We start from the raw sequence: 57,671 nt of genomic DNA on the forward strand, positions 1-57,671 counted from the left end.
CTTGGCCATCGATATTGCTGACGATATTTTTATCGGGTAATACGCCACGATAAAGGTATCGCGACAGGTACTTTAGTGCAGACAGCCCTTTACCAACGTGTTGACAGTTTACCACCCACTTTTTGGTGATTGAGGTTGGTAGTATGAGACTCAGTTTTGTCAGATACATCAGCAGTCTTGCTCGCCACACTTTGGCCAGGTTAACACCCGATAACTGAGACCCGATAACTGAGACACCCCAAATTGTGAATGCGCGTCTCCTCTACTAGGCTTTAGTTCTGGCTGAAAAGAGGAGTTTGTTATGCCAACACCAAGAAAGGCCCTTGTCAGTTTAGAGGACACGCCGTTTTATCACTGCATATCTCGCTGTGTTAGAAAAGCATTTTTATGTGGTGTCGATAAGCATACAGGTCAATCCTATGAGCATAGGCGTGACTGGGTTGAACAACGACTGTTACAACTTGCAGAGGTTTTCGCCATTGATATCTGTGCGTTCGCGGTAATGAGCAACCATCTACACTTAGTATTGCGGGTAGATGCTGAATTAGCGAAGAGTTGGTCAGATATCGAGGTTATTGCGCAATGGCAAAAACTGTTTAAAGGCGACAGCTTGAATCAGGCTTTTATCAAAGGTCAGCCACTTGAGTCCTATCAGCAAACCATCATTAATAAACGGGTAAAAGAGTATCGAATAAGGTTGATGGATATCTCCTGGTTCATGCGAGCATTGAACGAACCCATAGCCCGAAAAGCAAATGCGGAGGATAAGTGTAAAGGTCGCTTTTGGGAAGGTCGGTTTAAGTCTCAAGCACTGCTTGATGAGGCCGCCGTTTTAGCTTGTATGGCCTATGTCGACTTGAACCATATTCGAGCAAAGGTGGCTAATTCACCCGAAACCTCTGATTTTACGAGTATTCAATTACGTATAAAAGCAGCGGTTAAGGGGAAGCAACCCGAAGCGTTACTGCCTTTTGTGGGAAATGAACATCAAGACATGCCTAAAGGGCTGATGTTTAATGCTAAAGATTACCTTCAACTGATTGATGATACGGGTCGTATTCAACGCCATGATAAAAGAGGGGCTATCAGTCACTTCTCAAAGCAATTGCTGCATCGTTTGAATATTCCGGCTGAAAACTGGCTTAAAATGACTGCAGAATTCACTAAAATCTTCAAAGGTCCAGTGGGCAACACACAAGAGCTGACGACTTATTGTGAACACCTGGAACGTAAACGACGACAGGGTGCTGCCAATTGTCACCGATGGCTTGATTGTAGTTAGTCTAACTTAACACTTTTCCACTCTTTTCCATTACCAAACAGGTGTTTGGTGTTTCTGCTGCTTGAATTTTATTCTAGTTGTCCATCGTCTACTCGTTAATCTTGTTCTGCTAGTAGCAAGTGTGTTTAAGCTACTGTATTGGTTATTTTAGAGGAGATGGAAAGTACTAGTCTTAATGTTTCTCTCAATCACGCTTAGAAGTAAATAATATTGGATGTCTTATTTATTAAGTAAATAATTTTGGATGTCTGATTTATTTAGATGTCTTATTTATTAATTTATTTATTAGGGTTTATTTATCGTTGGGGAGGATGTCAGTTGGCTAAAAGATTTAACGTTTAAGGGGTGTTATTTACAGCGACTTCTGGTAGATTTAAAACAACTGTTTAAATCCATCGTTTAAGAGAGTTTTATGAACCCATATAACGCCCCATTAGCAGAGATGCGCTTCTTACTTGAAAAAGTGTTCAACGCACCTAAAACTTGGTCTGAAATGCCCGCAATGGCTGAGTCAGTGGATATGGATACAGCAGCAGCTATTTTAGATGAAGCAGATAAAATCAGCCGCGAATTGATTCATCCTATAAACCGAAGCGGCGATGAGCAAGGTGTACGTCACGAAGCTGATAAGGTGATCACACCTGATGGCTATAAAGCGGTATACGACCAATATGCTGAAGGTGGTTGGGTGGGTCTTTGTGGCGACCCAGAGCTTGGTGGCATGGGCATGCCTAAGATGCTTGGCGTACTAGTAGATGAAATGGCTTACAGTGCTTGTAATGCCTTTACGCTTTACGGGTCATTAACCGCTGGTGCTGCACTGGCTATTCACGCTCATGGCACTGAAGAAATTAAACAGCAATATTTACCCATGCTATACAGCGGCGAGTGGTCTGGGGCGATGGATATGACAGAGCCGCAAGCAGGTTCTGACTTACGTAATATTCGCACTAAAGCAGTGCCTAACGACGATGGCAGCTATAACATTACTGGCAGTAAAATCTTTATTACTGGCGGCGACCATGACCTAACCGAAAACGTGATCCACCTGGTGCTGGCTAAATTGCCTAATACCAGTGGCATTTCATTATTCTTAGTCCCTAAGATTAAGGTTAATGACGATAACAGCCTAGGCGAAGCAAATGGTGTCACTGTAGGCTCAATAGAACACAAAATGGGTCTTAAGGGCTCTGCCACCTGTGTAATGAATTTTGACGATGCTGAAGGTTATTTGATTGGCAGACCAAATAGGGGCCTAGTTTGCATGTTCACTATGATGAACTACGAGCGCTTGGCTATTGGCATACAGGGGTTAGGTACATCACAAGCGGCTTATCAGATGGCTGCGGATTACGCTAAAGAGCGCACCCAGGGCGTTGCTGCCGGTGGTTCTCCAACAGGGGCCGCTGCAGATCCGATTATTGTCCATGGCGACGTGCGTCGTATGCTATTAACCATCCGCACCTTAACTGAAGCGGGTCGAGCATTATCGGTTTATACCGGACAACAACTCGATTTGGCCAAGTATGCAGATGACAGTGACATTAAAGCCAAAGCCAGTCGCTATGTTGGTCTACTAACGCCAGTATCAAAAGCATTTTTGAGTGATCGTGGCTTAGATGCTGCAATCATGGCGCAACAAGTATTTGGTGGCCATGGTTATATTCGCGAAACAGGTATTGAGCAGCTGGTACGTGATACCCGTATTGCCCAGATCTATGAGGGCACTAACGGTATTCAGGCAATTGATTTCCTAGGTCGTAAAGTGACAGGTGATAATGTAGCGGCGCTGAATGAGTTTGTTGCTGAGCAAGTCGATAATATTAATGGTTACAGCCATGTCACAGACAGTGACAAAGCAAAAGTGTTAGCTTTACTGGAAAACTTAATTCAGGTCGCTAACCATGTGAACGATAACAAGCTGAAACAACCGGGTTTAATTAACTCTTGTGCAGTCGACTTCTTAGATGCGTTTGGTTACACCCTTTATGGTTGTTTCTGGTTAGCCATGGTAGATGCGGCGAATGATCATGAAGACGCCAGCTTCACCTTGCAAAAAACACAGTTGAGCCGTTTCTATTTTGATAAGTTACTGGCTAAAGCTGACTTCCACTTATCTCAAGTGAAGTTAGGTGATGAGTCAATCATGCAGATGGATGCTAACTTGTTCTAAATTTCGGATACTGATCCTTTGATAATAAAACGCCACTTTAAAAAGTGGCGTTTTTATTGAGGCGAAAGTGAGTCTTTAGCCTTGTTCCAGCATTGATTGCAATAGCAGTACGTTAAAGGGTTTTATTTCCGCTTTTTTAACGGCTGGGCTATAACCGTTTTCAAGTATCACAAACGCTTGAGTTAACTTACCGTCTTGTTTGATAAATCCCGCTAAATTCGACACCCCTTGCATGGAGCCTGTTTTAGCTAACACCCTGTTTTTTAACGGTTCTTGTCTGTAACCACTGCGATATTGCAACGTTCCGGTTTTCCCCGCGATTGGCAGACTGTCAATTAGGTAATGTAATTCAGGCTTTTTATCTATCAATAACAATACGTCCATTAATTGCTTAGCACTGATCAAGTTGTAGCGTGATAAACCAGATCCATCGATAATATTTGCCGTGCTAAGATCAACGCCTAATTTACTGAGTATCGTTTGCATCGCTAGGCTACCATTGGTAAACGATCCCTCTACACCGTATTCATATTGGCCTAGACGCTTCAATAAGCTATCTGCAATCAAATTATCGGACTTGAGCAACATGGTATCTAAAAGCACAGAAAGGGGCTTAGATTGATGTTCAGCAATCAGCAGGGTGTTTGAGGGTCTTTTACTGGTTAGTAATACTTCGCCCTTTAGCGAAATGCCATTGTTGTTAAGCAGCCTTTGCATCGTTTGCTGGGCGTAATTTGCCGGGTCCGATACAGCAATAGCAAGTTTAAGTGGTTTGTTGCCTGCAAAGCAGCCAGATAATAGGTAGTGGTTATTAGGCTGACGTTTTAGCTCAAGTTCGCAAAAAGCTTTATCACCGACTTTGTCGAAAATGGCGCTGTTATTAACGACAATAGGCTCAAATTGACTGATGCTAAATTCACTGCGCTCGTCTGCTAGTGTAGGCGAGAGCGTTGCCTTTACGCAGTTTTGGTTAACAATATAGCGTGATACTGGCGCGGCGTAACAAATCCCGAGGTCATCCCAGACCCAACCTGGCGCTTGTAGGGTTTCTTGCTGATCGCCAACTAAATACAAATTACCATCGATATGCTTTAAGCCTCTTTGTTTAAGCTGCTTTAGCAGTGAGTTTAGATGCTGACTGGTTAATGTTGGATCGCCATCAAAACGGATAAATACATCGCCTTCAATACGTTGGTTATTGACGCCGACATAAGCATCTATTTGTGTATTAAAGGTAAAATCTTTGCCAAGCGCTGTGCTAGCTGCGACAGCGGTTAATAGCTTCATGGTACTTGCTGGCACAAACAACTGCTCTGCATTGTGGGCGAGCGTGAGCTTTGAGTCGTCAAGAGGCGAAACAATTGCTGCAGTTTGCGATGTTTTGGGCTCTATAAGCTTAACCAGGTTATCTAAGTAATCATTTGCCAGCACAGGGGCGGGCGTTAACAAGAATGAGAGGGTTGTGGTGATTGCGGCAATATTGAAACGAATGCTCAAAAGCGTGTCCTTGTTTTATTGCTGATTTAAGTGGCTACTTTTAACCTATGGTCAAAAATGGAAACAATGGCTGATATTTAGTTGGACTACTTTGCTGCACTGTCAGATTAACCGTAAGTTGACGTAACTTAGTAGCGTCAAAGCCTAAATATAGCTTTGTTATAGGCTTGTTCTGCCCACTAAGTTAACCATTTACCTATTCAATTTGAACTTAAAATAACTAGAACCTCATAACTAAGAGCGCGGTTTACAATCTTTTATCGCACTCTGAAAGGGCCTAACGTTCTATGAGCTTAATCTCTAGGATCGTTAGAATCGTCTTTTTCCATTAAACGATAAAGACGCAAAGTCACAAATAAAACCAATCCAAAAAATAACGGTACAACAAAAATGCCTAACTGGGCTTTAAAATGAAAGATAGCCCAAGCGCCAAATAATACAGCAGCAAGTGTTAACAGAATTTTTAAATTCATTAAAGAGTCTCATGGACGCTAAGATAATCGCTTATATTAGCAAACTCCCGTAGCAAGTTCTGTGTTTGGCGCAGTAAACTCTTAGGGCTAGATCACAAAAATTGCAGCAGTTTTAGGGCGGCGGATATGACTAAATAAATGGCTAACAGCGCAAGAAGCCAGCTAAATCGAGCGCTAGAGAGCGTTATTGATAGAAAAGCCTTGCCCAAAGGCGGTTAAATCGGTAATTTCTATGCCCTTATCTAGGAGGATCTTTAATGCCACATATAAGAGTTAGCGGATTACCAGAAATGGCAGTCGCAACACTGAGTAACAATTTACTCGAGGCATTAGCCGACATCTGTCAGGCAAAAGCGGACTCTTTCATACTCGACTCAATTCAAAGTAGCAATTATCGTCACGGCATAAAAGCTAACGACATTGCCCAAGTCGAAGTACTGTGGTTTCCCAAAGATCCCGAAACACACCATCGTGCAGAAAAGGCTATTCGTGAAGCCATATTAGCGGCTTATCCGATCGCTAAACATGTGATTGTCATGTTTAGGCAGCTAGAGCCAAGCACATATTATAAAGATGGTCAGCACTATTAAGGAGAGAGCCTTGCTGAGTAAGCTAGGTGGCATACCGCTACAACCAGATTCGCTTTCATGGCTGTTAACGCCAAAAGCGCTAAAAGCTGAATTGTTATCTCGAATTGCAAATGCAACGCATTCTGTTTATATCGCAGCACTTTATTTAGAAGATGATGAAGCCGGTAGAGAAGTACTGGCGGCGTTAATTGCTGCAAAACAGCTAAACCCGCAACTAGACGTAAAAGTACTGGTTGATTTTCATCGTGCACGTCGCGGCCTAATCGGTCACAAAGGCGATAGCGGTAATTACTTTATGTATCGTAAAGTTAATCAAGCTGCTGAGCACAAAATAGACATCTTAGGTGTGCCAGTTAAGTCCCGTGAATTTATGGGCGTGTTGCACCTTAAAGGTTTCGTTATTGATGACACCGTTATTTTCAGTGGCGCCAGTATTAATAATATTTACCTACACCAAGACGAAAAGTATCGATTTGACCGTTATCACATGCTCGAGTCGGCAGAATTGGCTCGCAGTATGCGAGAGATGATCCAGACCTATATTGCCAGTGATATTGCGGTGAGTTCGTTAACTCAGCCAAAAGAAACTGAGCAGTTACCGTCTAAAGCAGAGGTCAGTAGCCTTAAGCACCGATTATCTAAAGCTGAGTATCAATACAGCCAAACCAAAATCGGTAATCGTGTTACGCCACTTGTCGGCTTGGGTCGTAAGAAGAACAAGTTAAACAAGGTGATTGTTGCACTGGTTGAAGAGTCTGAAGACGCGCTGTTCATCTGCACGCCTTACTTTAATCCACCTTACATTTTAGTAAGAGCATTAGCGAAACACCTCCGTAAAGGCAAAAGAATCGATATTGTTGTAGGTGATAAAACCTCTAATGATTTCTATATTCCGCCTGAAGAAGAGTTTTCAACCATTGGTGCCTTGCCATATATGTATGAGCAATCACTGCGAAAATTTGCCAAGCGTCAGCAGTGGGCTATTGAAAACGGTCAGTTAAATATTCACCTTTGGAAAGATGGTCGCAACAGTTTCCATCTAAAAGGGATCAGCGCAGACAGCAAGCGTCATCTTATTACCGGCAGTAACCTAAACCCAAGAGCCTGGGCATTGGATTTAGAAAATGGTTTATTGCTGCAAGACGAAAGCGAGTGTTGGAAAGAAAAGTTTGAACAAGAGCAAGCACATATTCTTGAGCATACAGAGCGTCTGTTCCATTACAGCCAAATAGAGACCTTGCAGAATTACCCCGCACCAGTGCGCAAAATTATGAAGCGTATTAAACGCCTAAAAGCAGACTTTTTGCTAAGGCGTATACTGTAAGCGTGTATTACTGACCCAATAAAGCCTGCCTTAGTGTAGGCTTTTTGTTTGTTAGGCAACTATTCAGCTGACTTTAGACTGTGGCTTACTATGAGTAATGCTAATCAGTAAAAGCTCGGCTTAGTTATTTTAAAATTGCATGCCGTCAATTGGTTGGGTGCAATCGTTATCAAGTTCAATTAGGTTTCGCGCAGATGAATTCGCCAAAGCACGCTGTACATCATTTATACGACTATAGAAAAGCTATCTCGTCTCGTCCTTTTACGGCCCGAGGCAAAAATGTTGTGCGTTGCCAACTCTGTTTACTCGCTGAGCACTTATGTACCTGTCATCAACGTCAAGCTGTTAATAGTCAGTTGGCTTTTATGTTGATCATGTATGACGATGAAGTGCTAAAGCCGAGTAACAGCGGTCGTTTGATTGCCGATGTTATCCCTGACACCCATGCGTTTATTTGGTCGCGTAATGATCCTAATCGAAAAATGCTGTCGATTATCAATGATCCAAGGTATCAACCTTTTGTGATTTTCCCCGGCGAATATGCCGTAGAGGGGCAAAGGGTAGTTAGCCAAGTGACAGCTAGCGAGTGTGGAACTGGGCGCACGCCGCTGTTTATTTTACTTGATGGTAGTTGGCGTGAAGCCATTAAGATGTTTAGAAAGAGCGAATATTTACACCATCTGCCGCTATTTTCATTTTCGCCAGAAACGACCGCCAGTTACGCATTAAGAAAAGGCGCCCGTGACTTTCAGCTTGGTACGGCTGAAGTCGCAAGCTTAGCGATAGCTGCGGCAGGTGAAGCTAGCAATGGTGCGGTACTTGAAGCTTGGTTTGCGCTATTTGTCGAGTCATCTCTACATGGTCGAAGTCGTAATAATCGCGACCCTGAGAATATAACAAGATTAGCGGCGCAATTTGAGCAAACACTGCTGCAAGCGACTAAAGCTAAATAAAACTAAATAAGTTAAATAAAGCTAAATAACCCCTAGTTTGCATTAGCCAAACCAGTATTTCACAGTTGAACCAACTCCTATCTCGCAAGTTGTTGAGTTTGTAATTATACCAATTGCATTAATAATCTGTTCATTCAGTGGGAGTTCAAAGCACTGAAGGCAAGCTGGGAACTAGAAGCTAATAGTTATTCTATATCGAGAGTTTCTGGCGCAGCATGCAGTGCTTTGAAACCCACCCAGAGGGAAGCGCTCAAGCATTCCACTTCTGCTTTGCATGGCCTCACAAGGGAATAACCATTCTGTCGTCCATGCGCCTTGAATTGAAAAGCTTGAGCGCTTCTGAATTGATTAAATTACTAATGCAATTGGTATTATTTACGCTAAGATGGTTACAGGCTTACAATTAGATTTAAATGTTAAGGAGTGCAATGCTGCAACGGAATGTAGGCGTCTCTTGGGGCGAATTAAATCTACTCAATCACTCTTCAGGGGCTAAAAATAGTCGTCATGACTCGAGACCTTCTCGCCAATGCACTCTTGCTGCCAGATTACTGGTTGCATTAGCTGCTGCGCCTTTGCTTAACCTGTTGTTAATTACAGCGCCCTTAATAGCGGCCGCCTTAATAACAGTGTCCTTGATTAATGGCTCTGTCGATGACGCGAGCTTAGCGACAAACCTTTATCACTTTAACCAAACGCAAAGTGCTGACAGTCAGCAAGAGATGAGCCAATCTCAATCAGTCACAAGTTTGTTTACGCATCTCACTGTAACCCCAGCAGCTCAGCATACTGGACCCGTAGCCCTTTATGCGAGAAAAAGCCGTTATAAAAGAGGGCTAGTGTGTAAAGATAAAGGTTGGGAGTTTTGCGCTACCTGGGCAACAAGCGGGCGCGCGCCCGGCAGTCGAATAGCTTAAATGGCAATCAATGTTTGTTAACTGATATTTTTACCCATTAAAAAAGCAAGCTCAGCGACGTTACTCACGTCCATTTTCTGCATTACTTTTTGTCTGTGTAGCTCTAACGTACGCTGAGCGACATTTAACTCGGCTGCAATCACTTTATTAAGCTTACCTTCTAATACTTTCTCCATCACTTCATGCTCTCGAGGCGTTAAGGTATCAAGCTTTGCAGTCAAAGCCTGTTTAGCGACTGAGCGCTGCATATTTTGTTCGCTAATAGAGGCTGCCTTCTCGAGCAAGATAGCCAGTTTATCGCCATCAACAGGCTTTTCGAGAAAGTCGAGCGCGCCTTTTTGAATCGCTTGTACCGCCATAGCAATATTACCGTGGCCACTAAGCATAATAACGGCGATAGGGCTGTTTGCCTGCACCATATGCGATAGCAGTGCACTGCCATCCATACCAGGCATTTGTACATCTAAGATAGCAATAGCGCTTTGCTGCAAATCGACCGATTTTAAAAAATCGTCGGCAGACAAAAAACCTTGAGGCTGATGACCCAGCCCATTTAGCATCCAGCTTAATGAGTCTAAAACATCCTGATCATCATCAACCAAATAGAGATTACTCATGTGTTTGCTCCTTAAGTGGCAAAACAATACTAATGGTTAGCCCGGCAGACTGAGTATTTTCAGCGTTGACTTGGGGCTCTATGTTATTCATCGCTTTTATCTCGCCGTGGTGCTCTTCAATAATTCTTTTACAAATTATCATTCCTAACCCTAAACCATGCTCTTTGGAGGTTTCAAAAGGGAAAAATAATCGCTCCAGAGCCGCTTCACTCAAACCGCTACCGCTGTCTGTAAAATCAATTTGCACTTGGTTATGTTTCATCTTCAGGGTGATGGCAAGACTAGGCTCAGCGCATTTTTCCATGGCATCCAGCGCATTGCGGATAATATTGACAAAAACTTGTTGTAATAAACTCGCATCGGCAGTTAGCTGAATTTCCTCAGTGGTTACAACCGGCGTTAGGTGCATTCGTTGAAACTCCGCTGACATTAAGCTCAAGGTCTCATCTAAAATTTGATTCAGGCTGCATAGCGTCATTACGCTGGGTTGCTGACAAAAGTATCTAAAGCGCTTAATGGTTGATTGCGCTCTATCAACTTGTTGTAGGGCCTTCGTCATCGCTTCCTTAAGCTCGCTTTGGTTGTCAGATAAGCGATAGATACACCCTTGAGTCAGGTAACGAATGCCTGCTAGAGGCTGGTTTAACTCATGGGCGATCCCGGATGCCATTTCGCCGGTCAGTAATACTCTCTGAGCACGATAAAATTGTTTGGTTTGCTCTAATAAGGCTTGCTCGGTTTGTTTGTGTTGCGCAATTTCGGCTTGCAAGTCGCGCGTGCGCAGCACCACTAATCGCTTTACCCTTAAATGATGGATAAAGCCTAAAAGTAATATCAGCGCAATGGCGATACCTACGGGGAGGGCACTCTTAAATATAGAGGTCCAATTGGTCACAAAAGGCCATTGCTGCAACTGTTTCAGTAGTTTGAATACCTCGCTGTCGTTAACCGTTGCTGACCAGGTTTGATAGCGCCCGGTAATTGCAGCATTTGATGCAGGCTCAATCGATAACAGTGAACGTATCACTTCAGTTGCTAGCTGGTGGTCAGTTTTACCCAATTTTGACAAGGAATAGTATGGGTACAATTGGCTTGAACTCTGACATTTAAAACCTGAGTTCGGCTGAGTCAGTACAACTTGCAAGCTGCCCTTTGGGATATTGCCTGCAGCAACTGCATTTTCAAGGACACAGGTGGGTAAAATGGCAATGTCAGCCGTACCATCTAACACTTGTTGCAATAATTTCTGTTGTGGAAAACCAGCAAACTTAAGGCTGTTAAAGTCTTTAAAGGGATTCAAGCCGTTTTGCGCCATCTCACCGGCATAGATTTGAAAACCACCAAATGCATTGGGATCACTCGACACCGCATTTAAAAACCTTAAATCATTAAAACTGCTGATCTCTGTGCCTTGGCGGGTAATAAGCGCTGAACCCACCGCTTCGGTAGGGTTGCTGTTATTTAATGGGATCAGCGTTAGTATGCTACTGGTGCCATAATCCTTTTTATAGCTGACAGCCGTAAGCGCATTAGTGATCAGAAAATCAAATTTTCCCAAAGATACATCGTGTTCGAGTTCACTAGGTGGCAATGCAACAAGTTCAAAAGATCGCTGAAGATCAAGCGCTAGCTGATCAATGGTTGGCTGCCAGCGTTGCTCGACCTTTTCAGGTTCAGTGAAAGCAAGTACACCGATTCGAATTGGTTGTTGCACGTCAGCATATGAATAACTGCAAGCTAACAAGCAAATGCTACTGACTATCTTAGGGAGTTTTCTAAACATGGTTATCTTCAAAAGCACATCGCTTATCTATTATGCGCTATTGTCGAAAAGCCTGTGATAAAACTCATAAGTAAATTGAGGTTTATCACAGTTTACTTATGTATGCGGAAAACCGTTAGATAAGCTAAGACGGGAATTAGTTATAATGATAAAGCAATATTTCAGCTTTTATTACCATCTTCTAGCACCACATTCTATTAATTATTCTACTTTGATTTTATGTCGAGGTGATTAACATGATTTGTAGGACTAAAATAATAAAAGTTACGTAATATAAATGCTATGAGATCTAGGCCAGGATTTTAATAATGACCTACACCATAATGACTATTTGGTATTCTATTCATGTTAAGGCAATTAAAGTCTATAATTATTGAAGCCTTTCGACTCAGTTTTATCTCCCGTATCGTTTAAAAACCAAACGGCCTCAAAGTCAGGGTTACTATCTGCATAAGCTAATGCTTCTTCTATTGGCATTAAAAATAACGCTGTCGAAATAATATCAGCATAAATCTGATTGTGCTGCATAACTAAAGTCGCGGAAACGCCAGTTGCTTTTGGTTTTAAAGTCTTCGGGTTAATAATATGATGATATTCTTTACCGTTAACACGGTAATAGCGCAAATAATTTCCACTTGAAACAACGGTTATATCTTGTCCGGTTATAACTTCATGATATAACCCTTCAAAATTCTGACATTGTGGTAGTTGGTTATTGTATTTTTTACATATTGGGTTTTCAATTGCAGTGGTGAAGCTTCGTCCTTCTGGGTGCACTCCATAATGTCGAATGTTACCACCGGCGTTGATCATAAAGTTATTAACGCCATCTTTTTTCAATTGCTGATAGACCATTTCTGCCATCCAACCCTTAGCAATACCACCAAGATCAATGCTCATACCGGGTTTAAGCTTGACTGTATTGAGCTCAGTATTAAGCGAAATATCTCGAATATTCGTTAAGCTAGCAACGCTGTTAAGTTCTGCATCTGATGGTATTTGGCATTTATCTTGCTCCTTTATCTCGCCTTTACATTGCGCGCGATAACCTCGCCAAAGATCGATTACCGGCGATAAGGCAATATTGAAGTAGCCATTGGTTTTATCATGCCACTCGATACTAGCAGCTAACAAATCGGTTAATTTTGGATCTATCTGATGGGTTTTATCAGGATTGTTATTGATGCTTTTTATATTAGTCACATGAGGATAAGTACTATAGTTGGATGCTAAATAGTGGTATTTTTGAACCATATTTAATGCATGGCAAAGTGCCTCTTCAGTATTATTACTGTCTCTATCATAAACATCGATACTAATGGATGTGCCAAAGTATTTTAAAGTCGTTAAATTAGTTTTTAATTGGTCGTGAGTGATAATCGCATTACCATCACAGCGATATGGCTCACCATTAGTTGCGACTTTTATGATGTTGAAATCTGGTGCGATAGGGAGGTTATTCTGCTCAGCTTTGACACAGCTTGTTATAGATAACAGTGTTAAAAAGGCAATTGATTTATTCATGTGGACTACTTGATTGTGCGGTGGATATATTATGAATAACACAGATTGAACTGAAATATTATTGACTCAACAGTTTAGTGTTACCTGGATCAAATTAATCATATTGCATGTATTCAATTGCGGTTTTCCGCAATTGTTAGTTAATTTAAAACTCTTATTCTTGCCCTCAACGATATAACTCTTGAAGGCATTCACAATGAAAAGCTTAACATTATTCAAAAAATCATTACTTAGCACCGCAGTATTAGTGGGCACCATGACCTTAGTGGGTTGTGCAAGTTCAGTACCTGCAGGTAAGTACGCAGATGGTATCCATGACGTATCAGCTAAAGGTAAGAAAAGTGTCATTACGCTAACAGTTGAAGTCAAAAATGGTCATATCGTTGACGTTAAGACTAAGTCACACAAAGAAACCGAATCACTCTACTTAAATGCTGAGCGACTGCTATCTAAGGTGCTAGCGAACAACGGTCATGAAGGTATTGATGCAGTATCTGGTGCAACTTACTCATCAAATGGCATTTTAGAAGCGATTAATAGTTTGCCACGCGCAGACGGTAGCAAGCCTGAGTTTGTAGCTGTAGGCGCAAAAGATGATTCTGCAGGTGAAGATTTTAAGCTTAAGTGGTCTATTCAGCCACAACTTGGCTTGCTAAAGGGTGATTATTATTACCAAGAAGCGCGTTTCCGCCAAGGCCACATGGGTAGCGTAGCGATTGTTACCGAGCTAAATAACGCCAATAACGTTATTTTTGCTGAATTTAATGAAAGTGGTCGCCCTAATTATTACACCCGTTTATACCAAGGCGTGCCTAAGCGTATGTCTGAGTACAACTTCTCTATGGGTAAGAAAAAAGGTACAGCGTGGGTGCAGTCAGCTTTGACCATGGAAAAGTTAATGGTTGAACAAGATAAATTAACTTTTGAGCTTAATCCTGATTTCGACCCAACTCTTGGCAATAAATTAAAAGAACCAAACCGCTTGAAGTATGCCGGTATCGATGTCGTTGCGGGCGCATCTAACAGTATCCAACAGTCTATGGTGCCGTTAACGGCAAAGATCCACGCACAAATCAATGGCGAGGGTACCCATGAGCGTTTTTATCAACATGCTGAAAAGCTAGTTGATGCTAAAGGTAACTGGACGGGTGTGACTGCAATGCTACGTATCGTCGTCGATAGCCAAACTAAGCAAATTACTAAAGCTCATTACGACGAAATCTTTGCAGATGAAAAAGTACAGATAAAAGATGCGTCACAGAAGAAATTCTATCGTCAATCTAAGTATGAATCTATCAACTACGTAGAGCCTGCTCGCATTGGCTTTAACGTGATGATCGATGCCCTAAATGGCCACTTACAGCAAGGCGGCTCTTTATTCCTAATCGACGACCTTCCAGCTACTGGTGACACAGGTAGCTATGCCGCTACTGGTTTTACTAAGCGCTCAAATGCTTGGGATAACTACTTAGCGCAAGCCGAAATTTTATACACGCAAATGCGCCAAGACGGCGTGATTGTTAAACACAGTAAATAATCCTGTTGTTTGTGACGGTGCCTGCGAATACAGGCACCGCAGTTAAAAATTTATAATTAGATTAAGAGACAAAACTATGAAAACAGTAAAATTAACCTTAATTGCAGCAGCGGTACTTGCTTCTCCTAGTGTTATGGCTGACGCGTATGATTTTTATGGTCGCATCGACTACTCAGTAACCCATTCTGATAGTGGCAGTGCAACCCATAGCGGTAAAAGCGGCACGATTCTAGAGAACAACTGGAGCCGCTTAGGTGTAAAGGGCAATGCAGCCATAAATGAAGATTTCACCGTATTTTACCAAATTGAAGTGGGTGTGAATGGCGCTAGCGAAGGCAAGAACAACAATCCTTTTTCTGCACGCCCAACTTACCTAGGGATAAAGCACTCGAGTGCTGGTCAACTTGCGGCAGGTCGTATCGATCCAGTATTTAAGATGGCCAAAGGCACATCTGATGCAATGGATATGTACTCGATGAAGCACGATCGCTTATTTGCTGGTGATAAGCGCTGGGGCGATTCACTTGAGTACAAAACGGTTAAATGGAACAAGCTACAGTTTGGTGCCAGCTATATCCTAGAAGACAACTATTATGCTGAAGATGACGTTCGCCGTGATAATGGCAATTACCAAGTCGCACTAACTTATGGTGATAAGCTATTTAAAACCGGTGATGTTTATTTAGCTGCAGCATACACAGATGGCGTTGAAGACATCAAAGGTGTGCGTTTGGTTGCGCAGTACAAATATAACAATTTAATGCTTGGTTCTATGTACCAAAGCTCTGAAGTTGTGAATCCTAATTTGGATAACTGGCAGCAACGTGATGGTGATGGCTTTATTGTTAGCGCTAAATATCAAATTGATAAGCTAACGCTAAAAGCGCAATACGGCCAAGATGATTCTGGTACGGGTAAGATTGCTGGCCGTGTATACGACAAGTTAGGCGCAGCAGCTACAGATGTACCAGAGGTATCACAATGGGCCTTAGGTGCTGAATATCGTCTATCTAAGTCGACGCGTGTGCATACTGAAATTGGTCAGTTTGATGTAAAACAATACTCTGATTTTGACGACACTATCGCGAGCATAGGTTTTAGAATCGATTTCTAAAGTCGAACTATTTAGTTAGTTGTTTAGCTATTTAAAGTAAATATTTGCTCCTAGAAAGTGTGCAAGGATGGGCACTTTCTATTCCACTTCTAAATCCTCTTTATACCCATATCCATATCCATATCCATATCCATATCCATACCGACAAGATAAGCTCACAACATGATTACTCTTGATTCAATCTAGTTCTTACCTTTAATGATTCCCTTTTAGTGCTCCAATTCTATTCCATCTGCAAATGGCACTGATTATTCTCAAGCGTTAAGTTTATAGAGTATTCAAATATTTTAAGATCAGGATTGTGCCATCACAAGCGATGAGAATCCTTAGTTTGTCGATTTTAGAAATTTACTTGCAGTGGTTGTTTCATTGCTTTATTAGCTGTTCTTTTCAAAGCCGATGCTGAAGATACAGTATATTTAAGCCTATCATTATTCACTTTTATGACTATAAATCCACTTTGGTTAAAAATATCGCGGGATTATATTTTTAAAAGCGACTAATTATGCAAACTATTGAATATCATTAAGTCCTTCGAAATGAACTCCGAAAATCTTAGCGAGTCAGTTTGCTGAGGGGTGTTTAAAAATGTGAATTATTTAAAAGTGTGGATTGGCCATGTAGTTAACCGACAGCTAGCAACTTGATACTGGATGGGCTACATGCATTTATGGGGGGTGCTTGCGTACAATCCATACTCACTCGCTCCTTTTTCTTTGCGCGTTAATATTTGAACACTATTTACTGAACACTATTTATTTTATTGAACACTATTATTTGAGCAATGTATTTCATTCAGCAAAGCACAGTCACAAACATCAGCGGCAATGCTCGTTGATAATCACAAACTGCGGTATCATGCACCTCCTGCAGTTTGTCTATGGTCCCAAGGTTAAATGAAAAATCCTGCCGATGATTTTATCGCTCCTCCATGTTTTGAAGAGATCACGATTCTTTATCAAGATGAGCATTTATTACTCATAAACAAGCCTTCAGGTTTATTGTCATTATCCGGTAAACATCCGGCAAATCTCGATTCAGTGCATCATCGTCTCGTGAAAGACTTTCCTGGTTGTTCGCTGGTGCACAGGTTAGATTTAGGCACTTCAGGCATCATGCTTATCGCGCTCAATAAAACGATTAATGCACTTTTGTGTAAGCAATTTAGTGAGCGTAATGTACTTAAGCGTTACACCGCTTTGTTAGCTGGCAGTGTTAATCAAAAACATGGTCGAATATCTGCTGCAATCGCTAAAGACAAGCCTAATTTCCCATTGATGAAAATATGCGAACTAGAGGGTAAGCCTGCCCATTCGTTATTTGAGGTTATTGGTAATGAAACGGTTTCAATCGCAACGGACAGCTTATCGGAAGTAGTTAACTTAGATTCTGCAGATAATCGTAATCAATTGGCATTAACACGAGTAGAGTTAACACCAGAAACAGGGCGTACTCATCAACTTAGAATTCACTGCCAATATATGGGGCACCCTATTATAGGTTGTGACTTATATGGCTCTCAGGCAACTTATCAATTGGCCCAAAGGTTGATGCTGCATGCCACCAGATTAGAGTTTGATCATCCTATTAGTGGCGTAAGAATTCATGGTTACAGTCCATGCCCATTTTGATGCTCAGTTATGAATCTTTATTTTAGCCTATTAGTCTAATTTCTAAGTCTAGTCTTTCATTTCAGTCTGGTGTTCTGTGTTCTGTGTTCTGTGTTCTGTGCGCTATTTAAGTTGGCTACTATAGCCATCTTGAATAGCAATACTGATTGTTATAAAACTTTGCTAGCCAAAAAGCTAAGAAATAGCTAATTCAATTGTCTATCTATTTAAAGCGCTATTTGAAGCGCATCCTTTACGGTATATATCTACAGCATTCTTCTGCTACTTAGTTTTACCTTGTTCATCAATTGTTACAACAACGGCGATGCCTAAATCAGTATACGCTGCCACTGCTGTTAATGTTTTGTTATCTTAAGCATCCATATCCTCTTTAGGTTTAAGTGTGTACTCATATCTGAAAACCACAAAGGACAAAGGATTAACCAGCGCTAGACTCATGTCTGGCTGCGGATTATACGGATCACAAGACAACAGGAAATCGATATGTATCGAATAGTCACCGCGACTCTCGTGTCGCTGACATGTGCTGCTAGCTATCAAGCACAGGCAAATGAATATGTACTCAGCAAAGTCGCAAAACCCATTTCTCAAAGCGTAGCAATGACTTTAGATCCTAATAAGGATGATTTTTTCGGTAACACTTCAATTAAGCTTGAAGTATTGAGCGCGACTCAACAGTTACAGCTTAACGGTGTGGCGTATTTACCGAGTAATATTCAATTAGCTGGTGCGAAAGACTGCAGCATGACATCTAAGCAATTAGATACGGGAATCGTATTATTTAATTGTGCTCATGAAATTACTCCAGGCCAATATACGTTGTCGATGGACTTTGAAGCGCCTTATAACAGGCAATCTGTAGGTCTCTACAAAACAATGGATGGCGGTTTACCGTATCTATTTACTCAGTTTGAAATGAGTGATGCTCGTCGCGCGTTTCCTGTTTTTGATGAGCCGGAATATAAAATCCCATTTCAAGTAACGATCACGGCGCCTAAAACAGACAAGGTATATAGCAATACGCCAGAAACAAAAACCACGACTGCAGACAATATGACAACACATGTTTTTGCTGAAACGAAACCACTATCAAGTTATTTGGTGGCTTTCGCAGTCGGTCAGTTTGAAGAGATCCCTGTGTCTGGAATGAAAGTGCCGGGTAGAGTCATCACCACTAAAGGCAAAATAGAGCTAGCGCAATATGCAGCGAAACAGATGCCAATTGTATTAAGTGCGCTTGAGGAGTACTTCGGTGTGGATTACCCCTATGCCAAACTTGATACCGTGGCTGTACCTGAGTTTCCATTTGGTGCGATGGAAAATGCCGGTTTAATTACTTATAGAGAAGATATTCTCCTTCTCGATGAAGCTACAGCTAGCCAAAACAGTAAAGAGCGTGCGGTATCAATTATTGGTCATGAGCTTGCTCATCAATGGTACGGTAATTTAGTGACAATGCAGTGGTGGAATGACCTATGGTTGAACGAAGCCTTTGCAAGTTGGATGGCGGCAAAAGTCACCCATCAAACGCACCCGGAATTTGAATCTAACCTATCATTGTCAAAGAACTATGTGATGGCATTAGATTCTAGAGTATCAACTAAGCCTATTCGTAAACCGATTAAAACAGAAGCCGACATCATGGATGGTCTTGGACTTGCCTATAACAAAGGTGAAGCGGTACTTGATATGGTTGAAAATTATATTGGCGTCGATGCTTTTAATAAAGGTATTCGCCAATATATAAAAGATCATGCATATAAAAATACCGAAGCAGATGATCTATGGAACGCGCTAAGCAAGGCGTCAGGTAAAGATGTCGGAAAAGTGTTAAGTACCTTTATCGAACAATCTTCTTATCCTCTGGTTAATGTGTCTGTTGATGGTAAACGACTCACCTTAAACCAAAAGCGTTTTGTTACTGCTGGTACAGATGCGCCAGCGCAGCGTTGGACTGTACCCGTTTCAATTAAGTACGGTAAAGGTAATACAGTAGAGCAAACAACAGTATTACTAGAGAAGGACAGCCAAACTTTCGAACTTGCTTTCGCACCAGAATGGGTTTATCCCGATGCCGATGCGATGGGTTATTACCGCTGGTTACTAGATGAAGTTCAAATGACTCAGCTGCTTAACAACGCAAAATCAAAGCTATCAGTGCGTGAAAGAAAAGCGTTAGTTTTAGCGGCTGATGCCTTATTAGATGCAGGCTTGGTAAGTGGCGGTGAGTTATTAAATATTCTGGGCGAGTTTATTGATGATCCGCATCCCGAGGTTGTTTCAACTGCGCTGGGTTACTTACAATCACAAAAGGGTACGTTTATCGATGAAAGTAATCAGCAAAAATGGGCGAAATTTATCGCAGCCCGTGCTCAGGTTGCTATCGATAAGTATGGACTAGAAGTTAAGCCTGGCGAAAACACTGCTGTTAGCAAGTTAAGGCCTACACTAGTTCAGTTACTGGCATTTGAAGCCGAAGATAGAGCAACGATAGTGACAGCGACAAAAGAAGCGAAAAGCTATTTATCTGGAAGCGATAAGGTTGATCCCTATTTAATTGGGACTCATTTGACGATTGCTATCTACAATGGCGATAGTAGTTTACTCGATCAAGCTAAACGGGTTTTTGAAACCACCAAAGATCCATTGAAACGTACTCGTTTAATGATGGCACTCGGTTATGCGCCTACGAAGGAGTTACAGTCTGATATTCTGGCCTACACGCTAACGGATAACATAAAAGCACCGGATCTACGTTATATCTTAGCAGGCCAAGACTATAGCAAAGAACGCAAACAACGCTTCAGAAATTGGGTTTATGCTAACTATGCGGAAATTAAAGATAAGCTTCCGCCATTTGCTGTTGCCAATATTCCTTACTACACAGGTTCTGGTTGTGAGGCTGATGCATTGATTAAAACAGAAAATTTCTTTAAGTCTAAGTTAGCAACCACACCCGAGTATGGCCGCACCTTGGCTAAACTTGAAGAAAGCGTTAATAACTGTGTCGCATTGAAGCAAAGAGAGCAGGCAAGTGTAGAAGCTTATCTGAATAGATTATGATCAGATAGCCCCTAATTAAATAGATTCATGCGCTAACTTAATCTATTTAAACTCAACGAGTAATAAAAAGGCCTGTATTATAGCAGGCCTTTTTTTATGTCGAGCTTTACCAAATATAATTTTCGTGTTGATTTCACATGCGCAAGATACCTATTATTAATGGTAGAACTCATCAATAGAAAGCATTTAAGCATTTAAGTGTTTAAGTGTTTAAGTGTTTAAGTGTTTAAGTGTTAAAAAATTAATGGTTTTAGAATATAAAGACCTTAAATTAGCTTAACGACGATGATTTAACAGTCGATTTGAAAGCTGGTTTTATAGCAGTTTGTATAGATTGTGGGAAACACAACTCCTAACGGGTATCTAGTTTGCGAGCAGTTGTAAGTTACTGTTTAATAGGGTTAATATTGCTGTTTAGATACTTGTTATCTTGATGCTATGATACTTAATGGAGCGCCTACTTCTCCAAATACTGTATCATTTATATCTATTTCAAAGTGACTTTATAAATTTTTATACTTATTTAATATGGAGGGTTTTACAACAAAGTCACTAATAGTGAAATAGGCATATATTATAAATAGTTAAGGAAAGTTATCACAAGGTTGTAAATATAGGTTTTTTAAATCAGTTATCGAAAGTGTTAAATAGGAATAGATTTATGTCAATAAAGGGCAAGGAAGAACTATTTAAGCCGCATAGGTAGTTAACAATCTAAAAAATAACAATAACTAATTTGTTTTTATAGCTTATCTTTTAGCGCTGATTTTGTTATGACTTTTGATGACATAACTTTTAGAGCTTATAATCATTTCCTGACGATTTAATTTTATTCGTGATTAACATAAATTTAAAGCATTTAAGTCATGTTAAAACTTAGAATAATTATCATAAATTTCCAGCCAATTTATAAACACAAAATTTTCATGTTTAAACTCTTGTTACTCTGAATGTTTGCGCTACCGTAAATTGAATTATTATAAAATGGCTAAGCGAAAACTAAACATAAGCATGTCGCTAAGATTAAAACTCTAGTCTTTAGGTTTCAAGTAGTGGCGAAGAGAACGGGGATCGGTATGACCGGTTCTGCCCATAATGTACAAGTGGTCTTTATCATTTTCATGCAGCTGAGTCACACAACCACTGCGTAAACTATGGGCACCGTAAAACTTAGAGTTAAGTCCGGCTTTATCGCAATACTTTTTGATCATTTGATAAATATCATCACCGCGTAGAAAACCTTTACCCACTTTCGGTTTTAGCAACTGATAATCTCTTAGGCTATTACCATCACGGCTCAATGACCTGAAAAGGTGACCTTGCTTGATCCCTGTGGTATCGATCCACTGCTTTACAATTTCATAGGCTGAAAAAGTTTCGTCTTTTGGGAGATCTTTCCATTCCCTTTGCCCTTGCTGATTGCTTTTGGAGTAGGGCAGTCTGACTTTTAATTTATCCCTTAAAAAACTTAAGTGTTCTACTTTTACCTCTGCTAATTCTGAACGGCGAAATCCGCCTTGCATACCAAGTTGTAAAATAGCTTTATCTCTTAGGCGGGTGAGTTGCTGTGGTTGCTGATCGATGACCGACAACAACATTTCTAATTCATCATAAGTGATAGGTTGCTGATCATAGTCAGAGATCTGACGATATTGATTTCGCATTAAGCCGCGCATCACTCGAACAACTAAAGGGTGCTCAGTTGGAGAATGATATCCGGCTTGAATATGAAAGAATCGAATCGCTGCTAAACGGGAATTGATTGTTTGTTTAGACAGCTGGTGGCCACTTTTTTCTTGATACAATTCTTTTTGATGACCGATAAAAGAAATGATACTTCTAGGGTCAGCAGGCAAGGGGCTTAAACCATGTTGCTCGCAGTAGGACTGAAATATTGAAAAACTAGAAGAATAGACTCTTTTAGTGTTTTCAGAGATCTCGTATTGGGTTTCTTCAGCTGCACTTTTATAGTCATCTAAAATTGAAACTGGTAGCTGTTGTTCTTGAAAGAACTTTTCATCGCTTGTCGAACCGGCCGAACCTCGGCTAAAAACCTGATTTTGGAAAGATGTTATAGCGGATTTCATCAGATTTTTGGCCTTTTAGCGAACTTTCATCACGAATAATAAACATACAAATTAGACTAGTTTGCCCCAGATCTACAGCTGACAGCAGTTTGATAACAGCATCTAGGCTTTTATCAATAAACTATGCTGGTGGATAAACAGTCAAAATCGAGCGTTATTCTACCTAAAATCGCTATTCCCTACCAGTGATAATCGTCATTATCACTGGTAGTGGTTGCTAAAAGTTGAAAGTACTCAGAGTTGTATGGTTTATATACAAGGGTGATGGTTAGAATGATTTAAATAGAAAAGGATCTCTATTTTTCAGGCTTGATGAGTTGGGAGAGTCACTTATTTTGACTGCTTTCTATTTGAAAGTAATGGGGGGATTATCATCAATCAGGTTGTCTATTAAAGTATGGCACAACCATACTAATATGGTAGTTATAACTTTTTTCCGTTAAAATGGTTAAGTTTTATTCGATTCAGGTTTGCTTAGCAGTTGGCTAATTTTAAATTTAATAGCAGCGTAACCCTAGATTAGCTAATACATAAAAGAGTGGTTACCCATACTAAAGGCGTGGTGACTTCTATCTTTTCAAAATCAAAAATAATCTTCGATAAGTTTCTTTATGTGCGGGCATATCGAATAATGGGTTATTAGTAGGAGTTCTAGATAGCGGATGTTTGATATTAGAAATTGAAAGTTAAGACAGGGAGAATAGTTTACAGAATAGCCAAGCGCATATTAAGTTTCCCCTATTGATTATCAACATAGATTAACTAAGTTAGCTATTTACTTAAAGCTAAATCAGTATTCACTACTTAATTAAATGTGAAATGATTAAATTTGCACTTATGCCTTATTTGATTAACATCTGATTTAAGTCGAGGTTCTGTTTGTGAGTAGGGGAGAGTAAGTCATCTTTTTCCATAATATTAACTAGGTTTATCGCAAAATTTATCATTTTATCCAAATGCTTAAACGGGTCAAATAATCTTAAATCATAGTAGATTTATGGTTTTAATATGGTTTAACCACTTTATTGGGTGATACTATCAATCGCCATCACTTTTCTAAAAAGTGCATACTTATAATAACTTATATAGTGCTGTTGAGCTTTCACATGCTAATATATGGTTATACCATTCTTATTTGAATCCACCAATTCATATAGCTAGGAACGATATTCATATGCCGGAACAAGTACTTGAAATCTGTAATTTATGGCAATATCACCAGTTAAAGCCTAAAGCAGGAAGAAGGCTTAAGCTACTAGAAATAGAAGAAATTGTTATTGCCTTGCCGTTGTTGTATCGATTGATCTCGTTATCAGAGTTCAGTAATAGAGCTGATTGGTTTGTTGATCTTGATATCGAACATCGTAACTCACTATATATTGAGTTAAGTGAAAGTCTATCTAAGTTAAATAAGCTACGAAAAACCAATGAAGATCTAAGTGTAGCTTTATCTATCAGCAATAAATTGTTAAATAGATATTTTAGTGATTATGGTTGGAGGATGGTTAGAAAAGAGCTTTCGCAAATAAAAAAACGGAAGAAAAAATCTCACATTGAAATAAGTAACGACTTAGTCAGTCGTCTTAAGGAGTATATGGCAAGTCATCAAATTGATACTTTTGACCAAGCGATTGATACTTTGTTAAGTGAGCAAGCAAGCTTTGCTCAACAAGAAATTGATAACTTATATTAACAAAATACTAAGTAAGCTTATTATAAAGTCGACGCAGTAAAAGTGTTTGGTTATTCGCTGCGTCGGTTTTATTTTAGCTTAGATAAGGCTTGTTGAGTCATCCTTTGACTGAATTTATTTCTTTTGTTGTGTGTTGGAGCCCAGCCAGCTAAAAATCTTTCAAAGTCTGCCCAGGACAAATCAACCAGATCGCTCCAGTCCTTAACTACTCTTTTTGCATCAATTTGTGGGTGGTATTGGTTAATCGCTTTCGTGAGTATACTGAAATAGTCATGCATTAAAAGTTCGAAATTATTCTCGAGAACTGACTCTGATAAACAACTCCCAAGAAAATAAATTACGTCTTTTACACCGATGCCATAACCTGTGTACTGGAAATCTACCGCAGCGACTTGAGTTAAACTATCGTTAAAACAAAAGTTAGCAAGCTTAGCATCGCCGTGGATAATTGTCTGATATTTACTATTATTCAATAGCTTATCTATTTTATATGCGGCAGATTTAAGAGGAGACTCCGGCGTTGCCTGTAGTTCATCTTTTCTTGTTGCCAAGTGCCAATAGCTACCAATACTCCAGAGATCATCTGTTTTAGCTTGGCTACTTGGTGATAAAAAAAGTGCATGAAAATGTGCTAACCAACTTAATACTACTTTTGATTCTAATGCAGATAATTGCTGCGCTCGTTTAGCATAGCCTTGTGCATCTAAGTCTGATAGTAACAGCAATGTTGCATTTTGATGACTTCCTGCGTAAATAACCTCTTTTGCAGAACAATACTCAGCTTCTAATTTAGGCACAGGGCATGATTTATTACACTTGCTAGCCCAGTTGCGATAAAAATTAACTTCTACCAGATATGAATCTAGCTTTCGTTTGTGAGACGTTTCATTTGCCCAACTTCTGGGATGACTTATTTTTTGTGGAGGTGAAATATGTTTTACAATGAGAGTCGAAATTTCTGTGTTGGTTGTTTGAGTATTTCGAGTAATTTCATATCGTGAAATATCGCCGTACCCGGACCAAAGTGATTGAATTGTTTCTTTTTTTACACAAGAGTCACATTGGAGTAATTGTTTGATAATGCTTTGAGTTTCAACTGTTTTAAGCTGCATTTTAAAACCTTTTCTTTGATTCAGTCAGCTAATAAGCAGGTTAGAGGTTGTATTATTCTTGACTAAGATCAATTGCTCTCGTGAGCTTAATTGTTGCAAAAATGGTTAGTTAATATAACGATACCACAAGGGGCGCATTTTACTGTTTACGTCAGTATTTTATGCACATCTATTTTCTATTGTCGAAAAAGTCGAAAGTATGTAATAAACAGTATCATCATAAGCTTAATTGAACACTCTGCAACTAAGTTATATGTATAAAGCATCTAAAATGTATGTTTATTAAATCAGAGCCTTAGCTGCTACATTTGGCAATGTTCTGCTGTATAGGTGAAGCCTTAGATTGGCCTTATAAATTCAGACAGAATATAAAGTTCAACCATTACTAATTGTAAACATCTGTTTACTCAGTATGAAACGTGTTTTTCAATAAATACTAATCTCTACTTTGGTTGGCTCATTATATACTAGGATATTCGCTACACTTGTAGCGGTAGAGTTACATTCTCTCATTTAGACTAGCGTGGTCGGCAGCATAATGTCTGTCTCGCTAAGAATTTCGATGTTCAGTTAAAGGAAGTCATTCACAAATGCATGTTTTTATTACCGGAGCGAATAGGGGGATTGGGTTAACCTTTGTTAAGCAATATTTAAATTTAGGTTGGAGAGTAACTGCTTGTTGTAGAGACCTTGAGACTGCTAACGAACTAGTAGCGCTAACAGCTCGCTACGAATCACTTACAACAGTTGAAATCGACTTAGAGAACCTTGATGAATTACAAGTGAATGATTTGGCTCTACCGACAGATTTAATAGATTTAGTGATTCACAACGCGGGATATTATGGCCCAAAGAAAGTCAGGTTTGAAAACATTGATTTATCTGAATGGAGAAAGGTTTTAGAAGTCAATACTTTAGCTCCATTATTGTTAAGTGAACTATTGTATCCAAAATTGAATATTACAGGTAATTGTGCTTTAGTCTTTATTTCATCTAAAGTTGGGAGTATGGCCGATAATACAAGTGGTGGTGGATACTATTATCGTTCTTCTAAAGCTGCGTTGAACTCGGTGGTCAAAAGTTTAGCGATTGATTTAACATCAGTTGGCGTAAAGTGTGTTGCATTACACCCTGGCTGGGTATTAACTGACATGGGGGGGCCTCATGCTCTTATTAGTACAGACACCTCAGTAGCGGGAATGATAAGCGTGATTGGCTCTTTGACCCAGCAACAAAGTGGTGCTTTTCTCGACTTTCAAGGAAAAAGCATCCCTTGGTAATTCTACTAATATGTATTTAGGTTTGGGTCAGAAGTTTGGGGATTTTGCACCATGCTGCTAAAAATACGCTTAATTTTTACGCTGTAGCCATTGGGTTTTGAGGTTTTAAGCGCTAGACTAAAAGAGATTTTAAGAGACACATCAGTCGTTTATGTGGTCAAAAAATGACGACGAAGGTCTCATTTTTCAGGATTTATCATCAAATCCTATTCGTTTGTGGAAAATAACTAAAAATTAGTTTGCATCTGCTGAAAAAAGGAGTACTTTCGCGCTCCTTAATTTAACTTAACTGGAAGAATTGTAATGAGCGACAATAAGTTTATTATCGGAAGTGAAGAGTGGTGTGCGTTCCCTGCTCTTGGTGTTCCTGCAATTAAAGCTAGAGTAGACTCTGGCGCCAGAACATCATCAATCCATGCTGTCAATATCCGTCCTTTTAAAAGAGAAGGGGAGCCATGGGTTTCATTTGAACTTCACCCGATACAAAACAGTCGCAAGATCATTCTTAAATGTGAAAGCAAGGTTGTTGATCGCCGTAGTGTTAAAAGCTCAAACGGTGAGTCTGAAAAGCGTTATGTGATTGCCTCTGTTATTCAATTAGGTGGTCATGCTTGGGAAGTTGAATTAACGCTAACCAATCGCGATAGCATGGGATACCGCATGCTGCTAGGTCGCGAAGCGATGAGCAATAAGACCTTGGTTGATCCATCAGAATCTTTCTGTTTAGGCGACCAAAACGACCTAGAAGTTGAAGCACTGTACGGTGTTAAAACTGCTAAAAAGAGTGGTCTAAAGATCGGCCTTCTTGCTAGTAACCCAGACTTATACAGTAACCAACGTATCATTGAAGCCGGCGAACAACGCGGTCATGAAATGGTATTTTTAAATATCAGCCAGTGTTATTTAAAGTTAGATGCGTCTTCACCAGAAGTTCATTACCGTGGTGGCACAGTTCTAAACGACGTGGATGCAGTTATTCCACGTATTAGACCTAGCATGACTTTTTACGGCTGTGCATTGACGCGTCACTTTGAAAGCTTGAACATTGAAGCGTTAAACACATCTGATGCGATCACTCGTTCAAGAGATAAGTTGTTCTCTTTACAGTTACTGCAAAAGAACAACCTTGATATTCCAACAAGTGGTTTTGCTAATTCACCTGTTGATACTAAAGACCTAATCGATATGGTTGGCGGCGCGCCACTTATCGTTAAGTTACTTGAAGGTACTCAAGGTAAAGGTGTTGTTCTTGCTGAAACAACAAAAGCGGCTGAAAGTGTAATTAACGCATTTAAATCGCTACGCGTTAACTTGCTGGTTCAGGAGTTCATTAAAGAAGCCCAAGGTAAAGACTTACGCTGTTTTGTGATTGACGGTAAAGTAGTTGCTTCAATTGAGCGTACAGCAGCTCCTGGAGAGTTTAGAGCTAACATCCATATGGGTGGCAGTGCATCTATCGTTTCTGTTAGCGCAGCAGAAAGACAATTAGCGATTAAAGCCGCTAAAACGATGGGCTTGCGTGTTGCTGGTGTAGATATTATTCGTTCTAGTCGTGGTCCATTATTACTAGAGATCAACTCATCTCCAGGACTAGAAGGCATCGAGTCTGCAACAGGCATTGATATCGCCGGTGCGATGATCGAATCAATCGAAAAGAAATTAGGTTGGAAAGCTGAAGAGTAATTCCTTTAGTTCACGCTAGCCATAACGCCATACTTTGTTTTTCAAAGTATGGCGTTTTTTCTGCAGTACAAACATCAAATCCATATCTTCTTTCTAAATCTACTTCTATATTGTCCTGGCGACGTTATCATTTTTACTCACATCTGGCTTTGTGCTATTTTTATATGCTGTTTCTATTTAATCGGTGGGGCAATGAAGACGAACGTTGATAAGATGTTAGTTAAGCATAACCAACTCATCCATACAGAAGACGCAAAAGTTTGCTCGCATACACAAAGAGTTAAAGATGATTGGGTGTTACATACAGTTATGATTGAAAGCTGTGATACACCTTTTACCTTCAAACGCACTAAAAAATATAAAAGCCTATCCGGAGCTAGAGTCAATATGACTTATTATTCTGATAAACAAGGCGTTGCAGGCTTTGAAATTGATATTTTTAAAGTCGTCAGAATAAAAAGAAGCTAGTTATGAATCTTCTAAGGGGCGATCTCACCTAGTATAAACAGCTTATAAAGGAAATATTACTCATACCTTCGGCGGAAGTCGCTAGAGATTGTTTGCATAATCTCGTATTTTTGTCATGAGAGTGGTAGTCTGAGGCGTTTTACGAATTTACAAAGGATCTGTTTTTCGTGGTAACTAGCAGCGAAGATCGACACACATATAGATACTCAAACAACGCCTCCTGCCTCTTTGGTTTATTCTTAGCTTCAATGTCATTGTTTTTAGGATTGATAAGCAAACCAGCATCTGCAGATGCTATAATTCCAGATCAAGATATTCATCATGCCGCTACCTTGGTTGTGGCTAATTCCAAAGCTTGGAAGCCTTTTTCATACATAGATAAGTCCGGTGAACCCAAGGGGCTATTAGTTGATTTGTGGAAAGAGTTTGGTCGGGTTAACAACATAAATGTCGCTTTTAAATTAACCGACTGGAATAAATCTCTAGAGTTAGTTAGGCAAGGAAAAGCTGATGTGCATGCCGGCTTATTGTGGTCTTCTGAAAGGGCGCAATTTCTAGACTTCGGTAATAAACTAGCGAATTTAGATGGACAGCTTTTTTTAGAAAAAAAACTACTAAGCCAAAGTATTGACGACATTTTTAACAATGAACCGCTAGGGGTTGTTAAAGGTAGTTATGAAGATAGCTTCATTAGACATGAGTTTCCTCAGGCAACACTTATCGTTTTTGATAATAACCAAGAAATGCTCGACGCTGCACTAAGTCATAAAATCAATGGTTTTATTGCTGATTTCCAAATTGCAAATTTCTACTTATTTACTGCCAATGAACAAGGGGCGTTTTCCCCGGCAAAGCACCTTTACACAGAGTCTATGAGGCCTGCGGTGGCAAAAGGAAACTACGCACTATTGAGTTACGTAAAAGAAGGGTTTAGCAAACTTGATAAAGACACGCTAAATCGTATCCAGAGAAAATGGCTGCATGTAGAGACTGTTTACCCTAGCTACCTTTTACCTATAGTGATTTCGACCGCTGTTATTATCATTGTCCTTTATATCGTGCAGTTAAAGGTAACAGTCGCAAAAAGGACAAAAGCCTTAAATCTAGCTAACCAAGAACTTAAGCTCTTGGCGGCTCAAGACCCTCTTACCGGCATAAGTAATCGACGTTTTTTTACCGCTGCACTAGAAAGCCAAAACAGAAGCAGAGAGACAGGTATGACATTAATGCTGTTCGATATCGATAAGTTCAAATCGGTCAACGACTCATATGGGCATCATATAGGTGACCAAGCTCTGCAGGCCATTGTTAATGTTATTAGACCGAGATTATGTGAAAAGGCGGTATTTGGCAGAATTGGTGGCGAAGAGTTCAGTATATTTTTGACGAGTTTAAATAAGAGCCAAGCATTTGAGTTTGCAAATTTAATTCAAAGTTGCGTTGAAAAATCGCCTATCAAAACGGATATCGGAGAAATCAATATTACGATAAGTCTAGGGGCTATCTACACAGAAAGGCAAGACATCAGTTGCACAGATTTGATGACACAAGCAGACTTATTGATGTATCGGGCAAAAAATCAGGGCCGAAATTGCTCAGAGTATAAAGAGGTTTAGTTAAATAAAATAATAAAAAGCCCAGTAAAAACTGGGCTTTAAAAGTAAATTACGATTTGTAATTACTTTGCGTTCATTAGTGCAACGGCATTGTCTAACATGCGGTTACTGAAGCCCCATTCGTTATCATACCAAGCCATAACCTTAACAAGACGACCGTTAACACGTGTTTGTGTAGCGTCGAAGTTTGAAGAGTAGGCGTTATGGTTAAAGTCGATAGAAACCAAAGGCTCATGGTTTACCGCTAACACTTCGCTTAACGGTGCTACAGATGCAGCCTTTTCAATGATGGCATTGATCTCTTCAACTGTTGTATCGCGAGCAGCAACAAAAGATAAGTCGACTAAAGACACGTTCACTGTAGGTACACGCACTGCTAAACCGTCAAACTTACCAGCAAGCTCAGGAACCACAAGACCAACTGCTGCAGCAGCACCAGTTTGTGTAGGGATCATAGACATTGCTGCAGCACGAGCACGGCGTAAATCAGTATGGTAAACATCAGACAAACGCTGATCGTTGGTATAAGCGTGAATCGTGGTCATTAGACCTGATTCGATACCAATTTCGTCATTTAACGGCTTAGCAAATGGTGCTAAACAGTTAGTTGTACATGATGCATTAGAAATAACAGTCATGTCGCTAGTGATAAGGTCGTTGTTAACACCGTAAACAACAGTAGCATCAACATTTTTACCTGGAGCAGAAATGATAACTTTCTTTGCTCCAGCGTCTAAGTGTGACTGTACAGATTCTTTTGAAGTGAAAATACCGGTACATTCAAATACGATATCGACTTCTAATTCTTTCCAAGGTAGCTTTGAAGGATCACGCTCTTGGAATGTTAAGATTTTATCTTCATTAACAAAAATTGCATCATCAGCGTGCTCAACTTTTGCGTTGAAACGTCCGTGTACAGAGTCATATTTAGTTAAATGTGCATTGATTGATGCATCACCTAAGTCGTTAAGTGCAACAATCTTAATTGGATAGTTCTTTTCGCTTTCGTAAAGAGCACGTAGAACATTGCGGCCGATACGGCCATAGCCGTTAATTGCAACTCGGATAGTCATCTCATATCCCTCTGTTAAATGTTTAAATAAATTCTGGTAGTAAAATTACCAAATTGACAGGTCTCGTCAAGTTTTATCGCGGTAAATTGGCAATTTAGCGCCATAATTTCAGTAATTTTTTTACATGTATCGCGATTTTAAGCAAATTTTATCAAGTTGTACGAAAAACTCACAGCTTGGCAGGGCTCTTGCTGGAAGAGCAATTTATTCTGCTACAAACCTTGAGTTTCTTTATCTAGCACAATTTTTAGCTCACTTTCTTTATAGTTTCCAGAATTTAACTGCTCAGCTAGCACTTTTGCATCTTTATCAAGTTTGGTTTGTAGCTTTTTATCGCCTTTGATTATCGCAGTGAGCTGTCCCTCGGAATAATTAGCGTGAGTGAGTTCAATATTGGTTTTTGATAACCAATAATCCATATCCGGTCTATTTTTAGACCGATAAAGCGTCGCAAGAGCAAGTAACCAATCGGGGTTAAAAGTCTGACGAGTACTTTGATTAAGCGCGCTTGCATAAAGCGTTTTGGCCCTTTGTGGTTCAGACTTTAAAAAATAGGCTCCTAACTGAGCTTGTAGATACAGATCGGTTACCATCCCATCTTTTTCTGCTTTAAACAGAATTTTTTCAGCATTGGTATCGTTAAAGCGAGACCAATGATAGAAGGCAAGGTGTGGATCAGCACTATCTTTAGTTGTTTCCTGCAGCTCTGAAAGTGACTGTGAGCTTAAACCAAAAGCCTTAATACGATCATTGGTTCTTTCTGGATGTAAAATATGCTGTACGCCAGAGGCTAATTCGATGCATTTATTATAATCCTCTAAATAAATAAGCTGTTCAAAAATTTCTTTACCTGATGGCACAGGGATATCTTTTAACTTATTTCTGTTACGAATTAGGTCACCTTTTTCATATCTGCACCAACTATCTTTATGCAAATCGGCACAAAGTTCAGGATTTTTGTTACAAATTACCTGCGTATTTTCTGAATCTTCGCAGCCTAAAAGCGCTAAAAAAGCAGTAACCCCTAAAAATGATTTAAACATTACAAGATTTATGTTCAAAAACGGCTCCATGAGAGTTTTTATCTAATTAAATTACATTGTTATAGAAAATTTCTGACTAGCTTGAAAGCTAACTTTTCATTACAATGTCGCCGACCAAACGGGGAAAGACACCCTACATAACGTTAGATTATTGGTCTTTTCTTTTTGTTACTCAAACATTTCTGAAATTAAATCAGAAAAGTGAGATAAAGGATCTGTTAATGAGCGCTGATAAACACCTACAAAGTTGGCAAGAACGTTTCGAAATGGCTGAGGCTATGCAGCCTCTACTTGGTAAGTTATATCGTAACCAAGGTGTAGAAGTCGTCGTCTATGGCAAACCTCTGCTGAATGCTTCTACAATCGAAATCATTAAATCGCACCGTTTAGTGCGTCGCCATGTTGGTGAAAAACTAAGACTACGTGAAAGCTTTCCATTTATCGAAGCTTTGAGTAAATTAGCGGTAAAACAGTGCAAAGTCGATATCGGTAAGTTGGCAGTTAATTACTGGCGCGAATATCAAGACGCAAGTCAGATTGAAGCTTATATGAGCCGTGAACTTGCTGACGCAATCACTCAAGAAGACACTGAAGAAGCAAGAGATGTTGTGCTGTATGGCTTTGGTCGTATTGGTCGTCTTCTTGCACGTCTACTTATCGAAAGAACCGGCGTAAGCAATAAACTAAGATTACGTGCAATCGTATTACGCGGCGGCCGTAAAGGTGATTTAGAAAAGCGTGCTAGCTTATTACGCCGCGACTCAGTTCACGGACCATTTAACGGTTCAGTTGAAGTCGACGAAGAAAACAATGCAATCATTGCTAACGGTACTTACATTCAAGTTATCTACGCAAACTCACCTGATGAAGTTGATTACACTAAGTTTGGTATTTCAAATGCACTTGTAGTTGATAATACCGGCATTTGGAAGGACGAAGCAGGCCTTGGGCTACACCTTAAGTCTCCAGGTGCTAGCAAAGTATTGCTTACTGCTCCGGCAAAAGGTGCGATTAAAAACATCGTTTATGGCGTAAATGAGTCAGACATTCTTGATGAAGACAAGATTGTTTCAGCTGCTAGCTGCACAACTAACGCAATTACACCAATCTTGAAAGCGGTTAACGATAAATATGGTATCGTTAACGGTCACGTAGAAACGATTCACTCGTATACTAACGACCAAAACCTTATCGATAACTATCACAGTGCAGATCGCCGTGGACGCAGTGCGCCATTAAATATGGTCATTACGGAAACGGGCGCTGCAAAAGCAGTTTCAAAAGCATTACCTGTACTTGAAGGTAAGCTAACGGGTAACGCGATTCGTGTACCTACACCAAATGTGTCAATGGCAATTATTAGTCTTAACCTTGATGGTGAAACGAACAAGCACGACATGAACGAATACCTAAAAGATATGGCGTTGCAATCTGAGCTGCAAAACCAGATCGATTACACAGATTCAACTGAAATTGTATCTAGCGACTTAGTTGGCTCTCGTTATGCTGGTGTACTTGATTCACAAGCGACGATTGCAGAAGGTAACCGTACTATTCTTTATGTATGGTATGACAATGAGTTTGGCTATAGCTGTCAGGTAGTAGGTGTTATGCAAAAAATGCTTAACCTTAACTATCAGTCATTACCACTTGGGTAATTATTTATAGCAATTAACGCTAGCTTCTACATTTAGCGATATCAAAATGCCTAAGACGGCTAATTACTGTCTTAGGCATTTTTGTTTACAAGCTGTCGAGCCTTAATATGTTGTCTCTGTCTTAGCTAAGGGTATTTACTTAAATTGTATAGAGAAAAATAAGGTAAAGCAGAGATAGCGTTGCTAAACAGAATGGAGCTAAAATTATTGATTACATGCGAATAAGGCAACCATAACTGATTATTTAGTTGTTAAATTAAGCGTCATGTATAAAATCCATCACCTTTGGTGGATTTACCATCAAACAGTCGTAATTTGCTTTTATGTTGATTGACTCTGCGCGCTAAATCGGTAGAATGCCATCTCGTAGTCAAGGGGGAGCGCACTAAGCATCAACTTGAATGCAGTTTAAATTGAAATGCGACATTAGCTCAGTTGGTAGAGCGATACCTTGCCAAGGTATAGGTCATCGGTTCGAACCCGATATGTCGCTCCAATTTACTAAATATGGCGCGATGGCAGAATGGCTATGCTGCGGATTGCAAATCCGTCGATCTCGGTTCGACTCCGGGTCGCGCCTCCATAACTTCTCAAGTTCATTTTAGAGAAGCGATAAAAGATAAGAATTTGGTGAGTTTACTTCGTCGATTGCGATGAGAGTGAACAGTATTGATACCGACATTACGTATCATCAAAATCAAAGAGTTTGCCCGTGTGGTGGAATCGGTAGACACAAGGGATTTAAAATCCCTCGCTGAATAAGCGTGCCAGTTCAAGTCTGGCCACGGGTACCATCATTAAAGCCTCCGCATCAAGCGGGGGCTTTTTTGTATCTGAGATAAAGTAGATTTTAATAATCCCTCGCACTCTTCATTGAAATCAGGCGCGCCAGTTCAAGTCTGGCCGCGGGTACCATCTTCTTATGAAGAGTGATTAAACTAGCCTAGAGCTGTTTTTTTACGTCTGCATATAGAGAGGTAGAAATAAATAGGGGCTAAAAGACCTCACACACTTCACAAAGTAAGACGATCCAGTTCAAGCCTGACCACCGGTACCACTAATAAAGCCCCTGCATTAACGTGCGAAAGTTTTCTGTTTTTAGCATGACTCCATTAGAGTAGTGAGCTTACTCAGACCAAGAAACACCTCGCACGCTTTATATAGCAATACGCACTGTTCCCAGTTTGGCCACGACGAGCATAAAACCTCTGCATTACAACTTAATATGAGCGAGCAGGTTAATAATAAGCTTGTTTAATATACAACCCATTACCGAAAGGCATTAGCTGTTACCTGAGTAGGTGAAATCAGTCATCGCCTTTATTACTGCCGTCATCAATTAACCCAAACAACGAAAACTTGATCGCAAGTAAACGGAGATCACTTAAAGCTATAAAATAACCATTAATTGAATATATTTTACCAATTTAGAATGCGTTTTAAGCAGTTGAATAAAATAAACAAATAACCGGTTGACTCTATTTAATAATCAAGTAAAGTACGCCTCGTTCCCGGCTGCAAGGGAAACAAAAAGGCGCGATGGCAGAATGGCTATGCTGCGGATTACAAATCCGTCGATCTCGGTTCGACTCCGGGTCGCGCCTCCATAACTTCCTAGAGTGAATTGACTTAGGAATGCTTAAAGAATAAGAATTTGGTGAGTTTACTTCGTCGATAGTGATGAGAGTGAGCAGTACTGATACCGACATTACGTATCATCAAAATCAAAGAGTTTGCCCGTGTGGTGGAATCGGTAGACACAAGGGATTTAAAATCCCTCGCTGAATAAGCGTGCCAGTTCAAGTCTGGCCACGGGTACCAACATTAAAGCCTCCGCATCAAGCGAGGGCTTTTTTGTATCTGAGATAGAGTGGATTCTAAAAATCCCTCGCACTCTTCATTGAAATCAGGCGTACCGGTTCAAGTCTGGCCACGGGTACCAACATTAAAGCCTCCGCATCAAGCGGGGGATTTTTTGTATCTGAGATAAAGTGGGTTTTAAAAATCCCTCGCACTCTTCATTGAAACCAGGCGTGCCAGCTCAAGTCTGGCCACGGACACAAAATAACTATTACTGCGAGTTGCAGATAAGCCTCGGCTTTTCGTATAAGCCGCTATGCTCTACGAGTACAAGCAATTTACTTTATAACGGTTTACTCTCTTTATGAGTTTATCAGTCTTAATCACTAATGAGCTCTCCTAACAAGATAAACAGACCTGTCATTGAGCTAGTTTGTTTAGGGCTTAATCATTTCGAGAATAGGTAAGAGAGGTTTTGGCCTAATCCACCTCCATGTTGTGCGAGAAAAGAGTAGTTAGCAATATGGTGTTGCTGTTAGGACTGTTACTTTTATCGCCATAAAATAAGCATTTCTTGATTATATTTTATCTAGTTAGAGTGCCTTTTAAGCACTTGAATGAAATCAATAAATTAATAGTTGACTGGTTTTCTAAATCTAGTAAAGTATGCCTCGTTCCCAGCAACAAGGGAAACAATAAGGCGCGATGGCAGAATGGCTATGCTGCGGATTGCAAATCCGTCGATCTCGGTTCGACTCCGGGTCGCGCCTCCATAACTTCCTCAAGTCAATTGACTTCGGAATGTTTAAAGAATAAGAATTTGGTGAGTTTACTTCGTCGATAGTGACGAGAGTGAGCAGTACTGATACCGACATTACGTATCATCAAAGTCACAGAGTTTGCCCGTGTGGTGGAATCGGTAGACACAAGGGATTTAAAATCCCTCGCTGAATAAGCGTGCCAGTTCAAGTCTGGCCACGGGTACCAAATAACTCTTATTGAGAGTTGCAGATAAGCCTCGACACTGTCGGGGCTTTTTTGTATCTGAAATAAAGTAGATTTTAAAAATCCCTCGCACTCTTCAGTGAAATCAGGCGTACCGTTTCAACTCAGGCCACGGGTACCATCTTCTTATGAAGAGTGACTAAACCAGCCTAGAGCTGGTTTTTTACGTCTAAATTTTAATAGAAAGCAGTAGTGACTAATATTCCCTCGCGTTCTTCACAACGTAAGCCGTGCCACGGTCTTCGATAAAGCGAGTGAGGCCATGGATACTATCATTAAAGCCTCTACATTCTTGAAATAATCGGGGCAAGGCCATTCATTTTATTACAGATATCTCGCGGAACAGGAGTATCAGTCTAAGATTTTGACCATGGATATCAATTAACATGTAGCTTTTTATCTCTTCACTTAAGTGTTTTGAAGCAATTACTAATGCCATTAATAATCCTTGCAGTCATTTAAATTGAACGTTTTTTGTTCGCACCAGTCATATTCTAACAACTCAGTAGCAATATCCATCGTCATAAACACGATAATCCTTTTTTAGAAAATGACTCGCTCATTAATTTACTGTTCAGTGTAGGAACAATGCATTTTATCCCAAAATTTCTTTACATCTCAGCTATCATGCTGCTTCTTTACCCTTTGTGGGGAATGCTAAGTCCTTCGTCATTTTTGACTGAGTTAATAGAAGATTATCCAAATGTGTTAGAGGCAGCAGCTTCGCAAGTACGAGTTGTAGCATTGCTCTTTTTTATTGAGAACGGGATTTTAGCAACAGCTCTATTCTCATTAGGCCAATTTATCTCAAACTCAAAAGACTTCGGTAAACTAAAAACAGCAGGATTGCTGTTATTACTTTACCCCGTTGTAAAAACAGTAATTAATACGTTGGGGGGAATTGTTTTATATATCCACTTAACTGAGACGGCCTTAATCATTGAACTATCAACCCAAACTTTGTTTTATGGCGTTATGGGTCTTGCTTTGATTGGTATATCAAGCTCAGCAAAAAAGGCTAAGTGAGGCTTAAGCACAAAAAGGCCCTAACTATTAGGGCTTTTCAGGGTTTGATGATTATAAAATGAGTCTAAATGCACTTTGCTGGTTTTGGTAGACCTGCTATTTTAGTCGCTTGTTTCGCAGGTCCAACCGGGAATAGGGTGTATAGGTACTTTGAATTACCTTTATCTGCACCTAACTTTAAACCAATGGCCTTTACTAACACTCTAATTGCCGGACTGGTTTTAAACTCTAGATAGAACGCGCGAACAAAGTTCACTACTTCCCAATGCGCTTCGGTGAGCGTGATCTCTTCTTCAGCAGCGATGATTGGAGCGAGTTCTGGCGTCCAATCATTGACTGACTTTAGATAGCCTTGATGATCTGTTTCGATCTGTTTTCCGTTGAATTCAATCATTTTACCAACTAATTACTTTATTAAATTTAAGGCTTAGTGACACAAAGTCATCATAGTCGACTAACTTGGTATCTTTTAACAAATTCGTAAGGCCGCGTGCATGAACATCTTCCTGCAGCGCAACAACCTTATGTGTTTTTAATTGCCTAACCCACTCTTTGTTGAGTAGGCTATTGACTGCATTGCCCGATAGCAAAATACAATCATTTTCTGTTGCGTAGCGCAAACAAGTTTTTAATGCTGAACTTTGCTCTGGAGAGCTTTGTATAAGGTGCAAAATCATTAGAAAACAATAACCTCATCGACATCGTTTAAATGACCAGAAATCAGTTCAGAATTAATTACCGAAACGCCAATGCGTAAATCTGACTCGGTTAATCCTAGTTCCAGAAGCGATTGCTCACAGACGATAACGGTATCTATTTCATAAAGGGGTAAAGCACCTAAAGTCGCAATATAGTCCTTTGCACCAATAGATTCAGGGTCTTGATCTTTAACAAGGGTCAATACACCTTCATTGGTAAACAGCAGGCTTACTTCTTGCTCAAAACTTGCACTTAACAGAGATAAGTCTAAACCTTCACGACCATGAGCAGTGCCATGGGGTGGTTGCTTAAAGACAATACATAGTTTCTTCATAATTATTCTTGGCTCATTAAGCTATAGTAACCAGAGTTAAAAGCTGACTAGTCGGTCAGCGGTTTCTATACCTGTAACCAGCTCACCTAAACCGCCCATAATAAAGGGCGCTTGCATGTTCCAGTGGCTTAATTGATTTTCTATCGCTTCAACCTCAGATAACACTCCACGGCGAAGCGCGGCTGACACACAGTTAATTAAGGCAACACCATATTCATTATGTAAGTCTACCCAGGCTTGCTGCAGGTTAAATTCATCACTGGCGGGGCTGTTTAGTTGATTGGTATTCAGCACACCGTCTTGATAGAAAAAGATCTTCTCAATACAGTGGCCGCTTTCTAATGCGGACTTTGCGAAACGGTAGGCACTGTAACTTGCTGCGCTACCGTAAGCGGCAGAGTTAACCTGAATTATAAATTTGCTCATGGTAAAAAAAATGGCCCTGTAATAGGACCATTTTAACTCAATTAAATTTAATTGGTATTAGTCATCGCCACCAATGCCCATTAAATGCAGTAGTGCAATGAATAGGTTTAAGAAATCTAGGTATAAAGAGATGGTTGCGCGGATATAGTTCGTCTCGCCACCATTAACGATTTTGCTTGTATCGTAAAGAATAAAGCCCGTCATTAATAATGCAATACCAGCATTAAGCGCCATAAACACCATGCCGTTACCTAAGAAAAGGTTAACCAGCAGGCCAACGAACATAATCACTAGACCTGCAATTAGGAAACCACGCATGAAAGAGAAATCTTTCTTGGTCGTTACCGCATAGCCAGACAGCGTAATGAAGATAACTGAGGTTAAGCCTAATGCTTGCATAATAAGCTGTGGACCGTTCGCCATGCCAGCATAATGGTTAAGGATATAGCCTAACGATGCACCCTGCATACCAGTGAAAGCAAATACCCAGAAAAGGCCAGCGCTTGAGTCAGCTTTTCTTAGCGTGACAAATAATAATACTAAGCTACCAATAGATAGACCAAGAGACATCATAGGGCTGATGGCTAGCGCCATTGCTAAACCTGCACACACAGCAGAGAATGCAAGTGTCATAGAAAGTAGCATATAGGTGTTTTTAAGCAGCTTATTAACCTCAACGGTAGGTCTGCTATACACGGTTTGTTGTGTCATATCTTTCATTTCTTTCTCCGAAGACAAATGTTCAAGCTATTTAATTTGAGCACAAGATTAACAAGGAGTTCCTTAAATTAGATAAAAGCGAGCAATCCTTGCGTTAAGTTATTGAATCATACAGCAGCTAAACCAAGGTATAAAGCGCTTAGAGCGCAAAAGTACCTAAGTTAAGCTTAGTTAATCTAGCCAATCTTTATGCAGTTTCTCGCTGTCACCTAAATAATCAAGTACCCAAGCCATAGCAGGGGACTTATTGGTGGCGTTCCAGGCTAAGCAACATGGACTGGTTTTATTGGGCCTTTCAAGCTGCTTTTCAATTAACGCGCCGGTTTTAATAAACGGGAATGCGAAATGCGCTGGCATATAGCCCACACCCAAACCTTCACGAAAACAGTTAATGGCGCGGATCCAGTCAGGCACCACTAACCGACGTTGATTCTCAAGTAACCAGGTCATACGTTTAGGGATCTCTCGTGACGTATCCTCTAAACAAATAGACGGATACTGTCTTAACTCATCGTCACTCAGCGGACGGTCAATGTCAGCAAGAGGGTGGTTTTTACCGACTAAAAAACACCATTCAATTTCACCCATGTCTCTAAAGTGATAATCACCACCAACTGGAATGGCTGTTGTTGCACCAATCGCGATATCACTGCGGCCGGTAGCAATAGACTCCCAAACGCCATTAAACACTTCAATGCGGATAATTAACTCAACATTATCAAAGGTGCGATAAAAGTCCGCGATTAAGTTACTAATCTTGTCAGCACGAACAATGTTATCGAGAGCAATAGACAGTGTCGGCTGCCAACCGTTGGCTACCCGTATAGTATCAGCGCGCATTGCATCGATATCAGTTAATAGAGAACGAGACTGCTTTACGAAATGTTCCCCAGCAGCAGTTAAACTGACGCTGCGATGATGGCGTACAAACAGCACCACGCCGAGTTCTTCTTCAATTTGTTTAACGGCATAACTTACAGCTGATGGGACTTTATGTAATTTATTAGCTGCGGCGGTAAAACTGCCCACACGCGCAACCATATCGATGAGTTGAAGAGACTGTTCTGAAAGCATGGTTCCATCCTGCTGTGATTTATTTTGATAGCTAATGTGAAAAATAAACGTTTCACACTACATAAGCAAGTGGTTACACTGCGCCACTTTAATAAATCCAGATCAGAATTTCCAATTATGAACTCACTAACAAGTGCAAAATACTACATTTTTCTTGCATACCTAGCAGTATTAAGCATGTTGGGCTTTATTGCCACTGACATGTACTTGCCTGCATTCAAAGCAATTGAAGACACAATGGCAACATCACCATCACAAGTTGCTATGTCTTTGACATTCTTCTTAGCTGGCTTAGCGCTGGGTCAGTTACTTTATGGCCCGTTAGTTGAGCGTTTTGGTAAACGTAATTCGCTGATCTTCGGTCTGGTGCTATTTGCTGCTGCCAGTTTTTCGTTGGCAGTTAGTGACTCAATTTTAGTCTTTAACATCTCTCGCTTCATGCAAGCATTAGGTGCATGTTCTGCTGGTGTTATTTGGCAAGCGATTGTAATCGAAAAATATGATGCAGCTAAAGCGCAAGGCGTATTTTCTAATATTATGCCGTTAGTCGCGTTATCACCAGCACTTGCACCAATCTTAGGTGCATTCATTCTGCAGTCTTTAGGTTGGCAGAGCATTTTCATTACTTTAACCGGTATGGCTGCAGTAATGATTTTACTGACTGTTTGGTTTGTACCAGCAGAAACCAAAGCGATTAGTCACGATAAGAAAGAGATCAACTATCTTTCTATCCTTAAAAACACTAAATACTTAGGTAACGTTGTTATTTTTGGTGCGTGTTCTGGTGCGTTTTTCTCGTACCTTACACTATGGCCAGTTGTAATGGAGCAGCATGGTTTTGATGCTACAGCCATTGGACTAAGCTTTATTCCGCAAACGATTACCTTTATTTTAGGTGGTTATGCGAGTAAAACGCTTATTCGTAAAATTGGTTCTGAGAAGACTCTAAAGATTTTGCTATCGGTATTTGGCACCTGCGCGATGTCTATTGCAGTGGTGACTATATTGCTACAAGGACTTTCTATCTATCCTTTACTAGCAATATTTTCAGTACTTGCTGCTTGTAGTGGTGGTATCTACCCAATTGTTGTTAACGGTGCATTACAGGAATTTCCGGATAACGCAGCAAAAGCGGCTGGCCTACAGAACTTCCTACAGATCAGCTTATCGTTTGGTGCTTCAAGTTTGGTTGCCATGTGGGCAACAAGTGGTGAAGTTGCCATCGGTTGGGGGATCTTGATTTGTTCTTTCATCGTGTTCATCGGTTTTAAACTGCGTAACTATAAAAGCTGGAATGAGGTGAGTGAAGAGATCGTTATGCCTGATCCCGCACGCATTGCCATCAATCAGGACGAGAAGTAACCAAATAGGTTTATTCAATCAGTAAAGTGATAAAATTTTCTAATTATCACTTTACAAGATAATAAGAGCGCTATATTATTCGCGGCGTTCGGAGAGATGGCAGAGTGGTCGAATGCACCGGTCTTGAAAACCGGCATGGGTTTATAGCCCATCTAGGGTTCAAATCCCTATCTCTCCGCCATATTTAAAAAATCCCGTTATCGGCAAGATAACGGGATTTTTGCTATCTATAGTTTAGCGACTGAACCTGAGGTTTCCTATTGTTTAAAGTCAGCTACCTCTCCGCCGCATTCAAGATAAAGCCTCTTATCTAAAGAGTAGCCATTTTCCTTTGCAGGCAAAAATAGAACCCAAAGCCAGTTGTTGTTAAAAAGCCCATATGCAGTAGGGGCTTTAGACTTAAGCTATTCTTGTATACTAACTTACCGCATGCTCAGTTGGCATGGGGGACTCTGTTGGTTCTTCAACCCGTGACTTACTGCCTATCATACGTTTTATGTCTTCAATCATCACATACAAACAAGGGATAAGTACTAGGGTCACTACTGTTGCAAACAACACACCAAAGGCTAATGAAACAGCCATAGGGATCACCATCTGCGCTTGCATGCTGGTTTCCGTCATAATTGGCACCAAACCAATAAAGGTGGTTAACGAGGTCAGTAGAATCGCTCTAAAACGGCGACAACCCGCTTCAAGTACTGACAGCTTCATAGCAACGCCAGATTCTCGAGATTTATTGATGTAATCCACCATGACCAAAGAGTCGTTCACTACAACGCCAGCAGCGGCAATAATGCCAAATACCGATAGCGCGCTGAGATCAAGCCCTAAGATCAAATGCCCCATTACAGAACCAATTACCCCAAATGGGATCACTGCCATAATCATAATCGGCTGTGAATATGACTTTAACGGTACTGCCAATAAGCTGTAGATCACTAACATCGAAATCAAGAAATCACGAAGCTGGGTATCAGCGCTATCAAGCTGCTCTTGAATATTACCGGCAACTTCACTTTTTACTCGTGGATATTTAGTTAATAACTCAGGTAAGAAGTTATCACGGATATCTTTTGCCAGTTTAAAGGGTTCTGCTTGGTCTGCATCGACCGAGCCCCAAACGTTAATCGTACGGTTACCATTTTCACGGCGGATACTATTAACGCCATCAGTCACCACAATTGCAGCTACTTCAGATAACGGGAGTTCAGCGCCTTGTGGAGTCTTAATCATTACGTCTGACACTTGAGCAATCGAGTTGCGCTGCTCTTCAGGGTAACGCAGCATGACTTTAATCTCTTCACCGTTACGTAAAATACGCTGAGCTTCAAGACCATAGAAGCTATTACCGACTTGGCGTGCAATATCTGCAAGGGTTAATCCAATGCTATGCGCCAACGGTTTTAACTCAAACTGGATCTCTTTAGCGCTTGATTGACGACTATCATTCACATCGCCAACGCCTTTAAGTGTATTCAGTTTGGCTTTTAGCTCTTTAGCTGCAGCAACTAATTGCTCATCGTCTTTACCTTCAAGCCTGAAGCTGATATCACCGTCATCGCGGCCACCGCCAAACAAGTTATCTTGAATCGTAAATGACTTCATCCCCGGAATAGAGGGCATAGACTGCCGCCACAGTTCTGCTACGGCAAAGGTATCGATAGGACGGATCTCAGGGTCGACAAGTTTGGTTCTTATCTCAGCTGCAGTTCGGCCGCGAAGCTCAACCTGCAGATCTGAAATCATCTTCTGACCGTGCTGCTTTTCAATCTCAACATCCACTTGCTTGAGCGCTTTTTCAATCGCTAACGCCGCTGCTAATGTTGATCTTTCTGAGGCGTCGATATTCATCTCAAATGAAATCCGCGGAAAATCATGAGGGATTTTAGGCTGACCGATAAAACGAATAACGCCACCGGTATAAAGGCCGGCACACACCATAATCAAACTAATAAATACCATGATCACGGTATAACGGTACTTTACGGCAACCTCTAAAGAGGGGCGATAGTACTTAACGATCAAGGTTTTTAAGCCACTATCGACTTTCTCTTGCAAGAAATTAACGATGTTTCTAAGCCAATCTAGCGGATTTTTAGAGCCTGACTTAACGATGGTTTTTTGCTTCATACGCGCTAAATGCGCTGGCAAAATGAGCTTAGATTCAATTAACGAGAAGATTAAGCATAAGATAACCACATAACCGATTGCTTGGCCGAATGCAGAGGAGGGACCATCATCGAGAGTGATAGGTAAAAATGCTGCAATAGTGGTTAATACACCAAAGGTGGCCGGCATAGCAACGCGTTTCACACCACGAATAACGTTATCTAAGGTTTGGCCTTTTTCTTCACATTCTGCATGGGCGCTTTCCCCCATCACAATGGCGTCATCGACCACAATACCTAAGACTAAAATAAACGCGAACAGGCTGATTACGTTAATGGTGACATCAATCATGCCCATTGGCATAAAGAGCAGGGTCCCTAAGAAACACACCGGTAAGCCCATCATCACCCAAAATGCTAAGCGAACGCGTAAGAAAAGTGCTAACAATATGAATACCAATACTGCGCCACTTTTCATGCTATCAAGCATCAGATCAAGACGCCCCTCAAGGTAATAGGTCATATCAACCCAAGGCTCAAGCTTCACCCCTTGAGGTAAGACTAATTGCTTTTCAGCGATATAGGCTTTCACCACATCAGCAACATCTGTCAGACTCTGATCATTGGCAGCGCCAACAAAGAAAGTCACTGAGTTTTTACCATTAAACTTAGAGTATTGGATCCCTTCCTCAAAACCATCAATTACATTAGCCACATCGCCCAGTAATAAGCTGGTTCCATCTTCAAGGGTGATCAAGGGCAAACTTTCAAACTCATAGCCGACGTAAGCTTGGTTTTGTACACGTAGATTAATATAGCCATTTTCAGCGCGTATTTGACCAGCAGACATATTGCGTGAATAACCACGAACAGCGTCAGCCACATCGTTAAAGCTTAGGCCAAACTCACGTAGTCTATCTTTACTGACTTCAATGGCTATTTCATAGCCCAGTCCACCATAAAAATCAGTAATATTCACTTTTGGAAGCTGGAGTAATTCATCATGAATTTTTTCACCAAGATCTTTAAGTTGGCGCTGTGATAAATCACCATACAAACTCATATACATCACTTCTTGGCGGATCTTAATCCGTTCGACTTTCGGTCGCTCCATACCATCTGGAAAACTTGAAATGGAATCGATTTCCGATTTTACCTCTTCAAGCACATCCTGCGGATCGTAGGAGTCTTCAACTCGAAAGTAACCCGACGACATATTACGGTTAGAATAGGTGATAACACGCTTAAGACCTTGAACACTCTCAAGCGCTTCCTCAATCTTAATGGTGATGCCTTCTTCCACTTCTTGAGGCGCTGCGCCAGGGTAAACCGCGTTAAACTCAAGCCAGTTTATTTCAACTGCAGGGAAAAACTGTTTACGAATGGTGTTCGCTGTCAGCAAACCACCAAGAATGATAATAATCATCAACAGGTTGGCAGCAACACTGTTGCGAGCAAACCAAGCGATTATGCCTTTATTGGTATCGATCATGAATTAGTCCTTTTCTTCCATCGCAAGTTGAGTGTCTTGCGAGTCGTCTAATTCATCTTTAGGCGCTTTATCTTGCGGCAAGGCTAGCTGCATACCTTCAATAGGGTAATCAAGGGCTGAAGTAATGACATTCACCCCAACATCTAAACCAGCAGAAACGATGACTTCAGAACCAATTTGGCGCACAATCGTGATGTCTTTATAACGCAGCTTATTGTCATCATCTAATGTCGCAACTTGATTATTAATCACTAGGTGTCGTGGAATTCTTGCCACTTGACCTGCGTGAGAGCCATCAATATTCGCGGTAACGTATGTGCCATAACGTAATTCGTTGTTATTCGACTCGAGTCCATAAGGATCTTTAATTTGCGCGACCAGGTAAGTCATACGGCTACGATTATCAATCACGCCTTCGCTACGCACAATTTTGCCTAGCCATTGCTGCGCTTTACCGGCAAAATCACCGGTCAACAGCACTTGGGCATCTTTTCCTTTGCGTTCTAAAAACTGTAAGTCTTTATCGGCGATAGGTAGGCGTACTTCGGCTTCATCAGTACTTAATACTTTACCTAGCGGCGTACCTTTACTCACGTATGAACCTAGACCAAGATTACGGGCTTCAATCAGCGCATCATAAGGGGCTTTAATCACCGTACGCTCAAGATCGCGGTTGGCGCGTTTAAGGCCAGCCTCAGTTGATTTGAGTTTAGCGACTTCTTGAGCAAGCTGCGGCTTACGTAAACTCAGTTCTGTCGGTACGCCGTTTTCAATGCGCTTCCATTCAGCCTCAGCCACTTTACCAAATGCTTTCTCTTGTACTAACGTGGCTTGCGCCGATGCCATATTGGCTTTGGCATCAATTAACGCAGCTTCATAATCACTTGGGTCAATTTTAGCTAAAACATCGCCTTTTTTGACAAAGCCACCACGCACAAAGCTATCAGACAGATAAACGATTTCACCATTAACCTGGGACACAAGTTCAGTTTCATATTTTGCGCTCACAACACCATACGAACTGACAGAAAAGCTCATAGGGTTAATTTCTACAGCTTGTACTGAAACAAGAGGTGTAGTGTCGAGCTCCTCTTTTTCTTCTGGCGGCTTTTTCATTGCCGACATACCAATAAACCCAGCTACGCCAACTGCGATGACAACCATGGGTAATATTATCTGTTTTTTAGTAGCCACAAACACGTCCTCTTGTTGAAGCAAACCCACACGTTATTTCAGTCTCTTTCGCGTTCTGTTTAGTTAATTGCTAAACGAGACTCAATAATTTAATTAGAATTCTGATTGCATGTTAAAGGATGTGGGCAGATGTAGTAGTCGGATTGTGTAAATATGTGTTACCAAATTTAACATTTATTCGGATTTACAATTTAAAGTAGTGAGCTAATATCTCTATTAAATAAAAGGTGTAATGCATTATGTCTTTGTAAGTATTTAGAATATTTAGCAAAAAATATAGGGAGTATAACAAACGAGGAGTGAATCAAAATTTACTTAAGCGAAGTTTAATTTTATGTGAATTTGTAACGAGTGTGCTAGAAAACGGCGAATGAGCCCAATTTTACTAAGTTAGCCCAGGTAAGTTGGAAGGTATAAACTGGTACAAAAAAAAAGCAGCGCCGACTAGGGCACTGCTTTTAAATTGACACGGAATAACTAAAGGCTTAAAGCGCAGAGCTAACACCGGAAAGTTAAAACCGCAATATCATAGTAAGTAGGCTGGAATTATCCGCAGCACTTCTTATACTTGTTACCGCTACCGCAAATACAAGGGTCGTTACGGTTAGGCTTTTTTTCAAAGCGTGTAGTTTGCGGCTTGTTTAGCAAACCTTCTAAAAGCACGATGTCTTCATCTTGAGTGCTATCAAGAGTAATTACCCCAACCAACTCATTTTCAGCAAGCATTTGCTTAACTTCTGCAGCACGCGCTTCAGTTTGTACGCGCAGTTCCAATGGGTTTTCATCTGTGCCCACTTTAATTTCACGCTTTGTGTTGTAACCATAGCTTTCGTGCTTAGGCTTTGGGGTTTTACGCCCTTTAAAAAAGAATTTGTCAGACATCGCTATGGTGCTCAATTTTGATAAAGATAAATTTAGGCAAGCTTATACTATAAAAACAGCTCTAGTGGTACTTAAGTCTGTATTTTAAGCGAGTTTTAGGTTAAAACTGCGCCATTATGCAGCTTTCTTGGTGGTAGATAATCAAGTTACACTTAGCTTTATTAGTCATGCCACCAGCTTAAACTTGTCTAAATAATCAGTCGTGCACTACACTTTTGCCGCTTTGACTGATAAAAGTGAGCCAAAACGCCTATTTATTGCATTTTTATCCCCTTAGATGACGTTCTTCGACCTTTTGGTATTTCCGCATCAGATAAAACTTTGTTAAAATCGGCGCAAATTAAAGGAGAGCTTTACTATGCCAGTTTATGTTGTGGGCCACAAAATCCCAGATTCAGATTCAATTTGTGGTGCTATCGCACTTGCACACCTAAAAAACCAAATCGGTGAAGAGTCAGTTGCTACCCGTTTAGGTGATGTTTCACCAGAAACGGCTTTCATTCTAGAAAAGTTTGGTTTTGACGCTCCAGAGCTAAAGCTTAGCTACGCTGGCGAAGAAGTGTATATCGTTGACCATTCTGAGTTAACTCAAGCGCCAGATGACATCGCTGAAGCGACAATTGTTGGTATTGTTGATCACCATAAATTGGGCGATCTAACGACTTCTACACCACTAGAATGCTGGATCCGTCCAGTAGGTTGTAGTAACACCGTGATTAAGATGATGTACGATTTCTACAATGTAGAAATCCCAAAAAATATCGCCGGCATCATGCTTTGCGCTATTTTAAGTGACACGGTTATCTTTAAATCACCAACTTGTACTACTGCCGACATTAAGTGTGTTGAAGCACTTGCAGAAATCGCAGGCATTGAAGATTTCAAAGAGCTTGGCATGGATATGTTCAAAGTGAAATCTGCAGTTGAAGGTACACCAGCACGCGATCTTGTTATGCGTGACTTTAAAGACTTCAACATGAACGGTGAGTTAGTGGGTATTGGTCAGTTAGAAGTTATCGATCTTTCAGTATTTGATGACATCAAAGCCGAGCTAGAAGCAGATATTGCAGCGCTTAAAGCTGAAGGTAACCGTCACAGCGTACTACTACTGCTTACTGACATTATGAAAGAAGGCTCACAAATGCTTATCGCATCAGACGATTTGGCAAAGATTGAAGCTGCTTTTGCATGTCAATCTGAAGACAACAAAGTGTGGTTAGATGGCGTTCTTAGCCGTAAAAAGCAAGTTGTGCCGCCACTACAAGGCGTATTTGCTTAATCGCTTGGCATTATCTCAACAGGGGATAAGCAAGACATTAAAAAGGCCGAACATAATGTTCGGCCTTTTTGTATTTTAAATTCAATCATTAACAATAATCTTAATCGGCTTTGCTGTTTTTGCCTTTGTCTGCATCTTTGTTTCTAAGGGTATTTAACCGCAGTTGTGCTAAGCCTAAAATACTGCTTTTAGGATAATCACCATTTGCATTCACGTTACCCACTTTGGTATCAGTTAATAACTCAATCGCTTGATTAACATGGCTAATCGCCCAAATGTTGAATTTGCCTTTTGCCACCGCATCAACAATATCACTGCGTAACATTAAGTTATGCACATTAGACTGCGGAATAATCACCCCTTGGGTATCTTTACGGCCCTTGATCTTACAGGCATCAAAGAAGCCTTCGATTTTCTCATTAACCCCGCCAATCGGCTGCGCTTCACCAAACTGATTCATTGAGCCAGTAATAGCAATATCTTGTCTAATGCCGATACCCGAAAATGATGACAACATAGCGCATAACTCTGCCATAGTGGCACTGTCACCATCAACACCACCATAAGATTGCTCAAAGGTTAAGTGGGTAGATAGCGGTATTTTGTCAGTTTTACCTAAAATGCTGGCAATGTAAGCGGTTAAAATCATCACACCTTTGGAGTGAATACTGCCACTTAATTCAACGTTACGTTCAATATCGAATACTCGACCTTCACCAAAGGCGGTTGTCGCAGTGATCCGGCTTGGTGCACCAAACTGATAATCGGTAGTCGACATCACTGACAACGCATTAACCTGACCAACTGTTTTACCCTGAGTACTAATTAAGGTTGTGCCATTGGTAAAGCTTTGCATAAAGTCATCTTTAGCTCGGCAAATACGTTTTTCTTTATTCGCTAATGCTTGTTCAATATGACTCACTCTGATCATATTGGCGTTGACTGCACGAGCGCAATAATTGGCTTCTCTCAGTAAATTCGCAATATCGACTGAGTGCAACGACAGCATGCCTTGGTCATCAGCTTGGCGCGAACTAAATTCGATGATGCGGGCAATGGCCTTTTTATCACAATGAAGCATCTTATTACTGTGGACAATGCTGGAGATAAACTGCGCATAATGCACTTCAGACGCATCGGTGCGCGGCATTCTATCTTCAAAGTCCGCTGTCACTCTAAAGAGTTCAGTAAACTCAGCATCATATTGTTGTAGTAGTTTATAAGTGGCAAAATCACCAAACAAAATGATTTTAACATCCAGCGGGATAGCTTCTGGATCTAATGAAATCGCGCCCGAAAGGGTCACTTCTCGCTCAAGGGAGGTAAGGCTCAACTTTCGTGAACGCAGCGCACGTTTGAGACCGTCCCACACATAAGGGTGCTCAAGCACTTTAACCGCATCTATCATTAACACGCCGCCATTCGCTTTATGCAAACTGCCGGGTCTGATTAACGAGAAATCCGTAAATACCGTGCCTTTATAGGTGGCGCTTTCTACGTAACCAAAAATGGTGTGGTAGTTTGGCGTTTCCTCAACGATGATCGGCTGCATCTGCGACTCTTGCGACACCAACACATTAATTTGGTAACGCCTTGGCATCTTCTTACTCATTGAGGCATAGGCGAGGGCAGCTTGCTCTTCGCTTTCCTCTAAAAAGATATCTAGATTGTCGAGAATGTCTTTGTGCATCGCCTTTATATAAGCTTTTACATTTGGCTGCTCGTTATACTGGGCTTTAAGCGATGCCAAGCAATGGGTAAGCACCTCTTCGGCAACTTGTTCATCATGCTTTTGTTGCTTTTCAGAGTACTCTTCTTCCCACACTGTGATTTGGCGGACAATGCCACGCAGCTGAGATTCAAGATTAGAGATCGCTAGCTGCATCTCGTCTTGCTCTTTGGGCGATAACGCCAAATAGCTTTCTTCGCTATGGGGCTCTTCACCGTTGAGCGCGACTAACTCATAGTTACCCTGAGGCGAAATCGACAAACCGACAGAATGACTCTTGGCCTCATCAGTTAGCTTAATTAACGCTTCTTCTTGTTTGGCCGCTAATTGGTTTTTCAATTTATCAGCGCGGGTGTAATACATCTCGTTGTCAAAGGCTAATGGCAGCGATTTAAGCAGCTTAGCCATCAACTTTTCGATGTCTTTTTTAAAGGCGAGTCCCATACCCGCAGGTAGCTTAAGCACTTTAGGGCTGCGGGTATCGTCAAAATTGACCACGTAGCACCAGTCATAAAGGGTGCGGCCATTGGAGTTGGGTGCTTGGCGGTTTAAATGGCGTAGCACCATAGTGCGCTTACCAAGACCATTACGGCCAAGTGCATAAATGTTATAGCCTTTGTCTTTCATCGACAGGGCAAATTCAACAGCTTGTTGCGCGCGGGCTTGGCCGACGATTTCATCTAACGGCTCTAAGTGTTTGGTCGACTTGCAGTCTAAAGAGAGCTTTTTAAGCGTCGAAGCGCGGTAAAGCTTGGTACTGCTGAGAGGTTTTATTGGCATAAGACATCCTCCTGATGACTGTCAATAATTTTACTCTATACAGATAAATAGCAGAGATCCGCAATTATTTGCCAATAGCGCAATAATCCAACGAAAAACGCGCTTAACTGACTGAAAAATAGTCAGCCGAGTTTTTTGCTGGAGCTTTATAGAGGCACTTTTTTTGGTAAAGTGCCTTGAGACTATTTAGCCTTGGTGAACATTCATTCAAACAAGGCGATTTACTGAAAAGCTAACTGACTGATATGACGTCTTATTTGAATTTAGATTTGACTGTAATAGTCGCTAGCTTGTTAGCTAACGACTATTACAAATTCTAGAGTGATGGTGATGAGTGATGCAGTTAAATCACAAACCTTTACGATACTGTACGCAAGTGGTTTGGCTCATGAGTGATTCAAGCGAGCTAAGCAAATCAATATCTTCTGTTGCATGCTGCTTATCAGTGTGTAGGTTGGTTTCACTTTGTTTTGCCAATACAGTATCGATAGCCTTAATGGTTTCAAGCGGGCTTTGATGTAACTCGCTGCGAGTCGCAACCGCGCGAAGATCCAAATGCAGCCAATCAAGTTGACGATTAAGCTCAAGCGCAATGTGGGGGTTATAAAAGTGCTCGCTACCATATAGCGCATTATGCTCACGGCGCTTTTTGTCTATTACAAAATCAACGCCTTTAACATTGGTAAGACCGGTATGCTTTTTACAAACCGTTAAGCACTCTGCATCCATAACCGATTTATCGCAGCCACTTGATTGCAAGAACAAACACTGACGACTGCTCATCAACATGATTGGGTGGTAAATACTGTAATGCAGTTCAAAACCTCTAGGTACTTTTAATCCTTTAATCTGGTTTTTATTTAACTCGTTTGACACAAAGGCACCAACGCAACCTTGCGTTCGTAAGCTTTGCATACTCAAAGTGTTGCTGGTATTGAGGTAAGGTCCGGCAATCCAATCTAATCGCAGCTGTTTAGCAACAAGGCCTAAGCCACTGTTATTGGTAACAATCAGCTTAGGTTTTAGTTCACTCAGTAACGCGCTAGCGGCTTCAAAATCAGGCTGCATAATCACCGCGCCAAACCAAGGGATAAGTTCAGGCTCGCGTTTAAACAGTAAAGTTAACTTTTCTTGCTCAGCAGCGATGGCATCGGGGACTAAATAATACACCCGCAGTTGACTCATATCGCCGATTTGCTGCTTAAGCTGTTGATACAAGGCTAAGTCACGACGATTAGCGATGAGTATCGACAGTTTTGGGCGGTGTTCAAATTTGGTGACGGCAACACTTGATTTAACTGGCGAAAGCTCAGTTTGTGCCAAATTGCTTTGTGTGCAGTTGATTTGTGAGAAGTTAAGTTGTTGACGCACTTGCTGCAATGTCACTTCTTCAACCTGTTCTCTGCCGTTATTAAGCCAAGTCACAATACTGCGTTTCATCTCTGTTAGCGCTTTAAACGGCACAAATAGCCCTTCATTAAGTGCGTTCAAAGACAGTGGCGCTAATTGGTACTCTGCGTTATTAAAACTTGAGAAACGTTTTTGTAATTCAGCATCATTTAAGCCGTACTTGTCAGAGGCTATTAAGTTATCCTCTGATGCAATCTCTAATACGCGATCAGCAATCAGACCTGATTGTTCTGATACCCGTACCTTAATCGCTAATGGCTCGCCTTGCTTGCCACTAAAGGCTAAATCGATTTTGGGCTTATCTAGGCTTAAGTTGGCAATCCTGCCGGCAACAGTGGTAATAATCTCGGTCTTTTCATCATAAAGCGCTTGTTTAATATTGGGTAAGGCCTGATTACTCTCGCCTTGTTGCAGCAATTTTAGTGACTCAATTTGGCTGAAATGCTGAACCGCATTATCACGTGGATTATCAATATACATCTGTTTTCCGACAGCGCCATGAAGATAGCCATTGGAGAAGTCGCGGTTAAATACCGTGTACAGTGGCGCTTTATCTGAAGATAAATCGAGATCTTGCTCTAATCGGCTGATCTGTTTACGCCAGGTGTCGATAACTCGGTAAACGTAATGGGATTTTTTGATTCGGCCTTCAACCTTTAATGAATCTGCGCCCGCCGCATATAGTGCATCTAAGTCGGAAAACGCGGAGTTGTCCTTGAGATTAAGCGGATACTCTGCGCCGGCATCAGTAGTTTGGTACTGGTCACGACACGGCTGACTGCAGCGGCCACGGTTGCCCGAGTTACCACCATGGGCCGAACTGAAATAGCAAAGGCCAGAAAAACCAATGCAGTTTGAGCCGTGAACAAACACTTCAGTCAACATATCAAGTTGATGTGCTTTATCCGACATCAGCTTAATTTCGGTTAAATTAAGCTCACGGGATAAATTAGCCCGCGAGGCGCCCAAATTAGCTAAAAACTCAAGTTGGCCAGTGTTATGAGTGGTTACCTGAGTAGAGGCATGGATATCAAGCGTTGGGTAGTGCTGTTTTAGCAAATAAAACAGCCCTAGATCTTGCACAATAACCCCATCAATTGCGGTATTGACTAGCTGATTTAACAGCTTTAACAATGCAGGTAGCTCTTGCTCTAATACAATGATATTCAGTGTTAAAAACAGTTGGCAATTATGTCTATGTGCGATGCGCAGTAAACCATGCAAGTCTTCAAAACTTAAGTTCTCGGCGCGAGTACGGGCATTGAAACTATTTAAGCCGCAATAGACAGCATCAGCACCTGCAACAATCGCCGCTTTAATCGACTCAATGTCACCGCCGGGTGCGAGTAATTCAAGTTTTCTCATGGTATTCCTAATAGTGCGCAATAAACAAAAATGAGCGCAGAGATCTTTCTCAGAGCTGAGATAAAGATTGGCTATTGTAAAACTTGCCGCGATACATGGCTATGTCAGCAAAATCTATTTCTCTAAACTATGAAGTCGATCTAAAGCTTAGCGTCAGCTTAAATAAACATGTCGGCATAACACTCGCTGTTATTAGCTGAGTTTTGCCGGATAAAATCCATTTTAGAGTGTTTTTTTGCAAAATGCAGGGCGGTTTTTTAGCACAATAAAACACCGCAAGTAACGCTGAACGCCGGTAATAACGGCAAAATGCATCCGGTTATATAACATCTATACACAAGTGGTTAGCATATATCCGTATTACGCTGAATTAGTAAGCATAAGATCTGGTTGATTGGATTTTTTAAAGAGAAATAAACTGGTTTAGTGTAAGCTAAATGTCCTTATTCTCAAGTAATTAGCTTGTAAATTACTGCTCAGAATTTCATCCGTATTCACTTAGAACACCAATATTAGAAGTCTTATATGCTTTACACACAAAATCACGCTGAACGTTTTCCAAAAGGCAAGTTTGCTATGTGGAGCGTTTACAGCTTTACAGGCGCATCAATTCTAGCCTCCATTATATTTTCGTTATTACTGTTTCTGTCGATAGACGACGATCCCGTCATGCAACTCTTGTTTGGTGGTTTAGCAGTCATTTTTGAACTGGGTAAATTCTTTGCCTGGTATGAAGTGGGTGAAAGATATTCGAGAAAGAACTTCTTTGGTATGTTTTCGGCGCTAGGTTTCTATGCCGTGTTAGCAGCAATTTCAATCGGTGGTTCAATCGGTGGTATTAACAGTGCGACCAATAAAGCCCAAGAGCATGTGCATGTTCAGCAAAGCAAGGTCAATGCATTTAACATGCAAATTGCAGCTATTGATAAGCAGATTGAGCTAAATAACGTCGCAGCAGAAAAATACATTCAAATGGAGCGTATTGCCACCGGCGTAACCCGTATTCAAAAAGAAAACAAAATACTACGTGAGCAGCAACAGAAGTTGGCTATGCAACGTGATAGTGTGCCTGTGGTTAGTCAAGGCTCGATTGTCGGCTTAATCGAAAGTTTGGCGCAATCACTCAATATTAAAGCGGAAACAGCACAATTAGGCTTAGTGGTATTCTTATCGATTCTTTTAGACTTTTTTGCCGCGTTCTTTGTAGGCTTAATTGGTGAAGAAAATCGCTTTAGACAAAGATTTAAACAACAATCGCAGCAACTAGAGCCGATAACACTCGATGCTTACCGCCGTCTGCATAGTGACGATTCAGACTTTATTCCGGTTTTTGAGCCAAAACAATTACCGGAAGCAGAGCCTAAGTCGATGTACGAGCAGGTTATTGATGTGCTTGCAGATAAACGTGTTAACTGTACTAAAAGAGCGGTAGGTCAATACTTGAATATTTCTACTGAAGAGGTTGATGAGATATTTGCCAAAATGTTTGCAGCCGGTGTGGTCAGTAAAAAGCCCAATAACCACTATCAATGGCACGGTGTTCAGGCTGAAATCATCAGTGATGCACAGTCTGCCTAGTTAGCTCTATACTGAGTTCTTAGCCCCTAAAAAGGAAGCCAAATACACGGGCTTCCTTTTTTGTTGGCTTTTAGCGTACAAATTTGGCTTTTACTGTAAATATCTGCCCCATACCGCCAAATTGATATTTGAATAAAAACCCTAAAGGACTTAGGATCGCCCCATAGAAAATTTAATAAGAACACCGTCAATGCCAGCAAATCAGCCAGATCTTCAAAATGACCTATTAACGCTTTATTTTATCTACGACACACATTGTCCGTGGAGTTATGCCGCCACTCCAGTAGTCGCTGAGCTACTGCAAGCGTTCGATTTTTCAGAAACCCATTTATTGCACTGCGCGTATTTCAATGGCAAAGATGCACCTAAAAAAGGCCAAGTAGAGCAGGTTAGTCAAACGAGTTCAGTTGTTTTTGGCGAAGCATTCCTTAAGCAAGCAAATAACAAAACCAACTCAATTAAAGCTGCCAACTTTATGTCTTGGGTACAATCCAAGCAAGCTGATAAAGAGTTTGAACTACTACAAGCCCTGCAGGAGCAACATTTTGTCGAGGGCAACCCATTAAACTCTCGTGAAGACTTCGATAAGATCATAAACCAATATAAGTTGTCGCCTTCTAACAAAGTGTTTAAAGACGCAATTAGCCATGAAGCGGAGAGCGTTTTAGCTGGTATTGCTGAGATTGGTGAAGCTATCGGTACCTCGGCATTCCCTGTATTGGTTATGACTCAAGGTGATGAAGCCGTCTTTATTGATCACTCTCAATATTTAGCAGAGCCAAGCAGCGTTGTTGATGCAATCAAGCAAGAGTTAGCCGCTATTAGCTAAATAAAGAGTTAAGTTTTAACGTTGGTAACAGGAAAAGCATCAAAGGCTATTCCTGTTATCCTAGCTAATGGCAATTCAATCGCTTAGTGGGCACTAAAGCTTATAGCAAAGCCTGATTAACGCGATATAAAACACCACTAAGCTCAACCACTTCATAATAAGCACCGAGTTCGACAACATAAAGCCTCCTAGATAACCCATAGACTAAAACCACTAGTCATAATCACCGACATAGCTACTGATCACATTCGTTGAGCTTTAATCACCTCAAATATGTAATTAATACTAATGTTAGATAGAGATAACGATTGTCTTCCTAGTGGTTACGAGTATTAGACGTTAAAAGCCCAGTGTTCTACGGTTGCTTATTTTGACGCATTTTTGC

The 57,671-nt window shown here is 40.8% G+C and carries 41 protein-coding genes, 8 tRNA genes and 2 pseudogenes; 30 read left to right on the forward strand and 21 right to left on the reverse strand.

The window, feature by feature from the left end; all coding sequences use genetic code 11:
• A pseudogene (locus L2748_RS12850) lies at positions 1-202 on the reverse strand (transposase); the annotation flags it as partial.
• Positions 203-301: 99 nt separating this feature from the next.
• Between L2748_RS12850 and L2748_RS12855 the strand changes: the two are divergent.
• Together L2748_RS12855 and L2748_RS12860 are read left to right on the forward strand one after the other, a co-directional pair.
• Positions 302-1,282, forward strand: a complete 981-nt coding sequence (locus tag L2748_RS12855) for a transposase (RefSeq protein ID WP_220782676.1) — start codon at positions 302-304, stop codon at positions 1,280-1,282.
• A 412-nt stretch (positions 1,283-1,694) separates the two neighbouring features.
• Entirely contained in the window at positions 1,695-3,455 is a 1,761-nt protein-coding gene (locus L2748_RS12860; RefSeq protein WP_220782674.1) for an acyl-CoA dehydrogenase family protein, read from the forward strand.
• Between the two features lie 75 nt (positions 3,456-3,530).
• Here the strand turns inward: L2748_RS12860 and dacB are convergent, their stop codons facing one another.
• Together dacB and L2748_RS12870 are read right to left on the reverse strand one after the other, a co-directional pair.
• On the reverse strand, positions 3,531-4,952 hold the full coding sequence (dacB, locus tag L2748_RS12865) for a D-alanyl-D-alanine carboxypeptidase/D-alanyl-D-alanine endopeptidase (protein WP_246616242.1): 1,422 nt from the start codon (positions 4,950-4,952) through the stop codon (positions 3,531-3,533).
• Between the two features lie 293 nt (positions 4,953-5,245).
• The gene (locus tag L2748_RS12870; protein WP_220782672.1) at positions 5,246-5,425 is read right to left on the reverse strand and encodes a hypothetical protein; all 180 of its coding nucleotides are present in this window, start codon (positions 5,423-5,425) and stop codon (positions 5,246-5,248) included.
• Positions 5,426-5,682: 257 nt separating this feature from the next.
• On the opposite strand from L2748_RS12870, the gene L2748_RS12875 reads away from it, so the two are divergent.
• The 4 genes from L2748_RS12875 to L2748_RS12890 all read left to right on the forward strand — a co-directional run bounded on the left by L2748_RS12875 (position 5,683) and on the right by L2748_RS12890 (position 9,209).
• The gene (locus tag L2748_RS12875; RefSeq protein WP_220782671.1) at positions 5,683-6,015 is read left to right on the forward strand and encodes a DUF1904 family protein; all 333 of its coding nucleotides are present in this window, start codon (positions 5,683-5,685) and stop codon (positions 6,013-6,015) included.
• 10 nt (positions 6,016-6,025) lie between these two features.
• Positions 6,026-7,339: a CDP-diacylglycerol--serine O-phosphatidyltransferase gene (pssA, locus tag L2748_RS12880; protein WP_246616241.1), complete on the forward strand. Its 1,314-nt coding sequence runs from the start codon at positions 6,026-6,028 to the stop codon at positions 7,337-7,339.
• Between the two features lie 194 nt (positions 7,340-7,533).
• The gene (locus L2748_RS12885; protein WP_220782669.1) at positions 7,534-8,292 is read left to right on the forward strand and encodes a tRNA-uridine aminocarboxypropyltransferase; all 759 of its coding nucleotides are present in this window, start codon (positions 7,534-7,536) and stop codon (positions 8,290-8,292) included.
• 428 nt (positions 8,293-8,720) lie between these two features.
• The gene (locus tag L2748_RS12890; protein WP_220782668.1) at positions 8,721-9,209 is read left to right on the forward strand and encodes a hypothetical protein; all 489 of its coding nucleotides are present in this window, start codon (positions 8,721-8,723) and stop codon (positions 9,207-9,209) included.
• 17 nt (positions 9,210-9,226) lie between these two features.
• Here L2748_RS12890 and L2748_RS12895 read toward each other — a convergent pair whose 3' ends face one another.
• The 3 genes from L2748_RS12895 to L2748_RS12905 all read right to left on the reverse strand — a co-directional run bounded on the left by L2748_RS12895 (position 9,227) and on the right by L2748_RS12905 (position 13,133).
• Positions 9,227-9,826 (reverse strand): response regulator transcription factor, encoded by a 600-nt coding sequence (locus tag L2748_RS12895; protein ID WP_220782667.1) that lies wholly within the window; start codon positions 9,824-9,826, stop codon positions 9,227-9,229.
• Positions 9,819-11,609, reverse strand: coding sequence for a sensor histidine kinase (locus L2748_RS12900; protein WP_220782666.1), 1,791 nt, complete (start codon positions 11,607-11,609; stop codon positions 9,819-9,821). Before L2748_RS12900 ends, L2748_RS12895 begins: the two co-directional genes overlap by 8 nt.
• Positions 11,610-11,966: 357 nt before the next feature.
• Entirely contained in the window at positions 11,967-13,133 is a 1,167-nt protein-coding gene (locus L2748_RS12905) for an FAD:protein FMN transferase (RefSeq protein WP_220782665.1), read from the reverse strand.
• A gap of 196 nt (positions 13,134-13,329) precedes the next feature.
• On the opposite strand from L2748_RS12905, the gene L2748_RS12910 reads away from it, so the two are divergent.
• The 4 genes from L2748_RS12910 to L2748_RS12925 all read left to right on the forward strand — a co-directional run bounded on the left by L2748_RS12910 (position 13,330) and on the right by L2748_RS12925 (position 20,478).
• On the forward strand, positions 13,330-14,670 hold the full coding sequence (locus tag L2748_RS12910) for an FMN-binding protein (RefSeq protein ID WP_220782664.1): 1,341 nt from the start codon (positions 13,330-13,332) through the stop codon (positions 14,668-14,670).
• A 76-nt stretch (positions 14,671-14,746) separates the two neighbouring features.
• Positions 14,747-15,784: a porin gene (locus L2748_RS12915; RefSeq protein ID WP_220782663.1), complete on the forward strand. Its 1,038-nt coding sequence runs from the start codon at positions 14,747-14,749 to the stop codon at positions 15,782-15,784.
• A gap of 896 nt (positions 15,785-16,680) precedes the next feature.
• Positions 16,681-17,415, forward strand: a complete 735-nt coding sequence (locus L2748_RS12920; protein WP_220782662.1) for an RluA family pseudouridine synthase — start codon at positions 16,681-16,683, stop codon at positions 17,413-17,415.
• Positions 17,416-17,898: 483 nt separating this feature from the next.
• Positions 17,899-20,478 (forward strand): M1 family metallopeptidase, encoded by a 2,580-nt coding sequence (locus L2748_RS12925; RefSeq protein ID WP_276521592.1) that lies wholly within the window; start codon positions 17,899-17,901, stop codon positions 20,476-20,478.
• A gap of 1,031 nt (positions 20,479-21,509) precedes the next feature.
• Here the strand turns inward: L2748_RS12925 and L2748_RS12930 are convergent.
• Positions 21,510-22,565: a tyrosine-type recombinase/integrase gene (locus tag L2748_RS12930; protein ID WP_248957704.1), complete on the reverse strand. Its 1,056-nt coding sequence runs from the start codon at positions 22,563-22,565 to the stop codon at positions 21,510-21,512.
• Positions 22,566-23,739: 1,174 nt separating this feature from the next.
• On the opposite strand from L2748_RS12930, the gene L2748_RS12935 reads away from it, so the two are divergent.
• Complete coding sequence (locus tag L2748_RS12935; RefSeq protein WP_220783179.1) at positions 23,740-24,258, forward strand: hypothetical protein; 519 nt, start codon at positions 23,740-23,742, stop codon at positions 24,256-24,258.
• 68 nt (positions 24,259-24,326) lie between these two features.
• Here L2748_RS12935 and L2748_RS12940 read toward each other — a convergent pair whose 3' ends face one another.
• Entirely contained in the window at positions 24,327-25,370 is a 1,044-nt protein-coding gene (locus tag L2748_RS12940; protein ID WP_220783180.1) for a phosphotransferase, read from the reverse strand.
• Positions 25,371-25,960: 590 nt separating this feature from the next.
• Between L2748_RS12940 and L2748_RS12945 the strand changes: the two genes are divergently transcribed.
• The 5 genes and pseudogenes from L2748_RS12945 (at position 25,961) to L2748_RS12965 (ending at position 30,417) form a co-directional block, all read left to right on the forward strand.
• The gene (locus L2748_RS12945; protein WP_220783181.1) at positions 25,961-26,650 is read left to right on the forward strand and encodes an SDR family oxidoreductase; all 690 of its coding nucleotides are present in this window, start codon (positions 25,961-25,963) and stop codon (positions 26,648-26,650) included.
• 303 nt (positions 26,651-26,953) lie between these two features.
• Positions 26,954-27,361: pseudogene (locus L2748_RS12950) on the forward strand (ATP-dependent zinc protease family protein); the annotation flags it as partial.
• Positions 27,362-27,406: 45 nt separating this feature from the next.
• Complete coding sequence (rimK, locus tag L2748_RS12955) at positions 27,407-28,333, forward strand: 30S ribosomal protein S6--L-glutamate ligase (protein ID WP_246616275.1); 927 nt, start codon at positions 27,407-27,409, stop codon at positions 28,331-28,333.
• Positions 28,334-28,525: 192 nt separating this feature from the next.
• The gene (locus tag L2748_RS12960) at positions 28,526-28,801 is read left to right on the forward strand and encodes a hypothetical protein (protein WP_220783183.1); all 276 of its coding nucleotides are present in this window, start codon (positions 28,526-28,528) and stop codon (positions 28,799-28,801) included.
• Between the two features lie 167 nt (positions 28,802-28,968).
• Positions 28,969-30,417, forward strand: coding sequence for a transporter substrate-binding domain-containing diguanylate cyclase (locus L2748_RS12965; RefSeq protein ID WP_220783184.1), 1,449 nt, complete (start codon positions 28,969-28,971; stop codon positions 30,415-30,417).
• Between the two features lie 62 nt (positions 30,418-30,479).
• Here L2748_RS12965 and gap read toward each other — a convergent pair whose 3' ends face one another.
• Positions 30,480-31,490, reverse strand: coding sequence for a type I glyceraldehyde-3-phosphate dehydrogenase (gene gap / locus L2748_RS12970; protein ID WP_220783185.1), 1,011 nt, complete (start codon positions 31,488-31,490; stop codon positions 30,480-30,482).
• Between the two features lie 212 nt (positions 31,491-31,702).
• Positions 31,703-32,551 carry a DUF2989 domain-containing protein gene (locus L2748_RS12975; RefSeq protein WP_248957705.1) on the reverse strand — a complete coding sequence of 283 codons (849 nt, stop codon included), beginning with the start codon at positions 32,549-32,551 and terminating at the stop codon, positions 31,703-31,705.
• A gap of 203 nt (positions 32,552-32,754) precedes the next feature.
• Between L2748_RS12975 and L2748_RS12980 the strand changes: the two genes are divergently transcribed.
• The 9 genes from L2748_RS12980 (at position 32,755) to L2748_RS13020 (ending at position 38,022) form a co-directional block, all read left to right on the forward strand.
• On the forward strand, positions 32,755-34,191 hold the full coding sequence (locus tag L2748_RS12980) for a glyceraldehyde-3-phosphate dehydrogenase (protein ID WP_220783430.1): 1,437 nt from the start codon (positions 32,755-32,757) through the stop codon (positions 34,189-34,191).
• Between the two features lie 420 nt (positions 34,192-34,611).
• Positions 34,612-34,687: transfer RNA gene (locus tag L2748_RS12985), tRNA-Gly, on the forward strand.
• A gap of 13 nt (positions 34,688-34,700) precedes the next feature.
• Positions 34,701-34,774: transfer RNA gene (locus L2748_RS12990), tRNA-Cys, on the forward strand.
• 125 nt (positions 34,775-34,899) lie between these two features.
• Positions 34,900-34,985 (forward strand) — tRNA-Leu (locus L2748_RS12995).
• A gap of 739 nt (positions 34,986-35,724) precedes the next feature.
• A tRNA-Cys gene (locus tag L2748_RS13000) sits at positions 35,725-35,798 on the forward strand.
• 128 nt (positions 35,799-35,926) lie between these two features.
• Positions 35,927-36,012: transfer RNA gene (locus L2748_RS13005), tRNA-Leu, on the forward strand.
• Positions 36,013-36,690: 678 nt separating this feature from the next.
• Positions 36,691-36,764, forward strand: a tRNA-Cys gene (locus L2748_RS13010).
• 128 nt (positions 36,765-36,892) lie between these two features.
• Positions 36,893-36,978, forward strand: a tRNA-Leu gene (locus tag L2748_RS13015).
• A gap of 606 nt (positions 36,979-37,584) precedes the next feature.
• A complete protein-coding gene (locus tag L2748_RS13020) occupies positions 37,585-38,022 on the forward strand; it encodes a hypothetical protein (RefSeq protein ID WP_220781370.1) in 438 nt (145 codons plus the stop codon).
• A gap of 64 nt (positions 38,023-38,086) precedes the next feature.
• Here L2748_RS13020 and L2748_RS13025 read toward each other — a convergent pair whose 3' ends face one another.
• From L2748_RS13025 to punR, 6 genes are all read right to left on the reverse strand, one after another.
• Positions 38,087-38,416: a TusE/DsrC/DsvC family sulfur relay protein gene (locus L2748_RS13025; RefSeq protein ID WP_220781369.1), complete on the reverse strand. Its 330-nt coding sequence runs from the start codon at positions 38,414-38,416 to the stop codon at positions 38,087-38,089.
• Between the two features lies 1 nt (position 38,417).
• Entirely contained in the window at positions 38,418-38,699 is a 282-nt protein-coding gene (tusB, locus tag L2748_RS13030) for a sulfurtransferase complex subunit TusB (RefSeq protein ID WP_220781368.1), read from the reverse strand.
• Positions 38,699-39,055, reverse strand: a complete 357-nt coding sequence (gene tusC / locus L2748_RS13035; RefSeq protein ID WP_220781367.1) for a sulfurtransferase complex subunit TusC — start codon at positions 39,053-39,055, stop codon at positions 38,699-38,701. The genes tusB and tusC overlap by 1 nt, the downstream gene beginning before the upstream one ends.
• A 36-nt stretch (positions 39,056-39,091) precedes the next feature.
• A complete protein-coding gene (gene tusD, locus L2748_RS13040; RefSeq protein ID WP_220781366.1) occupies positions 39,092-39,481 on the reverse strand; it encodes a sulfurtransferase complex subunit TusD in 390 nt (129 codons plus the stop codon).
• Positions 39,482-39,538: 57 nt separating this feature from the next.
• Positions 39,539-40,192, reverse strand: coding sequence for a Bax inhibitor-1/YccA family protein (locus L2748_RS13045; protein WP_220781373.1), 654 nt, complete (start codon positions 40,190-40,192; stop codon positions 39,539-39,541).
• A gap of 180 nt (positions 40,193-40,372) precedes the next feature.
• Positions 40,373-41,275 (reverse strand): DNA-binding transcriptional activator PunR, encoded by a 903-nt coding sequence (gene punR / locus L2748_RS13050; protein ID WP_220781365.1) that lies wholly within the window; start codon positions 41,273-41,275, stop codon positions 40,373-40,375.
• Between the two features lie 117 nt (positions 41,276-41,392).
• Here punR and punC point away from each other — a divergent pair, with 117 nt between their 5' ends.
• Entirely contained in the window at positions 41,393-42,637 is a 1,245-nt protein-coding gene (punC, locus tag L2748_RS13055) for a purine nucleoside transporter PunC (protein WP_220781364.1), read from the forward strand.
• Positions 42,638-42,727: 90 nt separating this feature from the next.
• Positions 42,728-42,818 (forward strand) — tRNA-Ser (locus L2748_RS13060).
• Between the two features lie 236 nt (positions 42,819-43,054).
• Here L2748_RS13060 and L2748_RS13065 read toward each other — a convergent pair.
• The 3 genes from L2748_RS13065 to L2748_RS13075 all read right to left on the reverse strand — a co-directional run bounded on the left by L2748_RS13065 (position 43,055) and on the right by L2748_RS13075 (position 48,316).
• Positions 43,055-46,240 carry an efflux RND transporter permease subunit gene (locus tag L2748_RS13065; RefSeq protein ID WP_220781363.1) on the reverse strand — a complete coding sequence of 1,062 codons (3,186 nt, stop codon included), beginning with the start codon at positions 46,238-46,240 and terminating at the stop codon, positions 43,055-43,057.
• Between the two features lie 3 nt (positions 46,241-46,243).
• Positions 46,244-47,434, reverse strand: a complete 1,191-nt coding sequence (locus L2748_RS13070; protein ID WP_220781362.1) for an efflux RND transporter periplasmic adaptor subunit — start codon at positions 47,432-47,434, stop codon at positions 46,244-46,246.
• Between the two features lie 546 nt (positions 47,435-47,980).
• On the reverse strand, positions 47,981-48,316 hold the full coding sequence (locus L2748_RS13075) for a PBPRA1643 family SWIM/SEC-C metal-binding motif protein (protein WP_220781361.1): 336 nt from the start codon (positions 48,314-48,316) through the stop codon (positions 47,981-47,983).
• Positions 48,317-48,674: 358 nt separating this feature from the next.
• Here L2748_RS13075 and L2748_RS13080 point away from each other — a divergent pair, with 358 nt between their 5' ends.
• Positions 48,675-49,595, forward strand: coding sequence for a manganese-dependent inorganic pyrophosphatase (locus tag L2748_RS13080; RefSeq protein WP_220781360.1), 921 nt, complete (start codon positions 48,675-48,677; stop codon positions 49,593-49,595).
• 100 nt (positions 49,596-49,695) lie between these two features.
• On the opposite strand, the gene L2748_RS13085 is transcribed toward L2748_RS13080, so the two are convergent.
• Together L2748_RS13085 and L2748_RS13090 are read right to left on the reverse strand one after the other, a co-directional pair.
• On the reverse strand, positions 49,696-52,104 hold the full coding sequence (locus tag L2748_RS13085; protein WP_220781359.1) for a Lon protease family protein: 2,409 nt from the start codon (positions 52,102-52,104) through the stop codon (positions 49,696-49,698).
• A 348-nt stretch (positions 52,105-52,452) separates the two neighbouring features.
• Positions 52,453-54,879, reverse strand: a complete 2,427-nt coding sequence (locus tag L2748_RS13090) for a peptidase U32 family protein (protein ID WP_220781358.1) — start codon at positions 54,877-54,879, stop codon at positions 52,453-52,455.
• 525 nt (positions 54,880-55,404) lie between these two features.
• Between L2748_RS13090 and L2748_RS13095 the strand changes: the two genes are divergently transcribed.
• Positions 55,405-56,457 carry a Preprotein translocase subunit SecY gene (locus tag L2748_RS13095; RefSeq protein WP_220781357.1) on the forward strand — a complete coding sequence of 351 codons (1,053 nt, stop codon included), beginning with the start codon at positions 55,405-55,407 and terminating at the stop codon, positions 56,455-56,457.
• A 190-nt stretch (positions 56,458-56,647) separates the two neighbouring features.
• Complete coding sequence (locus L2748_RS13100; protein ID WP_220781356.1) at positions 56,648-57,286, forward strand: protein-disulfide isomerase; 639 nt, start codon at positions 56,648-56,650, stop codon at positions 57,284-57,286.
• The last annotated feature ends 385 nt before the right edge of the window (positions 57,287-57,671 follow it).

This window comes from Shewanella sairae, assembly GCF_023283535.1.
Classification (GTDB): Bacteria; Pseudomonadota; Gammaproteobacteria; order Enterobacterales; family Shewanellaceae; genus Shewanella; species Shewanella sairae.

Bases quoted from the DNA above. Each gene is read 5' to 3' on its own strand.
- L2748_RS12980 (WP_220783430.1), top strand. From the start codon at position 32,755: ATGAGCGCTGATAAACACCTACAAAGTTGGCAAGAACGTTTCGAAATG.
- L2748_RS13080 (WP_220781360.1), top strand. From the start codon at position 48,675: ATGCCAGTTTATGTTGTGGGCCACAAAATCCCAGATTCAGATTCAATT.
- tusD (WP_220781366.1), bottom strand. From the start codon at position 39,481: ATGAGCAAATTTATAATTCAGGTTAACTCTGCCGCTTACGGTAGCGCA.
- L2748_RS12930 (WP_248957704.1), bottom strand. From the start codon at position 22,565: ATGAAATCCGCTATAACATCTTTCCAAAATCAGGTTTTTAGCCGAGGT.
- L2748_RS12885 (WP_220782669.1), top strand. From the start codon at position 7,534: ATGAATTCGCCAAAGCACGCTGTACATCATTTATACGACTATAGAAAA.
- L2748_RS13090 (WP_220781358.1), bottom strand. From the start codon at position 54,879: ATGAGAAAACTTGAATTACTCGCACCCGGCGGTGACATTGAGTCGATT.
- gap (WP_220783185.1), bottom strand. From the start codon at position 31,490: ATGACTATCCGAGTTGCAATTAACGGCTATGGCCGTATCGGCCGCAAT.
- L2748_RS12900 (WP_220782666.1), bottom strand. From the start codon at position 11,609: ATGTTTAGAAAACTCCCTAAGATAGTCAGTAGCATTTGCTTGTTAGCT.
- L2748_RS12940 (WP_220783180.1), bottom strand. From the start codon at position 25,370: ATGCAGCTTAAAACAGTTGAAACTCAAAGCATTATCAAACAATTACTC.
- L2748_RS12920 (WP_220782662.1), top strand. From the start codon at position 16,681: ATGAAAAATCCTGCCGATGATTTTATCGCTCCTCCATGTTTTGAAGAG.
- tusC (WP_220781367.1), bottom strand. From the start codon at position 39,055: ATGAAGAAACTATGTATTGTCTTTAAGCAACCACCCCATGGCACTGCT.
- L2748_RS12910 (WP_220782664.1), top strand. From the start codon at position 13,330: ATGAAAAGCTTAACATTATTCAAAAAATCATTACTTAGCACCGCAGTA.
- L2748_RS12935 (WP_220783179.1), top strand. From the start codon at position 23,740: ATGCCGGAACAAGTACTTGAAATCTGTAATTTATGGCAATATCACCAG.
- L2748_RS12925 (WP_276521592.1), top strand. From the start codon at position 17,899: ATGTATCGAATAGTCACCGCGACTCTCGTGTCGCTGACATGTGCTGCT.
- tusB (WP_220781368.1), bottom strand. From the start codon at position 38,699: ATGATTTTGCACCTTATACAAAGCTCTCCAGAGCAAAGTTCAGCATTA.
- L2748_RS12875 (WP_220782671.1), top strand. From the start codon at position 5,683: ATGCCACATATAAGAGTTAGCGGATTACCAGAAATGGCAGTCGCAACA.
- L2748_RS12860 (WP_220782674.1), top strand. From the start codon at position 1,695: ATGAACCCATATAACGCCCCATTAGCAGAGATGCGCTTCTTACTTGAA.
- punC (WP_220781364.1), top strand. From the start codon at position 41,393: ATGAACTCACTAACAAGTGCAAAATACTACATTTTTCTTGCATACCTA.
- punR (WP_220781365.1), bottom strand. From the start codon at position 41,275: ATGCTTTCAGAACAGTCTCTTCAACTCATCGATATGGTTGCGCGTGTG.
- L2748_RS12890 (WP_220782668.1), top strand. From the start codon at position 8,721: ATGCTGCAACGGAATGTAGGCGTCTCTTGGGGCGAATTAAATCTACTC.
- L2748_RS12960 (WP_220783183.1), top strand. From the start codon at position 28,526: ATGAAGACGAACGTTGATAAGATGTTAGTTAAGCATAACCAACTCATC.
- L2748_RS12855 (WP_220782676.1), top strand. From the start codon at position 302: ATGCCAACACCAAGAAAGGCCCTTGTCAGTTTAGAGGACACGCCGTTT.
- L2748_RS12870 (WP_220782672.1), bottom strand. From the start codon at position 5,425: ATGAATTTAAAAATTCTGTTAACACTTGCTGCTGTATTATTTGGCGCT.
- L2748_RS12895 (WP_220782667.1), bottom strand. From the start codon at position 9,826: ATGAGTAATCTCTATTTGGTTGATGATGATCAGGATGTTTTAGACTCA.
- L2748_RS13045 (WP_220781373.1), bottom strand. From the start codon at position 40,192: ATGACACAACAAACCGTGTATAGCAGACCTACCGTTGAGGTTAATAAG.
- L2748_RS13025 (WP_220781369.1), bottom strand. From the start codon at position 38,416: ATGATTGAATTCAACGGAAAACAGATCGAAACAGATCATCAAGGCTAT.
- L2748_RS12905 (WP_220782665.1), bottom strand. From the start codon at position 13,133: ATGAATAAATCAATTGCCTTTTTAACACTGTTATCTATAACAAGCTGT.
- L2748_RS13100 (WP_220781356.1), top strand. From the start codon at position 56,648: ATGCCAGCAAATCAGCCAGATCTTCAAAATGACCTATTAACGCTTTAT.
- L2748_RS12945 (WP_220783181.1), top strand. From the start codon at position 25,961: ATGCATGTTTTTATTACCGGAGCGAATAGGGGGATTGGGTTAACCTTT.
- L2748_RS13065 (WP_220781363.1), bottom strand. From the start codon at position 46,240: ATGATCGATACCAATAAAGGCATAATCGCTTGGTTTGCTCGCAACAGT.
- L2748_RS13075 (WP_220781361.1), bottom strand. From the start codon at position 48,316: ATGTCTGACAAATTCTTTTTTAAAGGGCGTAAAACCCCAAAGCCTAAG.
- L2748_RS13085 (WP_220781359.1), bottom strand. From the start codon at position 52,104: ATGCCAATAAAACCTCTCAGCAGTACCAAGCTTTACCGCGCTTCGACG.
- L2748_RS13095 (WP_220781357.1), top strand. From the start codon at position 55,405: ATGCTTTACACACAAAATCACGCTGAACGTTTTCCAAAAGGCAAGTTT.
- L2748_RS13020 (WP_220781370.1), top strand. From the start codon at position 37,585: ATGCATTTTATCCCAAAATTTCTTTACATCTCAGCTATCATGCTGCTT.
- L2748_RS12915 (WP_220782663.1), top strand. From the start codon at position 14,747: ATGAAAACAGTAAAATTAACCTTAATTGCAGCAGCGGTACTTGCTTCT.